The following is a 57,671-nucleotide window of genomic DNA, read 5'->3' as shown; positions in this document are numbered from 1 at the left end:
GGCGTCCGCTGCATGTCTTCGACGCTGCCAAGGTCAAGGGCAGTCTGACGGTGCGTCTGGCAAAGGATGGCGAAACCATTCTCGGCCTCGATCAACGCGAGTATAAGTTCAAGCCGGGCATGTATGTGATTGCCGATGAGAACGGTCCCGAATCGATTGCCGGTATCATGGGTGGCGAGCATTCCGGTTGTGATGAAAACACCACCGACGTGCTGATCGAATCGGCACTTTGGAATCCGCGCATGATCGCACGCACGGGTCGTGAACTCGGCATCGTTACCGATGCGCGCTATCGTTTTGAGCGTGGCGTTGACCCGGAAATGATGGTTCCGGGTGCAGAAATTGCGACCAAACTGGTGCTGGAACTCTGCGGCGGTCAGCCGACAATTCTCGACGTGGTCGGCTATAGCAAGCCTACACCGCGCGTGATCGGTTTCCCGGTATCGGAAGTCAAGCGCCTGACGGGTATCGAGGTTTCCTATGAAGCGTCGCTTGATATTCTGAAGCGTCTCGGCTTCGGCGTCGAGGGCGACGGCAAGGTCATCAAGGCGATGGTGCCGACATGGCGCGGAGACGTGGAAGGCAAGGCTGACCTCGTTGAAGAAGTCATGCGTATCCACGGCATTAACCAGATCGACCCGCAGCCGCTGCCGAACCATGGTGCCGTCAATGGCCGTATTCTGACGACCTTGCAGATCAGAACCCGTCATGCCCGCCGCATGCTCGCCTCGCGCGGCATGATGGAAGCCGTGACCTATTCCTTCATTTCTGAAGGACAGGCCAAGGCGTTCGGCGGCGGCGCTCTGCAACTGAAGCTTGCCAACCCGATTGCCGCCGATATGTCGGACATGCGCCCGTCGCTTCTGCCGGGTCTGCTGGTCGCTGCACAGCGCAATGCGGATCGCGGTTTCGGCGACACGGCACTGTTTGAGGTCTCGGGCATCTATGAAGGCGATACGCCGGACAAGCAGCGTCGCGTTGCGGGCGGCGTGCGCCGCGGTACGGCCAAGGTTGACGGCTCGGGCCGTTTCTGGGCCGGCAATGCGGCCCCGGTCGGTGTGTTCGATGCCAAGGCCGATGCGCTGGCGGCGCTTGAAGCCGCCGGTGCACCGGTTGACCGCATCCAGATCGAAGCCGGTGGTCCCGATTGGTTCCATCCGGGTCGTTCGGGCACGCTGAAGCTCGGACCGAAGGTGGTTTTGGGCACTTTCGGCGAATTCCACCCGGATACGCTGGAAGCACTCGATGTTTCGGGCGCACTTTGCGGCTTTGAAGTCTATATCGATGCCATCCCTGAGCCGAAGGTAAAGTCCACGCGCACCAAGCCGGCCTTGAACCTTTCGCAGTTCCAGAGCCTCAAGCGCGATTTCGCGTTTGTGGTGGATGCAGATATAGAAGCCGGAAATGTCGTGAAGGCGGTTTCGTCTGCTGACAAGAAGCTGATTGTCGGCGTTCAGGTCTTCGACATCTTCACCGGCGCATCGCTTGGTGAAGGCAAGAAATCGATTGCGGTCGAGGTGCTTCTGCAGCCGCAGGATCGCACGCTGACCGATGACGATCTGGAGGCACTGTCGAAGCAGGTTGTGGCAAGTGTCGCCAAGCAGACCGGCGGTGTCCTTCGCGGATAAGCGTAAAATAAAAGCCCGCCAACCCGGCGGGCTTTTTTAAAGCATAATCCGACCGGAGTAAAACGAGGATCGATAAGATTATGCTTGAAATAGAAAAAGTTAGAGCGTCGATCTGATCCAGTCAGATCGACGCTCTAATGCAGCTATTCGGCGGCCTGTCTTGTCTTTGCGGGCAGGGCCATCATCGCCATATCGATGATCTTTTGTACAGCGGCGCGTGAATTGCCGTCGCGGGCTTCAAAAGAAATACTCTGCTGGATCATGTGATAAAATTCGGTCATCTGCGCAATATCGGCGTCGGCGGGCAGATCGCCTGCCGCTACCGCTTGCTGTAAGCGCTTGGAAAGCCGGTCATGATTTGCGTGGCGGATAGTCTGGAGAAATTCCTTTACAGGCACATTTTCCGGTTTGCACTGGATCGAGCTTACACTGATCATGCAACCGCCCGCCGGGCAGGCGAAAGCACTGTCCGCGCCCAGTTCCAGCCAGCGGCGCATGCCATCCTGAATGGTGGTCGCATTCTCCAGTGCATCGAAAGGAACAGCGCCAATGGTGCGGCGATAATAGTCGACGGCTTCACGAAACGCCTGCTCCTTATTGCCGAAGGCGGCATAGAAGCTTGGCGGCGTAATGCCAATGGCGGTCGTGAAGTCGTTGATCTGGGCGCATTCATAGCCTTTGGCCCAGAAAACCTTCATCACCTTGTCCAGCGCTGCGTCGCGGTCGAAGCTGCGCGGGCGTCCGCGTGGAACCATTTTTCTCCCTTTCTGTAATCATCCTTATATAATTCTCTTGACCCTTTCGGGCAAGGCGATATTAATTATGTAGTCTATACTATATAATTAGGATTCGTCCCATGAACGATACGTGCGAATCCGCCCTTGCGGCGGAAGAGGTTTCTGCGTCTTCGCAAAAGGCGCGCGCGATCCCGCTGGTTGTCTATTGCCTCAGCTTGGGCGTGTTCGCGCTCACGACTTCCGAACTCATGATCTCGGGCATGCTGCCGTCGCTTCAGGTGGCATTCGACCGTTCCATCGCCGATATCGGCAATCTGATCTCGCTCTATGCGCTAGGCATGATGATCGGAGGACCGCTGGTTACGATCCTGTTTCTGGCGTTGAAGATCGAGAACAAGCGGGGGCTTTTGATTCTGCTTGTATTTTATGCGGTGGCGCAAAGCGTGGCAGCGTCCACCAGCAGCTTCCAAATTCTGCTGATCGCCCGTGTTCTAACCGGTATGGCGGCGGCAACGAGCTTCGGGCTGATGCTTGCCATTACGGCACAGCTTGTCGGACCGGAACTGCGCGGGCGCGCTTCCTCGCTCGTCTTCGCAGGCCTCATGCTTTGCACCGTCTTCGGCGTACCCATCGCAACGGCAATCACCAATGCGTTCGGCTGGCGGGCGAGCTTCTGGGCCATTGTTGTTCTGATCCTCGTCTGTGCGCTTGTCATTGCAATTAAGATCGAATCTTCGCCTGATGCGCCGCAGACCGATCTGCGTTCTGAACTGAAGGAAATGCGCAAGCCAAAACTCTGGGCCGCCTACGCCACAAGCGCGCTGGTCATCGGTTCGTCCTTCGCTGTCTACAGCTATCTGTCGCCGATTACGGTGCAGCTTGCCGGTTTCTCTGCGATGCAGGTGCCATTGCTGCTTGCCATCTATGGCGGCGCCAATATCGTCGGCAATTATGTCACGGGTCGCTTTGCCGACCGTCACACGATCCCGACGATCGCCATCGGTCTGATCCTGATGCTGTCGGCCATGCTGATTTTTGCGCTTTTCGCCGAACTGAAACCGGCTGCAATCCTTGCCATCGTGATGATCGGTCTGACGGGCATTGCGCTTAATCCGGCCTTTATTGCGCGGGTGATGCGGATCGCACATCCAGGTGCGCTGGTGAACGCGATGCACGCATCGGTCATCAATATCGGTCTCGGGCTTGGGCCCTGGGTTGGCGGACAGGCAATGGAGGCCGGGTATGGCCTGCATGCACCTCTATGGGTCGGCTTTGTCATGACGCTGGCCGGGCTTCTGACGCTTGCACCGCCAGCCTTGCGCAGGATGTAATAAAAAGGGAGCCTGTCGGGCTCCCTTCAGGCTGCTGACAAACCTCCGGCAGGGTCAAAATGACCTCAGATTCACGGAACGTCCCAGATTCAGAACGTGAACAAATCGGAATCAAAACCCCTCGTTTTTGACTGCTTCCAAAAATCGAGGGGTTTGTAATCAATCTGAAGGGAGCCTGTCGGGCTCCCTTTTTATTTGGAGCATTTATCAAAGACCGGTCAGCGCAAGTTGCTGTTCGTTGTAACGCTTGCCTGCGATCAGGTCGGGCGCGGATACCTCATCCAGACGCTGCAGATCCTGCTCCGTCAGCACGATGTCCACGGCTTTCACATTGTCTTCCAGATGATGGATCTTGCGGACGCCGGGGATCGGCACGATGAAGTCGCCCCGGCTCAGTACCCATGCCAGCGCCAGCTGTGCGGGCGTGACCTGCTTTTCCTGCGCGATCTCGACGATACGATCCACCTGCCGGTTGTTGGCTTCCAGATTGCCCGGCTGGAAACGCGGCAGGGTCTTGCGGAAGTCGTCTTCGGCAAGGTCTGACTGTGAGCGCAATGTGCCGGTCAGCATGCCGCGCCCGAGCGGGCTATAGGGTACGAAACCGATACCAAGTTCACGGCAGACTGGCAGCACATTGTCTTCCGGATCGCGTGCCCATAGCGAATATTCGCTTTGCAGCGCGGCGATGGGATGGACCGCATGCGCGCGGCGCAAGGTGGTGCTACCCGCTTCCGACAGACCGATGGCGCGTATCTTTCCCTCATCGACCAGGTCTTTCAAGGTGCCGACCACATCTTCGATCGGCACCGATGGATCGACGCGGTGCTGATAGAACAGATCAATCACATCGATGCCAAGCCGTTTCAGGGATGCTTCGGCTACGTCGCGAATATGTTCAGGACGGCTATCGACACCCTTCATCTGGCCGTCTTCGATCTTGAAGCCGAACTTCGTTGCAATCGTCACCCGGTCACGGAACGGCTTGAGCGCCTTGCCGACGAGTTTCTCGTTCTCGAACGGGCCATAGACCTCTGCGGTATCGAAAAACGTCACGCCAAGATCGACGGCGCGATGCAGCGTGCGGATCGCATCCTGTTCATCCTGTCCACCATAAGCATAGGTCATTCCCATGCAGCCGAAACCAAGGGCAGAAACGCTCAATTGCTGGCCGAGCTTGCGCTGTTGCATTGTAGTTCCTTTCGAATGACTGATTGAAAGTACGGAAAATTGTGCGGAAAGATCGGGAGGAGATTCCTGCTGGATACGCCTTCGCCGTGGCTGCATTCCAGCCGAAGGCCATGTCGCAAACATTAAAACGGGGCGGTAAGTTCGATAATACCGATTTATTTTCACGGCTTGTTCTGTAATTTATAACAATGAATCGAAGCCAACTGTCACAGCTTGCCGTTCTCGCCGCCGTTGCAGCGCATGGAAGTTTCCGTGGCGCGGCGCGGGAATTGGCGATCGCACCCTCAGCCGTCAGCCACGCAGTGGCAACGCTGGAGGACAGTCTGGGCGTGCGTCTCCTTGCCCGCACAACGCGTAGCGTCGCGCCGACAGAGGCCGGACGGCAATTGCTGGAAAGGCTGGCGCCGGCGCTTGAAGAGATCAATGCGGCTCTGGGCGCCGCTATCGATTCACGGGATCGCCCGTCGGGGGTACTGCGAATCACGGCCCCCTACGCGGCGGCTCAACTGGTCATCGCTCCGCGTCTGGGAGAATTCGCCAGAGCGTATCCCGACATTACACTCGATCTGCGGGTGGAAAATGGCTTCACCGATATCGTTGCAGCAGGTTTTGATGCAGGCGTGCGTCTTGGCGAAAGCCTCGAAGCGGATATGATCGCAGCGCGGCTCACCGGGCATGTTCGTGCGGCAATCGTGGCGGCGCCAGCTTATTTCGAGAACCGCTCGGCTCCAATCGAGCCACAAGATCTTATGCATCATGCTTGTATCCGCCATCGTTTTCCGAGCGGGCGAACCTATCGCTGGGAGTTTGAAAAGGCGGGCGAAGAGCAGGAAATCGCCATTGAAGGACCTCTGATCGTCAATGACGACAGGGTTATTCTGGAAGCCGCGCTGAACGGCACCGGGCTTGCCTATCTGTTCGAAGACTATGTTCACGATGCCTTGGCGGAAAGGCGGCTGGTCCGGGTTCTGGAAGACTGGTGCCAGCCTTTTGCGGGGCTTTATCTCTATTATCCAAGCCGTCGCCAGATGCGCCCCGCGCTGCGCGCATTCATCGATTTCTATCGTCACGCATCGGGACAAGGTCAGTGAAGGGGATGACGGATCACTTGCGCCATGCCGGTCTGCCGCCCACTGAACAGCGGAATATCTTTGCACAGATGATCCTGGAAAGCCCGCCGCTGACAGATGCTCTGCATCGATTGCACGAATTGGCCGGAAAAGTATTCGAATTCTGGCTCGTCTCCGGTGCGCTCTATAACACCATCTGGAACCAACTGACGGAGCGGCCGGTTCTGCATGGGATCAAGGATCTCGACATCATCTATTTCGATGGCAGCGATCTTTCCTGGGAAGCCGAGGATGCGGTTATCACTCGCGGGGCTGACGTCTTCCGCGACTTTCCGCTTCCAGTGGAGATACGCAATCAGGCGCGAGTGCATTTGTGGTTTGAAGAGCGCTTCGGACAGCCCTATGCACCGCTTCGTTCTGCAACCGAATCGATAGAACGCTATTCGACGATTGCCCATTGCGTGGGCGCGCGGCTGGCAAAAGACGGCGAGGCGGCAGTGGGTGGGTTGCTCATCCATGCCCCTTTCGGCCTTGATGATATTTTTTCATTTCGCATTCGGCCCAATCGTGCCATCGATAACCGCGAAACACATGAGATCAAGGCAGCCCGCGCGCTGAAATTCTGGCCCGAACTGGCCGTTCAGGGCTGGGATATACCGGATTGAGTTCTTTATAAACGAGGGAATAGCATGTTTCGTTGGGGTATCCTTTCAACTGCCAAGATCGGCGTCACGCAGGTAATTCCAGCGCTTTGCGCGTCCGAGAATGGCGTCGTTCATGCCATTGCAAGCCGCGATCAGTCACGTGCGCGCGCCGTTGCCGACCGTTTTGGCGCGCCGCTGGCATTCGGTTCCTATGAGGAGCTTCTGGCAAGTGATGCTGTCGACGGCGTCTATATACCGTTACCGACCTCACAGCACATCGAATGGAGCCTCAAGGCGGCAGAAGCGGGCAAGCACGTCCTATGCGAAAAGCCAATCGCGCTGAAGGCAGACGATATCGACCAACTCATCGTCGCACGTGACAGGCACAAGGTCACTATCGCTGAAGCCTTCATGGTTTATTATCATCCGCAGTGGATCAAGCTGCAGGAACTTCTTGCCGAAGACGTTATCGGCAAGCTGCGTCATGTGCAGGGCGCTTTCTCCTATTTCAATGTCGACCCGGGGAATATGCGTAACCAGCCGGAACTGGGCGGCGGTGCTTTGCCGGATATCGGCGTCTATCCGACCGTGGTAACACGCATGGTCACCGGTCAGGAGCCGGTATCGGTTCAGGCTTCGGTGGAATATGATCCGGTCTTCGGTACCGACCGTTATGCCAATGTTTCGGCCCGCTTCGAGGGATTTGACCTGACCTTCTATGTCGCGACGCAGCTTGCCGGACGCCAGACGATGATCTTCCATGGCGACAAGGGCTTCATCGAAGTCTATGCGCCGTTCAACACCGGCAAATATGGTCATGGCAGCATCGCGCTTTTCGATGCCGGTCATATGAAGGCGACGGAATGGTCGTTCGGTGATGCCAATCATTATCAGCTTCAGGCCGAAAGCTTTGTGCGCGCTGCACGCGGCGACAGGGATGCACGGCTTTTCTCGCTTGAAAACTCGAAGGCGAACCAGAAATTCATCGATGCGATCTACCGAGCGGCAAAAGACGGCGGATCGGCTATGGTATGATGGTCCGCGTATATTATTTCATACGTCGAGAGAACCCTGTCAGCGTTTCCGGGTGCGGAATCTGCGCCAGCTTGGCTGTTGTGACTTGCAGTAAAAAACCGCGTTTCTTATATACGCCTCGCACAGGGCATTGATGCGTGTCTGGAAACCGGTCCGGTATCTGGACAATCATCGTGAAAAGAGCATTGTGAAACCGATAGGAACCGCCCATGGAACGCTCGGTAGAGGTCTTGGCGGTTTGCTGAATGGAGAGAAATATGGCTAAAGTTATTGGTATCGATCTGGGAACGACCAACTCCTGCGTATCCGTCATGGACGGCAAAAGCGCGAAGGTCATCGAAAATGCCGAAGGTGCGCGTACGACCCCTTCGATCGTTGCATTCACCGACAGTGACGAACGTCTCATCGGCCAGCCTGCAAAGCGTCAGGCCGTCACCAATCCGGAAGGTACCATTTTTGCGGTCAAGCGCCTGATCGGCCGCCGCTTTGACGATCCGATGGTTACCAAGGACAAGGACCTGGTGCCGTACCAGATCGTCAAGGGCGATAATGGCGATGCCTGGGTTGAAGTCCACGGCAAGAAATATTCACCGTCGCAGGTCTCTGCGATGATCCTTCAGAAGATGAAGGAAACCGCTGAGTCTTACCTCGGCGAAACGGTCACGCAGGCGGTCATCACCGTTCCGGCCTACTTCAACGACGCTCAGCGCCAGGCAACCAAGGATGCCGGCAAGATCGCCGGTCTTGAAGTGCTGCGTATCATCAACGAGCCGACTGCTGCTGCACTCGCTTACGGTCTGGATAAGAACGATGGCAAGACCATCGCTGTTTACGACCTTGGTGGCGGTACCTTCGACGTGTCGATCCTCGAAATCGGCGATGGCGTCTTCGAAGTGAAGTCGACCAACGGCGACACCTTCCTCGGCGGTGAAGACTTTGACATGCGTCTGGTCGAATACCTCGTCTCCGAGTTCAAGAAGGAAAGCGGCATCGACCTCAAGAACGACAAGCTCGCTCTGCAGCGCCTCAAGGAAGCTGCCGAAAAGGCCAAGATCGAACTGTCGTCCTCGCAGCAGACCGAAGTCAACCTGCCGTTCATCACGGCCGACCAGACCGGTCCGAAGCACCTTGCCATCAAGCTGTCGCGCGCCAAGTTCGAAAGCCTGGTCGACGATCTCGTCCAGCGCACTATCGAGCCTTGCAAGGCAGCGCTGAAGGATGCCGGTCTCAAGGCTGGCGAAATCGACGAAGTGATTCTGGTCGGCGGCATGACCCGCATGCCGAAGATTCAGGAAGTCGTGAAGGCGTTCTTCGGCAAGGAACCGCACAAGGGTGTCAATCCTGATGAAGTCGTCGCCATGGGCGCGGCAATTCAGGCCGGCGTTCTGCAGGGCGACGTCAAGGACGTTCTGCTGCTCGACGTGACCCCGCTTTCGCTGGGTATCGAAACGTTGGGCGGCGTGTTCACCCGTCTGATCGAACGCAACACCACGATCCCGACCAAGAAGTCGCAGACCTTCTCCACCGCCGAAGACAACCAGTCGGCTGTGACGATCCGCGTCTTCCAGGGCGAGCGTGAAATGGCTGCTGACAATAAGATGCTCGGCCAGTTCGACCTTGTCGGCATTCCGCCTGCACCGCGTGGCGTGCCGCAGATCGAAGTGACCTTCGATATCGACGCCAACGGTATCGTCAACGTGACAGCCAAGGACAAGGGTACCGGCAAGGAACACCAGATCCGCATTCAGGCATCCGGTGGTCTGAGCGATGCCGACATCGAAAAGATGGTCAAGGACGCGGAGGCGAATGCCGAAGCCGACAAGAAGCGTCGCGATGCCGTTGAAGCCAAGAATCAGGGCGAAAGCCTCGTTCATTCGACCGAAAAGTCGCTGGGCGAATATGGTGACAAGGTTTCGGCTGACGACAAGAAGGCCATTGAGGATGCGCTTGCAAGTCTCAAGACCGCGCTTGAAGGCGACGATGCCGAGGACATCAAGGCCAAGACGCAGGCACTTGCAGAAGCGTCCATGAAGCTTGGTCAGGCCATGTACGAAGCCGCTCAGGCTGCTGAAACCGGTGCTGCCGGCGCTGGTGAAGAAGAGGCTGCTGCTTCGAACGATGATGTTGTCGATGCCGATTATGAAGAAATCGACGACGACAAGAAGAAGTCGTAATTCCAGACTCAATACGCTCAAGCCCGGGGCTCTGCCCCGGGCTTTTGCCAATTTTTGAGATGTTTACATTCGCAGGTTTTGTATAAGCCTGCACGTTGGCCGGTGTCGGTTCAAACCGGGAAATCAGCCTCTGTTTGAAAAATCGCTCTGGCCTGCATACATCTTGAAAAGCATGAGACGGTTTCGGGCAAATTGGGTATTGATGCTGAAACCCGGAGTGCCGCTCTGACGCATGGGTCGGAAGGCGCTTCGATAGATGAACAATTGGAAACGCTGGCCCCGACAAGTGTTGAACGCTTTGGGGCGTGTCGCACGAATCTGGGGACCGGTTTCGGGATACGATGTCCGTGAAAGCAAAAGGCGCGTTCCTGTCGCCGGGATAACGAACTGATGAAGATCGACTACTACGAAGCTCTGGGTGTTGAAAGAACAGCAGACGACAAGACGCTGAAGACAGCCTTTCGTAAACTTGCCATGGAATATCATCCGGATCGCAATCCGGATAATCCGGAAGCTGAACGCAAGTTCAAGGAAATCGGTGAAGCTTACGAAACGCTGAAGGACCCGCAGAAGCGGGCCGCTTATGACCGGTTCGGCCATGCAGCCTTTGAAAATGGCGGTATGGGCGGCGGCTTCGGTAACGGTTTTGGCGGCGCTGGCGGTTTTGCCGATATTTTCGAAGACATTTTTGGCGAGATGATGGGCGGCGGTCGCCGTCGTTCCAATGGCGGTCGCGAACGCGGCGCCGATCTGCGCTACAATATGGAAGTGACGCTGGAAGAAGCCTATGCGGGTAAGACCGCGCAGATTCGCGTTCCGACCTCTATCACCTGCGACGAGTGCTCCGGCTCCGGCGCCAAGGCGGGTTCTCAGCCCACCACCTGTACCATGTGCTCCGGCTCGGGCCGCGTGCGCGCTGCCCAGGGCTTTTTCTCGGTGGAGCGCACCTGCCCGACCTGTAACGGTCGTGGTCAGATCATCAAGGACCCTTGCGGCAAGTGCCATGGTCAGGGCCGCGTCACGCAGGAACGTTCGCTGTCGGTCAATATTCCGGCAGGCATCGAGGATGGCACTCGCATCCGTCTTGCCGGTGAAGGCGAAGCCGGTATGCGCGGCGGCCCGGCAGGCGATCTCTACATCTTCCTTTCGGTCAAGCCGCACGAATTTTTCCAGCGGGACGGCTCCGATCTCTATTGCAAGGTGCCGATCTCGATGACCACGGCGGCGTTGGGCGGCCAGTTCGAAGTTTCGACGCTCGATGGCACGCAGACTCGGGTCAAGGTTCCGGACGGCACGCAGAATGGCAAGCAGTTCCGCCTCAAGGGCAAGGGCATGCCGGTTCTGCGTCAGGCTGCAGTAGGTGATCTCTATATCCAGATCGACATTGAGACGCCGCAGAACTTGTCCAAACGCCAGCGTGAACTGCTGGAAGAGTTCGAAAAACTTTCCTCACAGGAGAATAGCCCGAAATCAGCCGGGTTCTTCTCGCGGATGAAGGAATTCTTCGAGGGAATAGGTGAGTAAAAAAGGGGAGCCAAAGGGCTCCCCAGACTGCTGACAAACCTCCGGCAGGGTCAAAATGACCTCAGATTCACGGAACGTCCCAGATTCAGAACGTGAACAAATCGGAATCAAAACCCCTCGTTTTTGACTGCTTCCAAAAATCGAGGGGTTTGTAATCAATCTGGGGAGCCAAAGGGCTCCCTTTTTTGTTCTTTTCTTTATTCCCGCCTTGCTTAGGGAATTCAAAGCGGCATAAACTTGTCCAATAACGACAAATGGGAGCAGCGAGAATGGCAGGACAGCTCGGCAGGAAACTGGCCGCTAAGTTCGATGAGGAGATCCGTTTTTTCAAGGGATGGATAGACGGGCCGAAGGCGGTCGGCGCCATTTTGCCGACGAGTTCCATTACAGCGCGACGCATGGCAAGCGTGATCGATACGGGCTCCGGCCTTCCGGTTCTGGAACTTGGACCGGGCACAGGTGTCATTACCAAGGCGATCCTGAAACAGGGCGTAAAACCTTCCGACCTCTATTCCATCGAATATTCGCACGATTTCGTGGATCACCTGAACACGATCTTCCCGGAGGTCAATATCATTCAGGGCGATGCATTCGACCTCGACAGCGCACTGGGTGAGAGGAAGGACCAGAAATTCGATTGCATCATTTCTGCCGTTCCCATGCTCAATTTCCCGATGGACAAGCGCATTCAGCTCGTGGAGAGCCTGCTTTCGCGCATTCCACGCGGACGGCCTTTGATGCAGATCACTTATGGTCCTATGCCGCCGGTTCCCGCCGGTCGCGGCAACTATACCGTCCAGCACTATGATTTCGTGGTGCGCAATGTGCCGCCGGCGCAGCTTTGGGTTTATCGCAGCCCTTTAGTCTAGTTTTGCACGAGGCTTTTCATGACTGCACGTATTCTCGTCTTCGCGGGCTCGGTTCGCATTGGCGCATTTTCCGGCCATATGGCGGACGCCGCCGAAAAGGAATTGCGGGCGCAGGGTGCTGAGGTCACGCGCATCACGCTTGCTGACTATCCGCTGCCGATCATGGACCAGAATCTGGAGAATGAGCATGGCGTTCCGGAGAACGCCATGAAGCTCGGACGCCTGTTCGCGGAACAGGACGGGCTGATGATCTGCTCGCCGGAGTATAATGCCTCGATCCCACCGCTTCTGAAAAACACCATCGATTGGGTCAGCCGCATTTCAAGGGATGGGGACAAACCATTCAGGCCCTACGCAGGTTTGACGGTCGGCCTCTGTTCCAGTTCCGACGGGATGTTCGCCGGTATGCGTGGACTTTATCATTTGCGTGCCGTGTTGATGAATGTCGGCGTGCAGATCGTGACCGAGCAATGTTCGGTCGGTCATGCATCGGTGGCCTTCAATGATGATGGCACGCTGAAAGAAGAACGCAGCGCCAGAATGCTTTCGGCTGTCTGCCGCAGCCTCATCGCACGGGTGGAAGAAGCAAAAAGCTGATTCCGTCTCTTTCGTAACGGGTCCTGTTGTGCGAAGAGAGTAAAAATCACCACGGAGACTCTCATGACGACGACAGATTTGCGCGATCAACTGATCGTGGGCCTTGACGTGCCGACTATTACTGAGGCGCAGAAGGTCGTCGAAGAGCTGGGCGACGCCGTTTCCTTCTACAAGATCGGCTATCAGCTGGTTTTTGCGGGCGGTCTCGACTTCGCGAAAAGCCTCGTGGCAGCGAAGAAAAAAGTCTTCCTGGACATGAAGCTACTCGATATCGACAACACCATTGCGAAGGGTGTCGAGAATGTCGCGAAGATGGGGGTCTCCATGCTCACCCTGCATGCCTATCCGAAAGCGATGCGGGCAGCGGTGGAAGCTGCCAAGGGTTCGGACCTCTGCCTTCTGGGTGTGACGGTTCTGACCTCGATGGATAATGCCGATCTGCGGGAAGCCGGTTATTCCGACGATGCGGAGACACTGGTGCTGAAACGCGCCCGTCAGGCGCGCGAGGCCGGTATGGGGGGCATCGTCGCCTCCGCTGTGGAAGCCGCTGCCATCCGTCAGGCGGTCGGAGCGGACATGGCCATCGTCACACCGGGCATTCGTCCCGCAGATTCGGAAAAAGGCGACCAGAAGCGGGTCATGACCCCTGCCGATGCCTTGAAGGCCGGAGCCAGCCACCTGGTCGTTGCGCGCCCGATTGTCGGTGCGGTCGACCGCAAAGCGGCAGCACTTGCCATTCTGGAGGAAATGCGCTCGGTTGCATGAAGAATTACTGGAGGAGAAAGTATGACGAAAGCCTACTGGATTGCCCGTGTGGATGTCCGTGATCCCGAGCGTTACAAGGATTATGTTTCGACAGCAAAACCGGCGTTTGAGCGTTATGGTGCAAATTTCATCGCACGGGGTGGCAAGGCTGACGCAGTCGAGGGGCAGGGTCGCGCCCGCAATGTGATCATCGAATTCGAGACCATGCAGCACGCGCTCGATTGCTACAATTCGCCCGAATATCAAGCCGCCAAGGCCATCCGCCAGACGGTGGCCGACGGCGAGATTATAATTGTGGAAGGTATTTGATCAAAAGGGCCCGCAGGGCCCTTTTCACTTCCTATTTTATAGTCGGACCGGCGGATCGTGCCGACCGGCAAGCGTCAGATCGAGCAGCAAAACCTTTCCGGCATGGGGATCGGATCGGCGCGCCTCTTCGTCAAGGCCTTCACTGGCGCTCGTCACGATCATCATCGTTGCATCCGGCCCGACGAATGCCGGGCAGGAAGGCTGACGGACCGGCAACGAAATTGAGCGGATCAGTCGGCCCTGCGGTGAATAGGCATTCAGCGAACTGCCACCCCAGCAGGCATTCCATAGCGTGCCCTCCGCATCGACAACCGACCCATCGACGCCGCCTTCTTCGGCCCGGTGATGGAAGACGCTTCTGTCCGATATCGGCAATCCGGTTTCCGGGTCCGTATCGACCCGCCAGATGATATTGCGATCCGTATCGGCGAAATAGGCGATCTTTCCGTCGGGAGAAAAGCAGATCGAATTGGTGATCGTGATGCCGGAGAATAGCTTCTTCACCTGGCCTTCGCGATACCACCAGATCGAGCCTGCATCGGTTTCGGCCTTTTTGCCCATTGTCCCGATCCAGAACGATCCTGAAGGATGCACACGCGCATCATTGGAGCGGGTAACTTCATTATCGGCCTCAAGGGGGTGATGAAGGGTCAGGTGCCCATTGGCACGCTCCCGGATGAACAGCCCATGTTCGCTAACGATCAACTGCCGGTCGCGGTCGATCACGGCGAGCGCGCTCGCCTTCATGCCGAGCGCATGGACATGTGTTTCGCCGCTTTCCCAGTTCTTCTCGATCAGTTTCTGGCCGAGAATGTCGAACCACCAGACATTTCCGCTTAACGGATCGTAGCCGGGGCCTTCGCCAAGTTGCGCTACATGATCAGCAAACAGAGTAGTTTTAACGACAGTCACTTTTTCCTCCCGAAACGGCCGAACCGATTACAATCAGCATAGACAACGGATGAAAGCTGATCCAGTTCAACTTCATGCACCGAGAACGCACAGCCGCTGTCCGCGCCGGATTGAGAGAAAGGACTATGTTGCCTGATCATTCCGTTTTAGATTTCCCGCAACTTCGAATCGCGAGGAAATCATGGCTCTCAAAGTCGCGGTCCAGATGGACCATATCAGCACGGTGAACATCACCGGCGATACTACATTCGCCCTTTCGCTCGAGGCGCAGAAACGCGGTCATGAGCTTTACCATTATACGCCGGACCGGCTTTCGATGCGTGACGGCGTCGTTTCCGCCCGCTTGGAAAAGATGGAAGTGCGCGACGTCACGGGCGATCACTATACGCTCGGCGAGCCGATCCGCCGCGACCTGTCGGAAATGGATGTGGTGCTTCTGCGTCAGGACCCGCCCTTCGACATGAACTACATCACCACCACCCATCTTCTTGAGCGGATACATCCGAAGACACTGGTGGTCAACGATCCGGCCTGGGTGCGCAACAGTCCCGAAAAAATCTTCGTGACCGAATTTCCTGACCTGATGCCGGAAACGCTCATCACCAAGGACCCGCAGGAAGTCATGGATTTTCGTCGCGAGTTCGGTGACATCATCTTGAAGCCGCTTTACGGCAATGGCGGCGCGGGCGTCTTCCATCTGGCCGATGGTGACCGCAACCTCACCTCGCTTCTGGAAATGTTCGGTCAGCTCTTCAAGGAGCCCTTCATTGCGCAGCGCTATCTGAAAGATGTGCGTGCTGGTGACAAACGCATCATCCTGATCGATGGCGAACCTGTTGGTGCAATCAACCGCGTGCCCTCGGAAACCGATGCCCGTTCCAACATGCATGTCGGTGGGCGCGCCGAACAGAGCAAGCTGACGCCGCGTGAACGCGAGATTTGCGAGCGCATCGGCCCGTCGCTGAAAGAGCGTGGTTTCATTCTGGTCGGCATCGATGTGATCGGTGACTATATGACAGAAATCAATGTCACCTCTCCGACTGGTATCCGCGAAATCCAGCGTTTCGACGGAACCGATATTGCGGCCCTTTTCTGGGATGCGGTCGAAGCCAAGCGTTAATTCGTTCCCTTAACGTTCTTGTATTTGCCGCTCGTCCGTGCTTAACTCTTCAAGTTGTATTTGAGTGCATACTCACTTAAGAGATGTAGTGCGTGGCGAGTGGGGGCATATGGTCGCGCGGGTTGGAACAGTTGCTTTTCAGGGCATAGAAGCTGTGCCTGTCGACGTGCAGGTGATGGTTGCACCGGGCAAGATGGGTATGTCCATCGTCGGACTGCCAGACAAAGCCGTCGCGGAAAGCCGTGAGCGGGTGCAGGCAGCATTGCACGCTTCTGGACTTTCCATGCCGACCAAGCGGGTGACGGTCAATCTGGCGCCTGCCGACCTGCCGAAAGAAGGATCGCATTACGATTTGCCCATTGCTGTTGGGCTTATGGCGGCATTGGGCGCTATTCCGGCTGACGCGATCCAATCCTATCTCGTTCTGGGTGAGCTCTCGCTCGACGGCTCGATAACGTCAGTAGCCGGTGTCCTGCCCGCTGCTATAGGCGCGAATCGGGACGAGAAAGGGCTCATATGCCCGCATTCTTGCGGGCCGGAGGCGGCCTGGGCTGGTGCTGACATCGATATCTTGGCTCCGCGCAGCCTCATCGCTCTTGCCAACCATTTTCGCGGTACGCAGGTCCTGACCCGACCGGAACCATCCATGCGGATTTCCGGGGAAACGGAACTCGATCTTGCAGATATAAAGGGGCAGGAAACCGCCAAGCGAGCGCTTGAGATTGCCGCTGCGGGCAATCATAATCTGCTGCTCGTCGGACCGCCGGGATCAGGCAAATCCATGCTCGCTCAGCGATTGCCATCGATTCTACCCCGCCTTTCCCCACGCGAATTGCTGGACGTATCTATGATTGCCTCAATTGCAGGCGAGCTTTCGGGCGGAAAATTGTCGGATCGCCGTCCGTTCCGCGCACCGCATCATTCGGCATCAATGGCAGCAATGGTCGGCGGTGGATTGCGTGCGCGACCGGGCGAAGTATCGCTTGCCCATAATGGTGTGCTCTTTCTGGACGAGTTTCCGGAATTCTCACCACAGGTGCTGGATTCTCTGCGCCAGCCGCTCGAAACCGGCGAATGTCTCATTGCGCGCGTCAATCATCGAACTACCTATCCGGCGCGCTTTCAGCTGATCGCGGCCATGAATCCCTGCCGTTGCGGCATGGCGGGTGAGCCGGGGCATGTCTGTGCTCGTGGCCCGCGCTGTCAGGCTGACTATCAGGCGCGTATTTCAGGCCCGCTTCTGGACCGTATCGATTTGCGGGTGGATATGCCTGCAGTCTCTGCCTTCGATCTCATCAAACCATCCCGGTCGGAAACGAGTGAGACGGTCGCGCAACGCGTCGCCCGCGCCCGCGCAACGCAGACCGCGCGCTATTCCGCACGCGGTCTGGAGTCGTCCATGACCAATGCCTATTGTTCGGCCAAGCTGATCGAAGAGGTGGCGGAACCGGATGCAAGTGGTCTCAAGCTTTTGCGCGATGCGAGCGAGCAAATGCGTTTTTCCGCCCGCGCCTATCATCGCATCCTGAAAGTCGCGCGTACACTAGCCGATCTGGATGGGAGCGACAAAGTCGGCCGTATCCATCTGGCCAGCGCCATATCTTATCGCATGGGCGCGGAAAGGTTGGTTTCGGCAGCATAAGCTATAGCAAAGCCGATCAGCGGGACGGGACGCTTATCGGTTTCCAGTGATGGAGGACAGCATCGTCTTCGCATGAGTAGCACCAGTAATGCCCCTGAAAGGGCTGGTCATACCGGCGGTTAATCAGAAGTCCGGCCAGATAACACAGGAGTACGGTCCCGGCACCGCCATGGCCGATGATAGCAATATCGCCAGAGGTTCCAAGCTGTTTGACTGCTTCGAAACCGCTTACGATGCGCTGTTGCACATCAATTGCCCGCTCCCAGCCGCGAATGCTCGTCTCGGGTGCTGAAAAGAACTGGTCGGCGATAATCTCGTGATGTTCGGCAGGCAGGAAGCCGGTGGCGCTTCGGTCGATCTCGTTAAAGCGACTGTCGGTCAACGGACTGATTCTTAAAACACCAGCCAGAATTTCAGCGGCTTCAATTGCCTTTGTTTCCGTGCTGGACCAGATTGATGTGATTGATCGCAACTCCGGCTGGCTGGCGAAGGAGCGCATTCGTTTAACACCATGTTCAGATAGGTTCCACGATGGAACAGGTTTTGCGGGATCGATCACGACTTCCGGATGTGAAATGAAATAGATTTTCGTCATGCGCGGCCCCCCATAGTCACGTCATTATAAACCACAGGGCGTGAAATGCGCCCTGTGGCCGATCTATCAGTTCATATCCCAAATGTTACAAAGCCATTTTCGTCGATGGACCATGCCGGGTTCCAGGCAATTTCCCAAGCGTGATCGTCGGGATCGGTGACATAGCCACGAAAGCCGCCATGGACCGGTGCATCGGCAGGCCGCAACAGTTTGCCGCCGGCTCCAACCAGCCGGTCCATTAGTGGCGCAACATCCGCTTTCAGTTCCACATTATGTGCAAGAGAAAATGCGCCAGGCTGCAGAAGGCCGCTGCGGTTCATGTCGGCTTCAAGAGAAGCTTTCAGGAAGGTTCCGAGAACGAAACCGTTCATTTGATAGAAGATGATTTCTTCATTCTCAAAAACCGGTACCCAGCCGAAGCCCTCGGCGTAAAAACGACGTGAGCGCTCAAGATCGGCAATACCAAGTGTAATGACGGAGATTTGCTGTTTCATAACCAAGACCTCTTGTTCTCCCATGCACCATTGCATCGGAGTGGAAGGTCAAGGGACTCGACGCATCTGCCGAAATGAAAGCAATCGCGAAGGCCAGGACCCGCTTTGCAACGGGGATCGGGCTAACCGCACCGACCTCTCCTTTTTAGACCCGGACTGAATAGCACATTCCGGGTCATTTTCAAAACCAAACGGAGAGGTCTCGATGTCAGCGTACGGAGCCTACGAGGAGATTGTCCGGGCCTTCGATGGTGACCCAGCGACCGGTATCGTTCGCAGCCTGACGTTTCAGATAGGTGTAATCCGTTTCATTCCAACGCATGACTTCGTCGGTCAGATTGTCGAGAACGAAGTCGCCGCGATCCGTGCGAACTGTGAGGACCGCATGACCTTCGCCGTCCGGCTTGCGAACGACGGTGATCAGAAGATCGGTGATCGGGATTCCAGCCTTCTGCAATTCGCGTTGCTTCAGCAGGACGTAGTCTTCACAGTCACCAACGGTTGTCGGGTAAGCCCAGTATTCCTCGACGCCGTAGATTTCCATGTCCGTCATCGGCTTGATGCTTTCATTGACAGCAAGATTGATCTCGACAATGCGCTGCCAGTTTGAGTGGGTCAACTGCAGCGCACGGGTATCGCGGCTGGTGATGCCGCATTCCTTGGCTTCGCGCTTGCAGAATTCATAATGTCCGATCGGCTGCGAGGTCAGCTTGCCGGTCTGCATGAAGTCGCCGGAAGCGGCTTCTGCACCAAAGCTTGCCATCAGCAGCGAAGCCGCGAAACCGGCGGCTGCCATAATTTTTGTGGTCGAGCGAACAACGCAAAACATACTCAACGCCCTTTGGCTCTCGCCATTTACTCATTTATTAACGAAACGTTAATGTCTGAAACAGTCCGGAGTCAATTCGGTTCGCCTCGAGATCGCCCGACTTCTTAATTAATGGTTAACGAGGGTATTTTGAAAAAATGCAATTAATAATTGAATTTATCGACCGTCTGACGCGGATCGGGCGATGAAAATCACTCATAATTTTGCCACGGTCCGGGCGCTTGTCTTTTGCCGCGAATATGCCAATTGTTGGTGTTCGACCGGATCGTAAGATCTCTTTGCAAAGGCCAAAAGATGACAGGCGCAACCACGCGCAAGGCCACGGCAGACGACATAGATGCGCTCCTGCGCATCGAAAAGCGCTGTTTCGAGACAGACCGAATTTCACGTCGTTCATTTCGCGCCCTCATTGCGCGACCAACCGCAGAAACCATCGTTGCAACAGTGGACGGGACCGTCATCGGCTATGCGATGATCCTGTTTCGTCAAGGCACCGCGCTTGCGCGACTTTACTCGATAGCCGTCGATCCGGAGGCCAAGATCAAGGGCGTCGGCTCACTTCTGCTGCAGGCGGTGGAAATGGCAGCTTACGACCACGACCGTCCGTTGCTGCGGCTGGAAGTGCGCGAGGACAACGAACGTGCCATTTCGCTGTATAAGCGGCAAGGTTACCGGCCCATCGGACGCTATCTCGATTACTACGCGGACCATTCGGATGCGCTGCGTTTTGAGAAGACGGTTCGCGGTGACATTTCGCCCGTCACAGCTTTTCCATATTACGAGCAGACGACCGATTTTACCTGCGGTGCGGCCTGCCTGATGATGGTTCTTGCCCGGCATAATCAAGAGACGCGGCTTGATCCCGTGCTGGAAGTCCGCCTTTGGCGCGATGCGACAACGATCTATATGATGTCAGGGCCGGGCGGATGTGAGCCGTTCGGGCTTGCAGTTGCTGCACACGAGCGCGGTCTCAAAGCGTCGATCATCGTATCCATTGAGGATATGCTTTTTCTGCAATCGGTGCGTTCGGAAGAAAAACGCAAGGTCATGCAACTGGCGCAGACCGATTTTCGCCAGCGCACGGAAGCCTATGCCATTCCGGTGGACTATCGTGGTTTCACGCTGCACGATATTCTGGCTGCCTTGCGTCGTGGGGCAGCGGTAATCGTGCTGGTCAGCGGTTACCATATGTTCGGCAAGAAAGTGCCGCATTGGGTGCTGGCCCATGGTGAAGATGGGCGGCACATTCTCATTCACGACCCCTGGGTGGAGGAAGAGCTCGGCGAAACCATTGCCGATGCTGCAAATGTCCCTGTTCCTTTCCATATTTTTGACCGCATCGCACGGTTCGGCAGTGATGGGCTCAGGGCCGCCGTTATTCTGGAAAAAAGGACGGACTGATGACGATCTGCGTCATTCTGGTGGGGCGCCTCTCGGATATCGACAATGGGGCGACGCCACACAAGGTCATGACCACGCGCGATTATCTCGCTCATCCCGCACTCTTCAACGGACAGCTGCGCCCGCGCATCATCAATCTGTCGCGCTCCTACGCCTATCAGAGCCGCGGATACTACGCTTCGCTTCTGGCCGAAGCGCGGGGCCATAGGATCATCCCATCCGTGGAAACCATGATCGACCTGTCGGAACGGCGGCTTTATGAAAATGCCATTCCCGAACTCGAAGACATGCTGAACAAGGCGCTCGGCAAGCATCCGGAAAAAGCGCTGGAAACGATCCATGTGCATTTCGGCCTTGCCGATAATCCCGAATTTGAACGGTTCGGACGGCTGCTCTTCGACTGGTTTCGCGCGCCGTCGCTGGAAGTCACGGTGAAGGCCGGTGAATGGGCGCGTATCCAGAAGATCGGCTTTGCGAATATCGCGAAGTTTTCCAAGGCTCAGAAGGAGCGCTTCGAGGAGGCACTTGACCGCTATACGCAGCGTGAGTGGCGCGCCGCACGCCCGAAGGTTCCGGCCCGTTATTCCTTCGCAACTCTGTGCGATCCGAAGGAGGCTATGCCGCCGTCTACCGTCTCGACGCTGAAGCATTGGGCAAGGATTGCGGCCCGGCTTGGGGTGGAAGTGGAGCCGATCGGCAAGCGCGATCTGCCACGGCTTGCCAATTATGATGCGCTGTTCATCCGCGAGACGACCTCAATCTCCAATCATACTTACCGGTTTGCCCGGCGGGCGCAACAGGAAAACATGCCGGTGATCGACGATCCGATTTCCATGATCCGCTGCACCAACAAGGTTTATCTGCACGAATTGATGCAGGCCAATGATGTGGCTGTTCCGTCGACAGTGATGATTGCTGGTGAGGAAGATCTGGAACGAGCTGCCGATATGCTGGGCTTTCCGATGGTCATTAAGATACCGGATTCGTCGTTTTCGCGCGGCGTGAAGAAGGTGAAGGATTTTGCCGAACTGAAAGCACTTGCCACTTTATGGCTGGAGGACAGCGATCTCCTTCTTGCGCAGAAATACATGCCGACGAAGTTTGATTGGCGGGTTGGCGTTCTGGACGGAAAGCCGCTTTTCATCTGCCAGTATATGATGGCCAAGAACCACTGGCAGATCGTCAAGCACGATACGGGCGGCAAGCCGCTGGAAGGCGGATTTCGGTCCTATGCGCTGGGCGACGCGCCGCCGGCGGTTCTGGAAACCGGGCTTCGCGCGGCGCGCTGCATCGGTGACGGACTTTATGGCGTCGATCTGAAGGAAACGGACGACGGCGTGGTGGTGATCGAAGTCAACGACAACCCCAATCTTGAACATGGGATCGAGGACGCCGCCGAAAAGGACGAGGTCTGGATCAAACTGACCCGCTGGTTCACAGATCGGCTGGACCGTAAATAAATCGACAGACGTGGGTCAGTAGGTCTACAGCCGCGTAAAGCACACCTTAGTGTGTCCTGCGCCGATAAAGCCGAGACGGCTTGCGGCACCTTTCGACAGGTCGAGGACGCGTCCCTTGATGAACGGGCCGCGATCATTGATGCGAACGACGAGCGACTTGCCGTTTCTTTGATTGGTAACCTTGACCTTGCTGCCAAGCGGCAGGGTGCGGTGCGCTGCGGTCAGGCCGGATGGGTTCATACGTTCACCCGAAGCCGTACGGGAAGTGAGGGCGTACCAGGAGGCACCGCCGCATTGCTGTGCTGAAGCCTCGATTGCGGTGGCCGCGAGAAGACCGGTTGCCGCAACGGCAAGCATAGCCATACGGGTCTTGAAAGTCATGCCAGTTCCACTAGTTGTTGACGGGGTGTCCCACAGTTGTCACTGAGAAAGACAATCGCGAACTGGAATCTAAATGTGGCGCTGGCGTGGTTCGAATAAGAACATTGTGCGATAATTGAATCTATATCGCATCGGGAAAATCATCCTATACTGAACGTTGTTTACTTAAAGGCATAAACATAACCAAGGAATATTATGATAGATTTGGTGTTGTTGCTGTAAAGCTGTTTACGATTCGTTAAGAATCTGCGGCAAGCCTTTGCTATGGCTTGTTTTCGCGTGCCGATTGAAAGAAAAGCTGCTTGCCGGGTTCCCGATTGGATGAGGGCAGTTTGCAATTTTTATTTGTAAGGCAAGTTTTCAGCTTCATCGGCAAAGTTGACGAAATAAGGCATTTCGGGGGCAAAATTGCAATTTTTGACTGTGTCTCACAATTCCTTACCGGCCTCAAAAACTTATCCACAGGGGCAGAAAGGCCGTGGGATGACGTTTCTTTGACCGCCGAGAGCCTGCACGGGGGCGCTGGAATCCTGCTATAAGCGTTCAGATCAGACGATGGAAAGCCATGCAGGATCACCCCGAAAAAGACAGAACCGAGACTGCCACCCCCGCACTTTCAGCGGGTAAGCGGATACTCTATCTTTGTTTCGGGTTCCTCATGCTGGGGCTTGGCATTATTGGTGCTTTCCTGCCGGTCATGCCGACCACGATCTTCATCATTTTTGCGGCGTGGTTCTTTGCACGGTCATCACCGAAGTTTGAGGCGCGTTTGCTTGCCGATCAGCGTTTCGGTCCACTCGTCATCAAATGGCGCGAGCGCGGAGCCATCCCGCCCCGCGCGAAGCTTTATGCCTGTATCGGCATGACGGTCGGCTATGGCTTGTTCTGGTGGGGGGCGAAGCCCGGCTGGCTGCTGGCAACAGCAGTAACGATCTTCATGCTCGGTTCCGCAGCTTACGTGCTTTCGCGTCCAAGCGAATAACAGCTTCAACCACGCCAGCGATCACGATAAGAGTGGGTAGCTAAAATGGGGAGCCGCCAATGTCCTTGCCTGCCGTCAATCCGCTGATCAATCTCCTTTCCGCACCGCCCATCCCGGCTGTCCAGGCCTGGGCGCGGGACTATGACGGGTCGCATGGAGCGCTTATCGACCTGTCGCAGGCAGTTCCCGGTTATCCTCCGCACCCCGATATGCTGCGCTTTCTGGGCGAGGCCGCGGGATCGGTGGCTTCCGCCGGTTACGGTCCGATTGAGGGTGAAAAGGTTTTGCGCGGGGCTTATGCAGCACATGTCGGCCAACTCTATCGCGCGCAGATCAATGCCTCCAACGTTCACATTACATCCGGTTGCAATCAGGCCTTTATCGCCGCCATCATGTGTGTGGCACAAAGTGGTGATACGGTGCTGACGACCGATCCGTTCTATTTCAACCATCGTTCATCGCTGGACATGCTCGGCATCGCTTCGGGTTCGGTGCCGTGTCATGCTCAGGATGGTTTCATCCCTAGCATCAAAGATGTCCGCGCTGCGCTTCGTCCGGGTATCGTGGCACTAGCGCTTGTTTCTCCAAACAACCCAACCGGGGCAATTTATCCGGCGGGACTGTTGTCGGAGATCTATGCTTTGTGCCGCGACAATGGGACATGGCTCATTCTGGACGAGACCTATCGCGATTTTCTGGCTGATGCCAACGAACCGCCGCACCGGCTTTTTGACGAGACGGACTGGCCGTCGCATCTGATCCAACTTTACAGCTTCTCAAAGTCGTTCTGCATTCCGGGACACCGGCTTGGTGCGATTGTCGCGGGACAGGCGATGGTCGAGAACGTCGCAAAAGTCATGGACAATCTACAGATATGCGCCAGCCGCGCGCCGCAGATTGCTGTCGCGCGCGCCATCGAACCTTTGACCGGCTGGCGTGACGACAATCGCGGTGAGATTGCAAGGCGCGCCTCCGCATTGCGGTCGGTCATGGCCAATATCGAAGGCTGGCATGTGGAAGCGGTCGGGGCCTATTTCGCGTTTGTCCGCCATCCTTATCCGGCTGTTTCATCGGTCGCGGTTGCCGAACGCCTTGCGAAGTCACTTGGCATCCTCACTTTGCCGGGCCGGTTCTTCGGTGAAGGACAGGACGCGTTTCTGCGCTTTGCCTTCGCCAATGTCGATGTTTCCGGGATTGAAGCTCTTGGTGCGCGTTTGCCGCATTTTTAGAACCCGAAATCTTTGCCGGTTCACGGATCGGCAAAACCCTACAAAATCACTGGCAAGCGGCTCTGATACAAACCTGTAACAATAGTGTCATATGAATGTAATATAGAGCGCGTAGAGGGCTAACGACGCCACATCGTCATATGTCTTTTACAACAGGAGCCGCAGCTCATGAACAAGATGATTTCCTCGACCGCAGCGCTTGCCATCGCCGCCGTTATGTCGGTTTCCGCCGCTCAGGCGCGCGATCAGATTCAGGTTGCCGGTTCCTCGACCGTTCTACCTTACGCAAAGATCGTCGCCGAGACCTTCGGTGAAACCTTCCCGAACTTCAAGACGCCGGTTGTTGAATCGGGCGGCTCGGGCGCAGGCATCAAGGAATTCTGCAAGGGCGTCGGTGAAAACACCATCGACATCGCCAATGCATCGCGCGCCATGAAGGACTCGGAACTGAAGTCGTGCATCGACGCTGGCGTCAAGGACGTTCAGGAAGTACGCTTCGGCTATGATGGCATCGTTTTCGCAACCGATGCCAAGGGTCCGGATTGGAAGCTGAAGCCTGAAGACGTCTACAAGGCTCTCGCAGCCAAGCTGGTCGTCGACGGCAAGCTGGTCGACAATCCGAACACCAAGTGGAATCAGGTCAATCCGAACCTTCCAGATTGGGACATTGCGGCCTACATTCCGGGTGAAAAGCACGGTACCCGTGAAGTTTTCGAAGAAAAGGTTCTTGCCGATGGCTGCAAGCACTCCGGCGCTTTGGATGAAATCAAGAAGACAGGTCTTGACGACAAGGCTGCCGCTTCGGCCTGTATCGCAGTGCGCAAGGACGGCAAGGCAGTTGACATCGACGGCGACTATGCCGAAACGCTGGCCCGCATCGACTCCAACAAGACCGGCGTTGGCGTTTTCGGCCTTTATTTCTACGAAAACAACGCTGACAAGCTGAAGGTTGCGACCGTCAACGACATCACCCCTTCGGCTGCTACCGTCGCTTCGGGCGAATATCCGGTGTCCCGTCCGCTGTTCTTCTATGTGAAGAAGGCCCACCTCGGCGTTATCCCGGGTCTGAAGGAATATGTTGAGTTCTTCCTGAACGACCAGATGATCGGTCCTGACGGCCCGCTCGCCGAATATGGTCTGGTTCCGGCTCCAGATGCCGAACGTGAAGCACAGCGCGCCGCCTTCTCCGAAGGCAAGACGATGGCTGCGAAGTAAGTTTTTATCTGTAGAACGCGGGGAAGACAAATCTCCGCGTTCTTCTCCTTGCTACAGCCTAAGACAGGCGCATCCGCGTGGAGCGGGATGGGTGGAAGCTGCACCTCAAAACCGTCCACATTTATCAGGGCAACCGGGGAAATCGAATGTCCTTCTTTCTGGTTCTCGTCAGTATCGTTGCAATCGGACTGATCGGATTCTTCATAGGCCGTCAGCGTGCCGTTGCACTGGACAGGGCGCAGACGGCTTCCGCAAAAGCCTCGCCGACCGAGAAAATGCATTCCCGCCCGCATTATCATGGCTGGTGGGTTTTCCTCGTTTCTGCGTTGCCTGCAGTTCTGTTCCTCGCTGTTTGGGCCGTTGGAACGTCGGTTTATCTCGATCACAGTGCGACCGCCCGCTTGCCGGACGCCATTGAAGACGGTTCTTTCACCAATCGCAGCCTGCAGCTTGGCATGGTGCGTGGTCTGGCCAATGGGCTTGACCGGCTGACGCCTGCGGAACTGGAGAGCTTCCCGGCGAACTATCAGGATGCTCGCGCCGTTCTGGCATCGAAGGGCGTAGCGCTCGCCACCGAAGGCCAGGACTATATGGTACCGATCGCGCTCTACCTGAAAAAGGCAACAGCGCTGACACACACCATCGGTTCCGCCGTTTCCCTGGTGATCGCAATCGCAGGGCTGATCTTCGGCCTTTCCACGATCAGCCGCCGTATGCGCGCGCGCAACAATGTCGAGCGTATCGTTCTCTGGGGGCTGATCGCCGCATCCGGCATCGCCATTCTGACGACTGTCGGCATCATTTGCTCGATGCTGTTCCAGACCATCAGCTTCTTTCAATCTGTTTCGCCGTGGGACTTCTTCTTCGGCACCGTGTGGGATCCGCGCTTTGCCGCTGCCGGTTCGGGCGGCGAGACAGGCCAGTTCGGTCTCATCCCGCTTCTGGCCGGTACGCTCTATATTGCGCTCGTGGCCATGCTGTTCGCCGTTCCGGTGGGGCTGTTCTCGGCCATCTATATGGCTGAATATGCTTCGCCCCGAGTGCGCACAGTCGTAAAGCCGGTCCTTGAGCTTCTGGCCGGTATTCCCAGCATCGTCTACGGTTTCTTCGCCCTTGTGACTGTCGGACCTTTCCTGCGCGATCTTTCGATTGCCATTGCAGGCGGTCAGGGTTTCATCATGGCGCAGAGCGTTCTGACTGCCGGTCTTGTCATGGGCGTGATGCTTATCCCCTTCGTATCCTCGCTTTCGGACGACATCATCACTGCCGTACCACGGACCTTGCGCGACGGTTCGCTCGGCCTTGGCGCAACCCGCTCCGAAACCATCAAGCGCGTGGTCCTTCCGGCTGCTCTGCCGGGCATCGTCGGCGCGCTTTTGATGACCGCATCCCGTGCTATCGGCGAAACCATGATCGTGGTTCTGGCCGCAGGTGTTGCGGCACGCATCAATATCAATCCATTCGAGGCGATGACCACTATCACGGTGAAGATCGTCAACCAGCTCACCGGCGACCTTGAGTTCAACTCGCCGCAAACGCTGGTGGCCTTTGCACTCGGCATCACGCTTTTCGTCCTGACGCTGATCATGAACATCTTTGCGCTGCATATCGTGCGCAAGTACCGGGAGCAGTACGAATAATGACCGATACGACCTTCAACGCCAGTGGCGCCACGGCACAGCCGACACGTCGCGATATCGGACTGAAACGCCGCTACGCTGCCGAACGCCGCTTCCGCTATTACGGTATTGCTGCGATTGCCATCGGCGTGTTCTTCCTGTGTGCACTCCTGTTCTCGGTCTTTTCCAAGGGCTATACAGCCTTTTGGCAGACGACGCTTTATCTGCCGGTCAAGCTTGAAGAGAGCGTGATCGATCCGGGAAACAAGCGCGCGATTGACCCCAATGTGCTGATCACCGCCAACTATCCGCTGCTGGTGCGCAATGCGCTGGCCGAAAAGCTGGGTGTTGCCGCGACAGACCGTCCGGCGATGCGCGATCTTGGCCGCTTCTATTCGGACGGCGTGCGTATTCAGTTGCGTAAGCTTGTGATGGACAATCCATCGCTCATCGGCACGACGCAGACCGTTCCGGTTCTGGCGGGGGCCGACATCGATTCCGCTTTCAAGGGGCAGATCGACCTTTCCGTACCAGAGACAAACCGCAAGGTTTCGGACCGTCAGGTGGGCTGGATGAAGACGCTGTCGGAAGAGGGCGTGATGAAGGAGGCCTTCAATACCGGCCTCTTCACCTCCGGCGCCTCCAGCCGCCCGGAAACCTCTGGTCTCGGCGTTGCGCTGGTCGGTTCGCTCTACATGATGCTGATCGTTCTCGGACTGTCGCTGCCGATCGGTGTTGCCGCTTCGATCTATCTGGAAGAGTTCGCCAAGAAGAACCGGTTTACCGACATGATTGAGGTGAACATCAATAATCTGGCGGCCGTGCCATCCATCGTGTTCGGTCTGCTCGGACTTGCGGTTTTCATCAACTTCTTCGGCCTGCCGCGCTCTGCGTCGCTGGTCGGTGGCCTGGTGCTGACACTGATGACGCTTCCCACGATCATCATCGCGACGCGCGCCGCCCTTCGCGCCGTGCCGCCTTCCATCCGCGCGGCAGCTCTCGGTCTCGGTGCATCGAAAACGCAGATGGTGTTCCACCATGTTCTGCCGCTTGCCGCACCCGGCATTCTGACGGGCACGATCATCGGTCTCGCCCACGCGCTTGGGGAAACTGCGCCGCTTCTCCTGATCGGTATGGTGGCCTTCGTGGCGGACGTTCCGTCCACCCCGATGGACCCTGCGACCGCATTGCCTGTCCAGATCTATATGTGGGCCAATGAAGCAGAACGCGCCTTTGTGGAACGCACGTCAGGCGCTATCATTGTCCTGCTTCTGTTCCTTGCCGTGATGAATATTGCAGCAATCATTCTGCGCCGCCGCTTCGAGCGCCGCTGGTAAAACGGGAGTCGAAAGCTATGAATCTGATGACTGAACGATCTCTCGAGAAAGCCGTAGGAGAAAAAATGAACGCCAACGCCAATTCCATAAAGATGCGCGGCGATAAGGTTTGCGTATTTTATGGCGAGAAGCAGGCGCTGTTCGACGTCGATCTGGATATCCAGGAAAAGATGGTCACGGCGCTGATCGGCCCTTCCGGTTGCGGCAAGTCCACTTTCCTGCGTTCGCTCAACCGCATGAACGATACGATCGAAGGCTGCAAGGTCGGCGGCAAGATCACGCTCGACAATGAGGATATCTACGATCCGAAGATCGATGTCGTCGAACTGCGCGCCCGCGTTGGCATGGTTTTCCAGAAGCCGAATCCGTTTCCGAAGTCGATCTATGAAAATGTCGCCTATGGCCCGCGCATTCATGGTCTCGCCCGTACCAAGGCAGATCTGGAAGAAATCGTTGTGACGAGCCTCCAGAAGGCCAGCCTGTTCGAAGAGGTGAAGGACCGTCTGCACGATGCGGGCACCGGTCTTTCCGGTGGTCAGCAGCAGCGCCTTTGCATTGCACGTGCGATTGCGGTCAGCCCGGAAGTGATCCTCATGGATGAACCGTGCTCGGCGCTCGACCCGATTGCAACCGCAAAGGTGGAAGAGCTGATCGACGAACTGCGCCAGAACTATACGATCGTGATAGTCACCCACTCCATGCAGCAGGCCGCGCGCGTTTCGCAGCGCACTGCCATGTTCCACCTCGGCAATCTGGTCGAAGTGGGTGACACGGAAACCATGTTCACCGCGCCGACCGAAAAGCGCACGCAGGATTACATCACCGGACGCTTCGGCTGATCCGGAACTGCGCTCAACAGATAGACAGTGCGGCTTCCCCGCAATTTATATTACGAGGTCTACTATGCCGTCTCAGCATACCGTTCGCTCCTACGATGAGGAATTGAAGTTTCTCACCCATAAGATCGCCGAAATGGGCGGACATGCGGAACGTATGGTCGAGCAGTCGGTCGCAGCTATCGTCAATGCGGACAATGCGCTTGCACAGCGTGTCATCTCCGACGATCTCATCCTCGACGCCAGTGAGCGCGAGATCGACGACAAAGCCGTGATGATCATTGCCAAGCGTCAGCCCATGGCGGTGGACTTGCGCGAAATTATCGGCTCGATCCGTATCTCAGCCGATCTGGAGCGCGTGGGCGATCTGGGCAAGAACATTGCCAAGCGCGTTGCCGCCGTTTCGGAATCGCGTCAGCCGGTAAAGCTTTATCGCGGGCTCGAAACGCTGGCCGAGCTGGCACTGACCCAGCTCAAGGACGTCCTCGACGCCTATGCGTCGCGCTCGGTGCAGCAGATTAATGTCGTCCGCGACCGCGATGACGAGATCGACGCGATGTACACGTCGCTGTTCCGTGAACTGCTTACTTACATGATGGAAGATCCGCGCAACATTTCTGCCTGCACGCATCTTCTATTCTGCGCAAAGAACATCGAGCGCATCGGCGATCACGCGACCAACATCGCGGAGACCGTATATTACATCGTGACAGGCCTGCAAATGCCGGCCGAACGACCCAAGGAAGACCTGAGCCACGGTATTGTCGTGGATGAGGCGCGTAAACCCTGAACTGTTGTCGACCGGACTTCGGTTCGGTGGATGAGAATGTATGAATAGCGCGGCGGCACGCGGTCGATTGGGGGGATTTTATCCACCGCCCGCCGAATTTGGATAGGAAAATACTGGATGTCACAGGCACCCAAAATCGCTGTGGTAGAAGACGAAGAGGCGCTGAGCGTGCTGCTTCGCTACAATCTTGAGGCAGAGGGCTATCAGGTCGATACGATGCTGCGCGGCGACGAGGCCGAAATCGCCTTGCGCGAGAACGTGCCGGACCTGCTTATTCTGGATTGGATGCTGCCGGGCGTATCGGGCATCGAGCTTTGCCGTCGTCTGCGCCAATGGCCAGAAACGGAGCGGCTGCCCATCATCATGCTGACGGCTCGCGGGGAGGAAAGCGAACGTGTCCGCGGCCTCAGTGTCGGTGCGGACGATTATGTCGTGAAGCCATTTTCGACGCCGGAACTGCTGGCGCGCGTTAAAGCCATGCTGCGCCGGTCCAATCCGAGCATTCTTTCGCACGTGCTGAAAGTGGGAGATCTTGTTCTGGACCGCCAGCAGCATCGTGTCTACCGCAAGGAAAAGGAAGTTCGCCTTGGACCGACGGAATTCCGCCTGCTCGAATATTTCATGATGTCGCCCGGTCGCGTTTTTTCGCGCAGTCAGCTTCTGGATGGAGTTTGGGGGCCGGACATCTATGTGGATGATCGTACGGTGGACGTCCATGTCGGACGGTTGCGCAAGGCGATCAATGTCGGTCGGGCGCTCGATCCGATCCGCACTGTCCGTGGCGCTGGCTATTCTTTCGGCTGAGCAGAGCTGTTATCTGCGACTTCTAAAACTAAATTTGTCCGACCCGCTACGGTTTCCGTGGCGGGTCGTTTTTGCTTAAGGTCAAGCTCTCGTGAAGTGCGGATCGGGTCTCCCGATTCGCATCGGAATGGTCAAAATAGATGTCGAAAGCCCAATCTCACGCGATGTTACAGGCATGTTGTCAAAGTTGACGAAGAACAACGGAACCTGCTTTGAAACAGAAATTCTGCAGAAAATTTGAAACACCGTGAATGTGTATGCAAAAAACGTACAAGAAAAATTGAATTAAGGCAGGGATATGGCGTGTATTGCGTGACTTTGAATCTCATTAAATCAACATCTTATCTGAATTTCCAGCTCTTGTTAAGAAATTGTTAATATATTTAAAGGGCTTGTAGGGAAATTCGCACTCTCGATTCGGAATTGCTTTCGGGCAATTTAGCTGTCTCCAGCATCGTAGGAATTTGACCTTCCGCCTTTTTTTGGCCTAAAAATTCCAAAACCTTGAATTCGATTGAGCGACAGTAGGGCGTATGATTTTTGATCTTCGTCCTCTTTGACTTGCACCGCAGTTAGACGTTCGCGCACATCGTTCCAGATGTGTTCGCCTGAATGGATGACTGGATCAGTTAAGGGTCCTAACATGAGACTGAGCCATTGACGCGCGCCGCGAAGTGGAAATTGCCCGCTCTTATCGGGCTGATGGTTGCGCCTTTCGTGGTGACCGGTTGTACGACGACCGGAACCTCGGGAAAAGCCAATACGGAAAAGACGGCGACAAGCCACGTCAAGTCCGTCAATGGCGTAAAAACCTATACTTACACCGCACGGGACAAGAATTGTCTTGAACGTGCGATGTTCTTCGAATCCAACCGTTCAAGCTCCGATGGTCTTCTGGCTGTTGGCACAGTTGTGATGAATCGACTCGCTTCCGGTCGTTATCCGGATACTATTTGCGGTGTTGTCGGTCAGAAGAACCAGTTCGCGCCCGGTGTCCTCACCCGCAAGATGAATTCCAAAGCGTTGCCCGATGTTCAGGCTGCTGCTGACGCGGTTCTAAAGGGCAAGCGTCATCCAAAGCTCAAGAACGCCATGTTCTTCCACACGGCGGGCCTGAAATTCCCCTATAACAACATGCATTATGTGCTCGTTGCCGGGGGTAACTCCTTCTACGAAAAGCGCAATCGCGACGGCTCGCTACAGAATCCAGTCCCGCAGGAACCATACAATCTTGCTCTCGCCTATTCGCCGCAATCGCCTTCCGTTCCGCAGGACGCATCCTATGATGTGACACTGCCGCAGATAGGCCCGGTTCCGGGAACGGAGCCAACCGTTCAGGTGGCACTCGCGGAAGCCGTCAAGGCTCAAAACGTAGAACAGAATGTCGGTACTGGTCCGCAGGCTCGTGGCGACCGTCTGGCGCGTCATCGCGGCATTGCCGCGACTCAGCAGGAGCAGCCTGTGCAAATGGCCTCTTACCAGGCGCAGTTCGATACAACTGCGCCGCAGGCGACGTCGCTCGGCTATGCCGCAGCAAGCCAAAAGCAGGTTGACGCCATCGGCGCGCTCCTTCTGTCCCAGGACCGACCGGAAGCGCCGCTATAAGAAACCTGTCTATAAATTGGATATTCAAAACGCCGGTCTGCTTCATTCAGATCGGCGTTTTTGATTTCATGGCTGCTCACCGGTTTTCCGGCTGGGTTTCAGGGCCGGTAGATTGGTCGATAGATCACCATCGGTGTGTCGTAGAAATCGGCCTGGCTCTGCCAGGCGCGCCGGTCAGCTCTGCGATCAAGGTCCAGCCGCATGAGGCAATTGGCAAAGGCGTCGGTCCTGGCCTTGAATCCATAGCTGCGGCAGGTCTGTTCGTCGGCAGCTCGGCGTTGTTCGGGCGTCATGGTCACGCAGCCTGCCAGAAGGCCGGTAATGCCCAGTAAGATAAGTACTTTCTTATCCATTACTATCTGCTTTCTTCTGCAACTGACCGCGGATTTACTATAACGCAAAGACAGGAAAAAAGGTGGTGAAATTATGCCGTCTGATAAACTGCCGGTGATTCCATATGCAAAGAGGTCTTCCACCTATGGCTCATGAACAGCTGAACCCAGTTATCGATCCGGTGAAACTCGAACGTCTTGCGGAAGTCGCCGTTCGCGTTGGTCTGCAATTGCGCGAGGGGCAGGATCTGGTCATTACCGCACCGGTCATCGCACTGCCGCTGGTTCGTCTCATCGCCAAGCATGCCTACAAGGCTGGAGCCGGATTGGTAACGCCATTTTTCGCAGATGACGAAATGACACTTGCCCGTTATGAGAACGCATCCGATGTGAGTTTCGACCGCGCGGCAAACTGGCTTTATGAGGGGATGGCGAAAGCCTATTCGGATGGCGCTGCACGTCTGGCCATCGCCGCCGACAATCCGATGCTTCTCTCCAGCCAGAACCCGGTCAAGGTTTCACGCGCCAACCGCGCCAATTCGAAGGCCTATCAGCCGGCACTCGAAAAGATCGCGGGTTTCGACATCAACTGGAACATCGTCTCCTATCCCAATCCGGCATGGGCGAAGCTCATGTTTCCGAACGAAGCGGAGGATATGGCGACCCGCAAGCTGGCCGATGCGATTTTCGCGGCTTCGCGCGTTGATGTCGATGATCCGGTCGGCGCTTGGGCGGCACACAATGCAGCACTTCGCACCCGCACCCGTTTCCTTAACGGCAAGGCTTATAGTGCCTTGCATTTCAAGGGACCAAACACTGATCTGACAGTTGGACTTGCGGACGGTCATGAATGGCACGGCGGCGCGTCAACGGCCAAGAACGGCATTACCTGCAATCCGAACATTCCGACGGAAGAAGTGTTCACTACACCCCACGCTCTGCGCGTAGAAGGTTATGTGACGAGCACCAAGCCTCTGTCTCATCAGGGCACATTGATCGAGAATATCGCGGTTCGCTTTGAGGGTGGACGCATTGTCGAGGCAAAGGCAAGCCGCGGCGAAGAAGTTCTCAACAAGGTGCTGGATACTGACGAGGGCGCGCGTCGACTGGGCGAAGTGGCACTGGTTCCGCATTCATCACCGATCTCGCAGAGCGGGCTTTTGTTCTACAACACCTTGTTTGACGAGAATGCCGCAAGCCACATTGCACTTGGCCAGTGCTATTCCAAATGCTTTATCGATGGCGCAAAACTGACGCCGGAACAGATCAAGGCGCAGGGTGGCAATTCGAGTCTTATCCATATCGACTGGATGATCGGCTCCGGCCAGATCGATGTCGACGGCATCAACGCGGACGGAACCCGCGAGCCGGTGATGCGTAGCGGCGAATGGTCGAATTAATCTAATAAATTCATCAAATGTATAAGGCCGGGAAATTCCCGGCCTTTTCATTGCATCGATGAGGTCAGTTTTTTTCCTGAACATGGGCCTCAAGGAACCACAATGCCTTGTCGAGGCTGCGGGACGCGGCGGTAAAGATATCCGCCGTATCGTCGTCACCTGCATCGTCTGCATCTTTGATCGACTTACGGACAAGATTGGCGACATCGCCATAGCGCTCGATCAATGCCAGCAGATGGTCGTGAACGGCATAGATGTCGGTTGGATAAGGCTTGAGCTTGCTTTCCTTGGCAACCACCTGCGTTGTGCCGTAAGCCGTGCCGCCAATCTGTACGGCGCGCTCGGCAATCGTGTCGACATGTTCGTCAAGATCGGTGCGGAAACCATCGAGCATTTCATGAACGGCGATGAATTGCGGCCCCTTAAGGTTCCAATGGGCCTGTTTGGTGATGAGGGCGAGATCGATTGTCGCGGCGAGATTTTCATTCAGCAGTGCGATCATTGTCGTCTTCGTATTGGAAGGAAGATCGTTGCGGGTTGCATGCATCGACTTCTTGGACATTTTATCCTCATATCCTTTTGTTCGATCCGGCGTGAAGCGGCTGGGAGACGTCGCTCATAGTCACGGGCTGGCTGCTCCAAACGCAAACGAACCTGCCAGATCCTTATGAGGTTCGATTGCTGGATGGGCCATGTCGCCGTCAAGACAACAAAAATATTCCCGCACCCGTTTTTCAAACGCATATCGCCGGTTTTTGTTCCGCGAGAACGGCTAAAAAATGGGTCCGACCCAGCCTTTGGACAAGACTTGGCTTGTCGCGACGTAAAATCTGATTTACCCGGTTGCGCATGAAGATACTTGCGCTCGATACTGCCGCTTCGTGGTGTTCCGTTGCCGTCTACGATTCTGACGGCGATGTCGTGCTTGCCGATGTGAGTGAAAACATCGGCAAGGGGCATGCGGAAGTATTGATGGACTATGTCGAACGCGCGGTGACAGAGGCAAAATTATCACTCCGCGAGATGGATCGGGTAGCGGTCAATATCGGGCCTGGGTCGTTTACCGGCGTCCGTATCGGTGTCTCGGCAGCACGTGGCTTTGCATTGGCTCTCGGCGTTCCGGCCATCGGTATTACTGCCTTCGAAGCGCTGGCCGCAGAAGCACAGTCTCTGTCGCCGGAAAAGCCAGTTTTGGTTGTTCTCGATGCGCATCGCGGCGAGATTTATGCGCAATCATTCAATGCAAAAGGCTTGCCGAGCGCGAAACCACTGGTTCTGTCGCGAGAGGAAGCGGAGGCTCTTGCCGCGTCCCAAGCGAAAAATACGGTTCTTGCAGGCTCCGCGGCCCCTGCGATCAATGACGTGATCGACAGTCGTTTTACACTTGGCCCGGTTGAGCCGACCGCGAAAATCGGTATCTATGCGCGTCTGGCAAGCTCGCGCCAGCCTGGCGATGCGCCGAAGCCGCTTTACATGCGTGGGCCGGATGCGAAGCCGCAGATCGGGTTTGCGTTGCCGCGCAAGGCCACCGGAGAATAGCCGATGATGGGCTTGCCATTCGGTCGTTTTGGTCGCAGACAGGTTTCGGTGGAACCATTGAATGCCCGGGATAGTCATGCGATCCAGCGCATTCATGCAGTCGCTTTCTATCACGGCTGGAGTTCCGACGATTTCCGGTCGCTGATTGCGCAGGATACGGTTTTCGGTTTTGTTGCGCGTGCGGAAGGTCAGCCGAACGATGCCTGTGGTTTCGTGCTGGCGCGTCTGGTGGCCGGTGAGGCGGAAATCCTGACCATCGCCGTCACGCGTGATGCGCAGCGCCAGGGCGTCGGGCGCGCGCTGATGGATGCGGTACTGCGCCACCTTTATCAGGAGCGAGCCGAAACTCTTTTTCTGGAAGTGGATGAGGCGAATGTTGCCGCACAGGCACTTTATCGCCGTCTCGGTTTCCAGAAAGTTGGCGACCGACCTGCCTATTACGAAACGGCGAACGGACGTTCGGCTGCACTGATATTGCGCCGCGACCTGAGACGTACTTCGGCGGGGCAGCGATGATCGGAGCAATCCGCATCTTCTTCGTTCTTGCGGCTATGGCCCTGTTAAGCCTGTCGCTCGTTCCAGTTCAATATCTGCTGCTTAAGCTCAAGAACGACTGGAAGCGTCGCCTGCCGATCTTGTTCCATCGCATTGCCGCGCGGCTGTTCGGCTTTCGTATCAAGACCGTTGGCCAGATGCATGAGGGACGGCCCCTTCTGCTGGTCGCCAATCACACGTCATGGAGCGATATCATCGTTTTGTCGACGGTCGGACAAATATCCTTCATTGCCAAGTCGGAAGTCAGGAGCTGGCCGGTCTTCGGCATGTTTGCCGTTCTGCAACGCACCGTTTTCGTTGAGCGTGAACGCCGGGGCAAGACCGGTGAACAGGCTTCGGAAATAGCCAGACGTCTGGCCACCGATGATGCCATGGTGCTGTTCGCGGAAGGCACGACCTCGGATGGCAATCGCGTCCTGCCGTTCAAGACAGCACTTTTCGGTGCCGCGCACGCTGCGATCAAGGAAGCCAACGTGCCAGAAGTCATAGTACAGCCGGTTGCTATCGCCTATACGGGCGTGCATGGCATGGCCATGGGCCGTTATTTCCGCCCGATCGCCTCCTGGCCGGGCGACGTCGAGCTGATGCCGCACCTGAAGGGTATCTTGCGTGAAGGCGCCATTGACGTCGAAGTACGTTTTGGCGAGCCGGTCGTGGTAACGGCCAGGACGGACCGCAAGACGTTGGCGCGTACAATGGAGAACCGGGTGCGTGCGCTTTTGCAAAGCGCATTGCTGGGGCGTGAAATCCCCGAAGACTGATAGCCGTTCGATCACGTGTTCGGCCAGGTGTGCAGATTGTCACCTTTCAAATTGGTGACAAAAGCTGTAGATAGCCGCGCATGAGCGACAATATCACCGATCTCGAATCCACGACAGAGCGACCCAATGTGCGCAAGGTTTTCGTAAAAACCTATGGCTGCCAGATGAACGTCTACGATAGCCAGCGCATGGCCGACAGCCTTGCAGCGGAAGGGTATGTTGCTACCGATACGCCGGACGATGCCGATCTGGTTCTGCTCAATACCTGCCATATTCGCGAAAAAGCGTCGGAAAAGCTTTATTCCGCGCTGGGTCGTCTGCGCAAGATGAAGGACGCTCGCGAAGCGAATGGCAAGGAACTGACCATTGGCGTCGCGGGCTGCGTGGCGCAGGCAGAGGGACAGGAAATTCTGCGCCGTGCGCCGAATGTCGATCTCGTCATCGGCCCGCAGACCTATCATCGTCTGCCCAATGCGCTTGCGCGGGTTCGCGGCGGCGAAAAGGTCGTGGAGACTGAATATGCCCTCGAAGACAAGTTCGAACATCTGCCTTCGCCACGGCGGGAGGAGACTCGCAAACGCGGTGTTTCTGCTTTCCTCACCGTGCAGGAAGGTTGCGACAAATTCTGTACCTTCTGCGTGGTTCCCTATACACGCGGCTCGGAAGTTTCGCGCAGCGTGAAGCAGATTGTGGCAGAGGCCGAGCGCCTTGCCGATGGCGGCGTGCGCGAACTGACCTTGCTCGGCCAGAACGTCAATGCCTGGCACGGCGCTGGTGATGATGGTCGCGAATGGGGCTTGGGCGAGCTTCTGTTTCGCTTAGCGCGCATTCCGGGCATTACCCGTCTTCGTTATACGACCAGCCATCCGCGCGACATGGATGACAGCCTGATTGCCGCTCACCGTGATCTGCGCCAGCTGATGCCTTATCTGCATCTGCCGGTACAATCGGGCTCGGATCGCATTCTCAAGGCGATGAACCGTCGCCACAAGGCGGATGAATATGTGCGCCTGATCGAGCGCATCCGTGGAGTCAGGCCGGATTTGGCCCTCTCGGGTGATTTTATTGTCGGCTTTCCCGGTGAAACCGATCAGGACTTCGAAGACACGATGCAGCTGGTGCGTGACGTGAATTACGCGCAGGCCTATTCGTTCAAATATTCGCCGCGCCCTGGCACGCCGGGCGCCGATCTGCCCGATCATGTGGAAGAAGCGGTGAAGGATGAGCGCCTCCAGCGCCTCCAGGCGCTTTTATCCGAACAGCAATATGCGTTTCAGGGTTCCATGATCGGTCGCGAGATGGATGTGCTGCTCGAAAAGCCCGGTCGCGAGGCAGGCCAGATGGTCGGGCGCTCGCCATGGCTCCTGCCAGTCATCATCGATGACAACCAGGACCGGATTGGCGACATCATTCATGTGAAAATCACCTCCACAGGGACCAATAGCCTTATTGCGCAAAAACTGGCCTGAAGGCATGATGGTGCCGAGGCAGAAAATTTCGGCGTTCTGAGTCGCTTGCCGGTAATCCTGTCGAGACTGTGATTACAATGCGTGAACGGTTTGCGTTCACGCATAATCTGGTCTGAAAAGTCAGCAACTTTTCAGGATTGTGCTTTAAGGAGATACGGTTGAGCGCTACGGAAAAGCTGAAGTCTGCCAAGCCAACCAATCAAACGCAAAAAAGCCCGACGACCGGGGCCTCGGATATGGCCCACATCGTGCTCACCTTCGATAATAACCGTCTTGCCATTGCGCTTTACGGTCAGTTCGATGAGAACCTGGCCCGCATCGAGCAGAAGCTTGGCGTGGATGTCCGCTCCAAGGGAAATCAACTCTCGATCCGGGGCGAGCCGACCGCAACCGAGCAGGCGCGGCGTGCGCTCGATCATCTTTATGAAACGCTGCAGAAGGGCCATGAACTGACAACGTCGGATGTCGACGGCGCCTTGCGTATGGCAATCGCCGCCGATGACCAGCTCACCCTGCCGACGATGGAAAACAAGGGCAAACTCTCTGCGGCCCAGATTTCCACGCGCAAGAAGACCATTTTTGCCCGCACGCCGACGCAGGACGCCTATATGCGTGCACTGGACCGGTCGGAGCTGGTGTTCGGCGTCGGTCCCGCTGGGACTGGCAAGACCTATCTTGCCGTCGCTCATGCGGCGATGCTGCTGGAACGCGGTCTGGTGGAGCGCATTATCCTGTCTCGTCCGGCTGTGGAGGCGGGCGAACGTCTCGGCTTCCTGCCGGGCGATATGAAGGAAAAAGTCGACCCTTATCTGCGCCCGCTTTACGATGCGCTTTACGATATGATGCCGGCGGAAAAGGTCGAACGTGCCATTACGGCAGGCGTGATCGAGATCGCGCCGCTCGCCTTCATGCGCGGACGCACGCTGGCGCATTCTGCGGTCATTCTCGATGAGGCGCAGAACACGACTTCCATGCAAATGAAAATGTTCTTGACTCGTCTCGGTGAGGGATCGCGCATGATCGTTACCGGCGACCCGAGTCAGATCGATCTTCCACCGGGCCAGAAATCCGGCCTCGTGGAAGCGCTTCGTGTGCTGGACGATGTCGAGGGAGTCATCAAGGTGCGTTTTACAGAGAAAGACGTTGTTCGTCATCCGCTGGTAGCGGCAATCGTCGGCGCTTACGACCGCGACGGCAAACAGCACGCGCGTTCGGAATGATACGCGCAAATGGCCTTGCAATTGCCTGTAGGAATCACGATTTAAAAGATGCTGTCTGCCTTTTTGGCAGGCAGCTTTCTTGTAACTGAAAGGATGATGCGGCTAGCCAGCATGGAGAGCCGCCGCAGAACGTGTCAAATAACGCGATCCATATCGATATCATGGTTGAAGCTGGCAACTGGCCGGATGAGACCGCCCTTGAAGGGCTCGTCAGGAAGTCGGTCGAGGCCGCCTGGGCCAATTTGAACCTTAAGGACGCTGAAAGCGAACTGAGTGTGGTCTTCACCGACGATGCCTCGATCCAGACACTGAATGCGGAATGGCGCGGCAAGGACAAGCCGACCAATGTGCTGTCGTTCCCAGCATTTCCAATCAAGGCCGGGGCGCAGCCGGGTCCGATGCTGGGCGATATCATCATCGCGCGGGAAACAGTCGAGCGTGAAGCCAACGAAGAAGGTAAGCCGCTCGAAAACCATGTCGTGCATCTCGTCGTGCATGGCTTTTTGCACCTTTTGGGTTACGATCACGAAACCGATGCGGAAGCGAATGTGATGGAGGGGCGCGAGCGTGAGATCCTTCATGCCCTTGCCATCCCTGACCCTTATGCTGTATCCGAATAAGACCCTAACAACGATTGACCATGGCTGATCAAACATCGCACCCCCCGTCCGCTGGCGAGAATCGCAGCGAGACTCAAGACGCCGAAGGGCAAAGTACGCAGCGGCCCGTAGTGGCCGAGAAGCGTTCCCTATTGTCTAATATTTTCCCGTTCATGCGCTCGCGCCAGTCATCTTCCCTGCGCGAAGATCTGGCCGATGCGCTTTCCAGCACGGCAAGCGAACAGGATTCAGCATTCTCACCTGAAGAAAAGGCGATGCTTCACAACATCCTTCGCCTGCGCGAAATCCGCGTCGAAGACGTGATGATCCCGCGTGCTGATGTCGAGGCAGTGGAAATTTCCACGCCTCTCTGGGAAGTGCTGGAGCTTTTCGAAAAATCCGGTCATTCGCGCATGCCGGTCTATGCCGAGACCCTGGACGATCCGCGCGGCATGATCCATATCCGTGATGTTCTCAACTTCATCACCAAGCAGGCCCGCCAAAAAACTACGCGTCGCAGCAGCACGCGCAGCAAGGCAACGGCCGAGGATAAGGCTGCCAAATTCGACATGGGTCGTATCGATCTCACCAAGACGATCGGTGAACTCAATCTGATGCGCAAGGTCCTGTTCGTGCCGCCGTCCATGATGGCGAGCGGCTTGATGGCGCGCATGCAGGCGACCCATATCCAGATGGCACTGGTCATCGATGAATATGGCGGCACCGACGGTCTGGTTTCGTTGGAAGACATCGTCGAAATGGTCGTTGGCGACATCGAAGATGAGCATGACGACGAAGAAATCATGATCGCTGAAGAGGCCGACGGTGTGTTCGTTGTCGATGCGCGCGCCGATCTGGAAGAGCTGGCTGCAAAAATCGGCCCGTCTTTCGAAGTGGGAGAACATGGCGAGGATGTCGACACGGTCGGCGGTCTCATCTTCTCTGTTCTCGGGCGCATTCCAGTTCGCGGCGAAGTCGTGCAGGCAATTCCGGGCTACGAGTTCCATGTACTGGAAGTCGATCCGCGTCGGGTGAAGAAAGTGCGCATCGTGCCGCTTTCTGCTGCTGATCGTCGCCGCCAGCAGCGCGCTGTAGTATCCGCCAAGCCGGGAGAACAACCCGAAGAGCTCGAAGCCACAAACGACACCCCCAAAGAGGCCTGATGATCGAAAGACTGGCGGGCAGGATCATTCTTTCGAGCGGCTGGCGTCGTGCGCTGACTGCTTTTCTGAGTGGTGCCTTCGCCACGCTGACCCAGCCGCCCTTCGATGGTTTTGTGGCGGGTTTCGTTTCCTTCCCCATTTTAGTCTGGCTGATCGACGGAGCTATTGCGAAAGCGAATGCCGGACCGGTGCGCCGTCTCCTGCCAGCCGCCATGGTCGGTTGGTGGTTCGGTTTCGGCTATTTCGTCTCCGGATTATGGTGGATCGGTACGGCGCTGCTGGTCGATGCGGAGCAGTTTGCATGGGCCCTGCCGCTGGCGGTTCTGGGCCTGCCTGCGTTTTTGGCGTTGTTCTATGCGTTTGCAACCACGGTTGCGCGGATTTTCTGGTCGGATGGTTTGGGGCGCATCTTCGCGCTGGCGTTCGGTTTTGCACTGGCAGAATGGCTGCGACTTTTCCTGTTCACTGGTTTCCCGTGGAATGCCATCGGCTATGCCGTCATGCCGATTCCGCTCCTGATGCAATCGGTTGCCGTACTCGGTCTGATCGGAATGAGTGCATTGGCCGTATTTGTCTTTGCCGCACCGGCTCTGCTGATTGGCGGGCGGTTTGCAAGGACAGGTATCGTATTAGCCTTGATGCTCATCGCCGGTCACGTTGGTTTCGGTGCCTGGACGCTTTCAAAGGCGCCGGCAATCGGTGAGGAAAAAGGCACGCTTGCAGTTCGCATCGTACAGCCGTCCATCGCCCAGACCATGAAATGGGATAATACCGAACGTCGGTCGATCTTCGACAAGCTGGTGTCGCTGACCGGCGAAGCGCCTGCCAAAGGCGAGCCGAAGCCCGATGTGATCATTTGGCCGGAAACAGCAGTTCCTTATATTCTCACATCAACGCCCGAGGCTCTGTCACGTATCGGCGAGGTTTTACAGGACGGGCAGATGCTGCTGACCGGTGCCGTTCGCGAAGAGAAGGCAGCTGGTAGCGGTGAGCCGCACTACTATAATTCAATTTATACAATTAATAATCGCGGCGTCATCGTTGATGCCGCCGACAAGGTTCATCTCGTTCCTTTCGGCGAATATCTCCCCTATGAGAGTTTCCTGCGCAGGCTCGGACTTCAGGAAGTGGTGGAAATGCCGGGTGGGTTTACGGCAGGCGCATCGCGTCGCGCGCTGAACGTAAAAAATGGCCAGACCTTCCTGCCGCTGATCTGCTACGAAGCCATTTTTCCGGATGAGCTTGGATATTCGGGACAAAGAGCCAGCGCCATCATCAATGTGACAAATGATGCATGGTATGGTGATACACCCGGCCCGTACCAGCATTTCCGGCAGGCTCAGGTTCGCGCTGTGGAACAGGGGCTCCCCCTCATTCGTGCAGCTAATAATGGTCTTTCAGCTGTCGTTGATGCTTATGGTCGAATCACTGATGGCCTCGCACATGACGCGGTTGGCGTCATTGATGCTTACCTACCGTCATCTCGTGCACCATTTTGGGGCATGCCACCGGGTTCGCGACAATCTCTGGTAGCGCTGTTAACCTTACTCGTGTTGAGCGTGGCTTTCCGACTGCCAATCGGCAGGCGTTTTCATTGACAGACTAATATTGTTACGATGTTATGGCTCGGCGGCGACGGTTTTTGCGGAAAATCGTCAGACTACCTCCCAAAACCTATTGTTATCGCTGTTCAGATGAACAGAGCATGAATGAAAGCTCGCAGCTGCGAGGAGTGACACTTGTATGATTGAGAATAAAAAGAAGCCCAACCCCATTGACGTGCATGTCGGCAGCCGCATCCGTCTTCGCCGTAACATGCTGGGTCTCAGTCAGGAAAAACTTGGCGAAAGCCTCGGAATTACGTTTCAGCAGATCCAGAAATACGAGAAAGGCACCAACCGTGTCGGTGCAAGCCGCCTTCAGGCGATCTCGGCAATTCTGAATGTCCCGGTTTCCTTCTTTTTTGAAGATGCACCGGGTTCCTCGAACCAGGCCGGTTTTGCAGAAGACAATGAAGCGACCTATGTGGTCGATTTCCTGAATTCCAATGAAGGTGTTCAGCTGACCCGCGCCTTCACGAAAATTTCAGATCCGAAAGTGCGCCGCAAGATCATCGATCTCGTGAAGTCGCTCGCTGCGGACGCAGACTGATTTCATATTCCGGAAAAAGCTGCACGTGCGGGACATAACGATGTCCCGCCGGACTTTTGCAAATTACAGCGCTCGAGCGGGCAGAAAATGTCTTTTGGAACGAAATTTCCCGCCAAGACGCTGTGACAACAAGAATTTGCATTGACGGTTCAATCCTAACTTCGCTAACACATTACTGTGCCCGGAACGCTGAAAACCTGTTCCGGGCGCTACTGTGTTTCCATGGCGGAGGTATTCTCCGTTGGATTTTCAAGAGGGGTTACCCGTGTCGCGCAGTTCTTATCTCTTCACCAGCGAATCTGTGTCCGAAGGACATCCGGACAAGGTTTGCGACCGCATCTCCGATGAAATCGTGGACATGATCTACAAGGAAGCGCGCCGTACTGGTGTCGATCCATGGTCTGTCCGTGTTGCCTGCGAAACGCTTGCTACCACCAATCGCGTGGTCATTGCCGGCGAAGTGCGTGTGCCGGATACTTTTCTGAAGAAGAATAAGGACGGCACTGTCGCCCATGATACTGCCGGGCATCCATTGATCAATCCTTCGCGCTTCCGCTCTGCGGCCCGTAAGGCGATCCGGGAAATCGGTTACGAACAGAATGGCTTCAACTGGAAAACCGTAAAGATCGACGTTCTTCTGCATCCGCAGTCTGCCGATATCGCGCAGGGCGTAGACAACGCCGCCGACCGTCAGGGCGAGGAAGGTGCAGGCGATCAGGGCATCATGTTCGGTTATGCCTGCCGCGAAACCCCGGATCTCATGCCGGCGCCGATCTATTATTCGCACAAGATTCTCGAAAAGCTCTCCGAAGCCCGCCACAAGGGCGAAGGCGATGCGGGTATGCTTGGACCTGACGCCAAGAGCCAGGTTACCGTGCGTTATGAGAACGGCAAGGCCGCTGAGGTCACGCAGATCGTTCTTTCCACGCAGCATCTGGATGCGAGCTGGGATTCCAAAAAGGTCCGTTCGGTTGTCGAGCCCTATATTCGTGAGGCTCTGGGCGAGCTTCCGATTGCTGCCAACTGCAACTGGTACATCAATCCGACCGGCAAGTTCGTCATTGGCGGACCCGACGGCGATGCCGGTCTGACTGGCCGCAAGATCATCGTGGACACCTATGGTGGCGCCGCTCCGCACGGTGGTGGCGCCTTCTCGGGCAAGGATACGACCAAGGTGGATCGTTCCGCCGCTTATGCCGCGCGCTATCTTGCCAAGAACGTTGTTGCTGCCGGTCTTGCCGACCGCTGCACGATTCAGCTTTCCTATGCCATCGGTGTGGCACAGCCGCTTTCGGTTTATGTCGATCTGCATGGTACTGGCAAGGTTGTCGAATCGGCGGTCGAGACAGCGCTTCGCGAGGTCATGGATCTGTCGCCGACGGGTATCCGCAAGCACCTCGACCTCAACAAGCCGATCTATGCCAAGACATCGTCCTATGGTCATTTCGGTCGTAAGCCGGGCCGTGACGGTTCCTTCTCCTGGGAGAAGACCGATCTTACCAAGGCGCTGAAGGCAGCGGTAGCCTAACTTCCCAGTCGGAAAGTTGCATCGCGGGCTGCATGGCGTTATGTGTCGGGCAAATTTCGGAGGGCGCGGTCTTTGATCGCGCTCTTCCGCTATTAGAGCGCATCCCGATGGATCAAATATGACCGAAGAATCTCATCCTCTGCGCGGTGCCGGAAATTTTTTCGGCCGTCGCCATGGCAAGCCTTTGCGCAACCATCAGAAGAACCTGTTCGAGGATCTTCTGCCGCGCCTGAAGATTGATGTCGAAAAGCCCGCGCCGCAGGATCTGCGCACGCTTTTTGAAGCAAAGGTCGATGCTGTGCGTCTGGAAATCGGTTTTGGCGGCGGAGAGCATCTGCACCATGAGACAGGCCGTTATCCGCAGGCAGGTTTCATTGGCGTCGAGCCTTTCGTCAACGGCATGGCCAAGATGCTGGCTGCATTGGATAGCGAACCGCGACAAAATCTGCGTCTCTACGACGAAGATGCAACGGCGGTTTTGGACTGGCTGCCGGATACCTCCTTGGCGGGTATCGATCTCTTCTATCCCGATCCATGGCACAAGCGTCGCCACTGGAAACGCCGTTTCGTTAGCGATGCCAATCTCGACCGCTTTGCCCGAGTCCTGAAGCCCGGTGCGAAATTCCGGTTTGCATCGGACATCGAACATTATGTCAATTGGACGCTCCAGCATTGTCGCCGCCATCCGGCATTTGACTGGCAGGCGGCAGGCCCGTCTGACTGGAATGACGCTTATGAAAGCTGGCCTGGCACGCGCTATGAGGCAAAGGCTTTTCGCGAAGGACGACGTGCCGCCTATCTGACGTTCATTCGCCGTTGAAGTTACTAACAGCGAAGGGAATGAATCGAACGTCAGAAGCGGACTTGAAAAAATCCGTTTCCGCTGGTATATAAAACTCAAATTCTTGGTCGTTTGAACAAGAGTGGGTCCCCCCGGTCCCGCTCTTTTTTGTTACTTACGGCTAACTTGAAGAGGCTTTCCAGCCTTTTGAAAGGTTTTTAGGTTGACGGAACAGGTTCAGGCAAACGAAGCAGAAGTGCTCGCAACAGGCGCGGATGAGCGCATCATTCGCGAGACGGGTATCGATGCGAAAGTGGCTTCCATCATCGAGCCGGTCATCAATACGCTGGGCTTTCGACTGGTACGCGTGCGCCTCTCGGGGTTGAACGGCCAGACCTTGCAGATCATGGCCGAACGACCCGACGGTACGATGACCGTCGATGATTGCGAACTGGTCAGCCGCACAGTCGCACCGGTGCTCGATGTGGAAGACCCGATCAACGGAAAATATCATCTGGAGATTTCGTCTCCGGGTATCGATCGTCCGCTGGTCCGTAAGTCGGATTTTGCCGATTGGGCCGGTCATATCGCAAAGGTGGAAACCTCCATCGTGCATGAAGGCCGCAAGAAATTCCGCGGACGTATCGTTATGGGCGATGCGGAATCCGTCGTGATCGAAAGCGACCAGATTTCCTACGGCAGCGAACCTGTCGTGCGCATTCCATTCGACCTGATCTCGGATGCGCGTCTCGTGCTGACCGATGACCTGATCCGCGATGCGCTGCGCAAGGACAAGGCCCTGCGCGAAGGGCGTATTCCGGGTGATGACCTCGGTGGCGAAGAAGCGGACGGGCAGTCCGATGAAGCTGCATCGGGCGAAGCCGAAGATAAAGAATAAGTTTCAGACGTCCGGCATCTTGAGGAGCTGGATGCGACACCAAGGAGAGTCCAATGGCAGTCAGTGCTAACAGGCTGGAGCTTCTGCAGATCGCCGATGCGGTCGCACGCGAGAAGTCGATCGACCGCGAGATCGTTCTTGCGGCCATGGCCGATGCGATCCAGAAGGCCGCGCGCTCGCGCTACGGTCAGGAAAGCAACATCCGCGCGGACATCAATGCGAAATCCGGCGAGATCAAGCTGCAGCGCCTGCTGGAAGTCGTCGAGCATGTCGAGGATTACGCGACGCAGATTTCGCTCTTCACCGCCCGTGATCGCAATCCTGACGCACAGGTTGGCGACTTCATCGCCGATCAGCTGCCACCGATGGATTTCGGCCGTATCGCTGCCCAGTCGGCAAAACAGGTTATTGTGCAAAAAGTGCGCGAAGCCGAGCGTGACCGTCAGTATGACGAATACAAGGATCGCGTTGGCGAAATCGTCAATGGCACAGTCAAGCGCGTCGAATACGGCAATGTGATCGTCGATCTCGGTCGTGGCGAAGCCATCGTGCGCCGCGATGAACTGATCCCGCGCGAAGCGTTCCGTTACGGCGACCGCATTCGTGCCTATGTCTACGACGTGCGCCGCGAACAGCGCGGTCCGCAGATTTTCCTGTCGCGCACCCATCCGTCCTTCATGGCGAAGCTCTTCACCATGGAAGTTCCGGAAATCTACGACGGCATCATCGAAATCAAGTCGGTGGCCCGCGATCCGGGTTCCCGTGCCAAGATCGCGGTCGTGTCGCGTGACGCGTCCATCGATCCCGTCGGTGCCTGCGTCGGTATGCGCGGCTCCCGCGTTCAGGCCGTTGTCGGCGAGCTGCAGGGTGAAAAGATCGACATCATTCCGTGGTCTCCAGACGCAGCTTCCTTCATCGTCAATGCACTTCAGCCAGCTGAAGTTGCCAAGGTTGTGCTCGATGAAGATGCCGAACGTATTGAAGTTGTCGTTCCGAATGACCAACTATCACTCGCAATCGGTCGTCGTGGTCAGAACGTACGTCTTGCTTCCCAGCTCACCGGCTGGGACATCGACATCCTGACGGAAGACGAAGAATCCGAACGTCGTCAGAAGGAATTCGCCGAGCGTTCGACGCTCTTCATGGACGCGCTCAACGTTGACGAGATGGTTGGTCAGGTTCTGGCCTCCGAAGGTTTCGCATCCGTTGAAGAACTGGCCTATGTCGAGCCGGGCGAAATCGCGTCCATCGATGGTTTCGATGAAGATACGGCTGGCGAAATCCAGGAACGTGCCCGCGAATATCTGGATCGCATCGAAAGCGAACAGGATGATCGCCGCAAGGAACTGGGCGTCGAAGACGAACTGCGCGAACTGCCGGGCATCACCACGGCAATGCTGGTGGCTGTCGGTGAAGATGGCGTCAAGACGATCGAAGACTTTGCCGGATATGCCGTTGACGATCTGGTCGGCTGGCGTGAGCGCAAGGACGGCGAAACCGTTGCTCATAGCGGCATCTTCTCTTCGTTCGATGTTTCGCGCGTCGATGCGGAACAGATGGTCCTGACTGCGCGTTTGAAGGCAGGATGGATCACGGAAGAAGAACTGGCATCTGCTCAGGAAGAAGAAGCAGAAGTCGGCGAAGAGGAAGCGGCTTCTTAAGAAGCAGCCGGAATAAAAAGAGCCGCATGGCTTCTTACGTCTGAGACAATTCAGGCGTAAGCTGTGCGGCTCTCGCAATTGATCCCGGAAAAATGGTCATCGTTCATTCGAATTGATTGGCCGGTTCGGGTTTCGAGTGGGTTCCGGTCATCTTACGGGTTGTGGTGGGGCTTTTGCTCTGGTACAGCGCCCGCGTCACGTCCGATGTGCGCGGCAGACCGCAATATGGCAAGACTGGAGTTCGCGTGGAGCAGGATATGAATGACAGAACCTGTATCGTCACGCGCGAAAGCGGTTCTGCCGATGATCTGATCCGTTTCGTGGCTGGTCCCGACGGGTCCGTTGTGCCGGACTTGAAAAAGAATCTGCCGGGTAGGGGATGCTGGGTCAAGGCCGAGCGTCGTCTGGTGGACGAAGCGGTCAAGCGCAAGCTTTTTGCGCGAGCGCTGAAAGAAGGTGTGACGCCGCAGGCGGATCTTGGCGCGCTGGTGGACCAGCTGCTGACGAAATCTGCTCTCGGTAGCCTCGCTCTGGCTCGTAAGGCCGGAGCTGTGGTGTCGGGCTCGACCAAGGTGGATCAGGCGATCCGCACCGGGACAGCCGCCATGGTGTTGCACGCGAAGGAAGCCGCTGCCGACGGTGTACGCAAGCTTGATCAGGCTCGCCGCGCTGTGGTGCATCTGGATGGCCCGGAAATCCCTTCTTTCACTCTTTTTACGGGGGAAGAAATGGATTTGGCATTTGGGGGCGGAAATGTGATACATGCAGCCGTACTTGAAGGAAAGGCGGCGGCCGGGTTCGTAAAGCGGGCGCTTATGTTGCATCGCTATCGCGATGAAAGCGCATCGAACCTGGATTAGAGCGCAACTCTGGAGGGGCTTGGCAGGCTCCGGATCGGATTGTGCGTTGAGGCGGATGACTGGAGCTTTATCCAACCTGACCTGGTCGCGTTGGATAAAGCTCGAGTAGAGCGGCCGGAGCCGCGAAGGAAACGGAAACGTAATGAGCGATAAAACGAACGACGACAAGACGCTGAGCGTTAATACGAAGAAGACGCTGACCATGAAGCGGCCAGGCGTCGAGCAGAGCACCGTGCGCCAGAATTTCAGCCACGGCCGCACGAAGGCTGTCGTCGTTGAAACGAAGAAGCGCAAATTCTCGCGGCCCGATGAGAAGCCGGAAGTCGAGGCAGCGGCTCCACGGCCGGCAGCTCCGGCACCTGCTGCTCCCACGCCTGCTACACCTGCGCCGGCGCAGGCTGCCCAGCCTGCACAAGCCGCACCGGTCGTACGTGCGCCAGCTCCCGCAGCCCCGACACCGAAGCCAGCGGCGCCTGCCGCTCCGGTAACAAGGCCGCATGTTGCACAGCAGCGACCGGCACAGCAACGCCCTGGCGGCCAGCAGGCACAGCGTCCGCGCCCATCCGACCGCTCCGGCATGGTGTTGAATACGCTGTCGCGCTCTGAAATGGATGCGCGCCGCCGCGCGCTAGAAGAAGCGCAGGTTCGTGAAGTTGAAGAACGCGCACGCGCGGTCGAGGAAGCCAAGCGCCGCGCCGAGGAAGATGCTCGCCGCGCCAAGGAACGTGAAGAATCCGCCCGTCGTCAGGCGGAAGAAGAGGCCCGTCTCAAGGCTGAGGCTGACGCCCGCCGCAAGGCAGAGGAAGAAGCTGCCAAGCGCATGCCGCAATCGGAAGCGCGCACTGACGCACGTCCGGCGCCACAAGGCAACCGTCCGCAGCAGGCTGGTCGCCCTCAGGGTAATCGCCCGCCGCAGGGCGGTCGTCCACAGCAGGGTGGACCGCGTCCGGCTCCGTCGCTTGCCGAAACCGCACCGGGACCGGGCAAGCCTCTTCCACAGAGCCAGCTTCGCAAGCCCGGCCAGTCGGATGACGACGATGATCGTCGCGGCGCAGTCCGTCGCGGGGCTCCGGCGAAGCCGGAAGTGCGCGCGCCGAAGGCCACGAAGGGCGATGATGATCGCCGTCGCGGCAAGCTGACGCTTACGAGCAATCTTGAGGAAGAGGGCCGTTCGCGCTCGCTTTCCGCGATGCGTCGCCGTCAGGAAAAGTTCAAGCGTTCGCAGATGCAGGAAACCCGCGAAAAGATTTCGCGTGAAGTGACCATTCCTGAAACCATCACGCTGCAGGAACTGGCCCAGCGCATGGCGGAGCGTTCGGTCGATATCATCAAGTACCTGATGAAGCAGGGCCAGATGATGAAGCCGGGCGACGTCATCGATGCCGATACCGCACAGCTGATCGCCGAAGAATTCGGCCACACCGTCAAGCGCGTTGCTGAATCGGACGTTGAAGAAGGTATCTTCAACGTGGAAGACAATCAGGCTGCCATGGTTTCGCGTCCGCCGGTCGTAACCATCATGGGCCACGTCGACCACGGCAAGACCTCGCTGCTCGATGCCATCCGTCATGCCAATGTCGTGTCGGGCGAAGCTGGCGGCATCACCCAGCATATCGGTGCTTATCAGGTCGAACAGAACGGCCAGAAGATCACCTTTATCGATACGCCGGGCCACGCCGCGTTTACCGCAATGCGTGCCCGCGGTGCGCAGGCAACCGATATTGCCATTCTGGTGGTTGCCGCCGACGACAGCGTGATGCCGCAGACGATTGAATCGATCAACCACGCCAAGGCGGCCGGTGTGCCGATCATCGTGGCGATCAACAAGATCGACAAGCCTGCCGCCGATCCGCAGAAGGTTCGTACTGCACTGTTGCAGCATGAAGTCTTCGTGGAATCGATGGGCGGTGAAGTGCTCGACGTCGAAGTGTCGGCCAAGAACAAGATCAACCTCGACAAGCTGCTCGACGCAGTTCTGCTTCAGGCGGAAATGCTCGACCTGCAAGCTGATCCGACCCGTACCGCCGAAGGTGTGGTCATCGAAGCCCAGCTCGATCGCGGTCGCGGTTCGGTTGCCACCGTTCTGGTCCAGAAGGGCTCGCTGCATCCGGGTGACATTCTCGTTGCCGGCAGCGAATGGGGCCGTGTGCGCGCCCTGGTCAATGACCGTGGCGAGCATGTCAAGGAGGCCGGTCCGGCAATGCCGGTCGAAATCCTCGGCCTTCAGGGAACGCCGCAGGCGGGCGACCGTTTCGCAGTGGTTGCCAACGAAGCCAAGGCACGTGAAATCGCCGAATATCGCCAGCGTCTGGCGCGCGACAAGGCTGTTGCACGCCAGTCAGGCGCTCGCGGCTCGCTTGAGCAGATGATGAACCAGCTCCAGGTGTCGGGCACGAAGGAATTCCCGCTCGTCATCAAGGGCGACGTGCAGGGCTCCATCGAAGCGATCAGCAATGCGCTGGACAAGCTTGGCACCGACGAAGTTCGCGCCCGCATCGTCCATTCGGGCGCAGGCGGCATCACGGAAAGCGACGTGTCGCTGGCCGAGGCTTCCAACGCCGCGATCATCGGCTTCAACGTCCGGGCCAACAAGCAGGCTCGCGATGCAGCCGATCAGCAGGGCATTGAAATCCGCTACTATAACATCATCTATGATCTCATTGATGACGTTAAGGCGGCGATGTCGGGCCTTCTGTCGCCGGAACGCCGCGAAACCTTCCTTGGCAATGCGGAGATTCTCGAAGTCTTCAATATCACCAAGGTCGGCAAGGTCGCCGGTTGCCGTGTCACCGAAGGCAAGGTCGAGCGTGGCGCAGGTGTGCGCCTCATCCGCGACAATGTGGTCATCCACGAAGGCAAGCTCAAGACGCTCAAGCGCTTCAAGGATGAAGTGTCGGAAGTTCCGGCCGGTCAGGAATGCGGTATGGCGTTCGAGAATTACGACGATATTCGCGCAGGCGATGTCATCGAAGCCTTCCGCGTCGAACACGTTTCGCGCACGCTTTAATAGCTTTGGCCGGACCGCCCATACGGGCGGTCCGGCTTTTTATTGCCCGGTTCCGAGGGTCTGACTCCCATCTGAATTGTGGTAAGTTACGCCCATAATTTTCAAGCCATGCGGTCGGACAGCCTGAGAGGCTGAACGCCGGTTGATGGCTGTTCATCGAGGATATAGCTATGGCACGTTCCCCGGACCCAAAAGGCTCAGGCGGCCTTTCCCAGCGCCAGCTTCGCGTTGGCGAACAGGTGCGCCACGCATTGGCGCAATTGCTCCAGCGCGGTGAAATCCGTGACGATCTGATCGAGCGCACCGTCATTTCCGTTTCGGAAGTGCGCATGTCGCCCGATCTGAAGATCGCCACCTGTTTCATCATGCCACTTGGCAATGTTGACCCGCAGTCTATCGTCAAGGCATTGGCCGCAAACGCGAAATTTATTCGCGGACGCATGGCGCCTGTCCTTGGCCAGATGAAATACATGCCGGAGTTCCGCTTTCGCTCAGACACGAGTTTCGACAATTTTTCGAAGATCGACGCACTTCTGCGGTCGCCGGAAGTGGCGCGCGATCTTTCGCATGACCATGAAGACGGCGAGGATAAAACCTCCCGCAAAGGAGACGAATAAAGCATGGCAAGACGGGGTAAGAAAAAAGGCCGTCCGGTTTCCGGTTGGGTCATTTTCGACAAGCCGAAAGGTATGGGATCGACCGAAGCGGTCTCGAAGATCAAGTGGCTGTTCAATGCCGAGAAGGCCGGTCATGCCGGTACGCTCGACCCGCTCGCATCCGGCATGCTGCCGATTGCTCTGGGGGAAGCCACCAAGACCGTGCCTTATGTCATGGACGGAACCAAGGTCTATCGTTTCACGGTGACTTGGGGTGAAGAACGTTCGACCGACGATCTGGAAGGCCAGTCGACCAAGACCTCCGGCAAGCGCCCCTCGCGGGAAGAGGTCGAGGCCTTGCTGCCAAATTATACCGGCGTCATCTCGCAGATCCCGCCGCAGTTCTCCGCCATCAAGATCGACGGTGAACGCGCCTATGATCTCGCTCGCGAAGGCGAAACGGTGGAAATTCCGGCGCGCGAAGTCGAGATCGACCGTCTGGAGATCGTCGAATTCCACGACGACAACCGCACGTCATTCGAAGTCGAGTGCTCCAAGGGCACCTATGTCCGCTCGCTGGCGCGCGATATGGGCCGCGACCTTGGCTGCTTCGGCCATATTTCTGAACTGCGCCGTATCGAAGTCGCTCCGTTTACGGAAGAAGATTTCGTGACGCTTTCCGAACTGGAAGCCGTCTGGCCGCCGCTACCGCCGAAAGACGAGGATGGCAATGTGGCTGAACCTGCGCCGCGTCGCGATTTTTCCGGCCTCGACGCGCTGGTGATCGACACGGGCGCTGCCCTCGACTGCCTGCCGCAGGTGCCTCTGACCGACGATCAGGCGCAGCGCGTTCGTCTCGGCAATCCAGTGATCCTGCGTGGTCGCGATGCCCCACTGGAAGCGGACGAAGCCTGCGTCACGGCGCGCGGAAAGCTGCTCGCCATCGGCTATATCGAGCATGGTCAGTTCAAGCCGAAGCGGGTTTTTACGGTCGCCTAAAAGAGTCTGCTCATTGCTGGGGTGTATTTGATGCTGGTATTCTTGCCGTTTTTGCACTATATGCCCCAACAGCGATCCCGCAAAAATGCAGATCAGATCGTGTAAATGGCCCGCGCTGGACGACATCCCGGCCTGGGCGTCTGTTTTTCCTCTCATCAAGAAAGGGTGTACGATGTCGATTACTGCTGAGCGCAAGCAAGCACTTATCAAGGAATATGCCACCAAGGAAGGCGATACCGGTTCTCCTGAAGTTCAGGTTGCCGTTCTTTCAGAGCGTATTGCCAATCTCACCGAACACTTCAAGGGCCACAAGAATGACAATCATTCACGTCGCGGCCTTCTGAAGCTGGTTTCGCAGCGTCGTCGCCTTCTTGACTATGTCAAGGGCATCGACCAGGCACGTTACCAGGCGCTGATCAGCCGTTTAGGCCTGCGCCGCTAACGGTAATTCGGGCGACGTGATAAACGTCGCCCGTTTGTTTTATTAAAAGCATTTCCAGCAAAAGTGCGAAGCGGTTTTGCGTTGGATAATGCGAAGAAACAGAGAATAGGGCATACGCCCTTATTTCCCGCCCCGGACGAAACAAGGCCGGATCGGGTTGCCCGAGAGCCGAAAAGGCTCATGACATGGACCAGTCATGGGGCAGGATTGCAGGTAGTTCGCTTTTCCTCGAGCTTCCCGTTGTCTTGCCCGTGGCGCGTCCGCCAACCACGGAGATGCCTTAGCGCCTTGCGCGGCGTCTCCATATGAGGACAAGATATGTTCAATACCCACAAAGTGGAAATCGAATGGGGCGGTCGTCCGCTTACGCTCGAAACCGGCAAGATCGCCCGTCAGGCTGACGGCGCTGTTCTGGCAACCTACGGCGAAACTGTCGTTCTGGCGACTGTCGTTTCTGCCAAGGAGCCGAAGCCGGGTCAGGATTTCTTCCCGCTGACCGTCAACTATCAGGAAAAGACCTACGCTGCCGGCAAAATCCCTGGCGGTTACTTCAAGCGTGAAGGTCGTCCGAGCGAAAACGAAACCCTCGTTTCGCGCCTGATTGATCGCCCGATCCGTCCGCTCTTCGTCGACGGTTACAAGAACGACACGCAGGTCGTCATTACCGTCGTTCAGCACGATCTGGAAAACGATCCGGACGTCCTGTCGATGGTTGCCGCTTCCGCAGCGCTCACCATTTCGGGTGTGCCTTTCATGGGCCCGATTGGCGGCGCACGCGTCGGCTACATCAACGGCGAATATGTTCTGAATCCGAATATCGACGAAATGCCGGAATCGAAGCTCGATCTGGTTGTTGCCGGTACCTCGGAAGCCGTGCTGATGGTTGAATCGGAAGCGCAGGAACTCTCCGAAGAAGTCATGCTTGGCGCTGTTGTTTTCGGCCAGAAGAGCTTCCAGCCGGTCATCGACGCGATCATCAAACTCGCTGAAGTTGCCGCCAAGGAACCGCGCGACTTCCTGCCAGAAGACCTTTCGGCCCTCGAAGCCAAGATGCTTGCCGTTGTCGAAAACGAGCTGCGCGACGCGTACAAGATCACCGAAAAGCAGGTCCGTTACGCCGCTGTCGATGCCGCCAAGGCAAAGGCTAAGGAACATTTCTTCCCGGAAGGCGCGGAAGAAACAGAAATGTCGCCGGAACAGTTCGCGACCATCTTCAAGCACTTGCAGGCCAAGATCGTTCGCTGGAACATTCTCGACACCGGCACCCGCATCGACGGACGCGATCTTTCGACTGTTCGTCCGATCGTCTCAGAGGTTGGCCTTCTGCCGCGCACTCACGGCTCGGCCCTGTTCACCCGTGGTGAAACGCAGGCTATCGTCGTCGCCACGCTCGGCACGGGCGAAGACGAGCAGATGATCGACGCCCTGACCGGCACCTACAAGCAGCCTTTCATGCTGCACTACAACTTCCCGCCATATTCGGTTGGTGAAACCGGCCGCATGGGTTCGCCGGGCCGTCGCGAAATCGGTCATGGCAAGCTCGCATGGCGCGCTATCCACCCGATGCTGCCGGCCGCCGAGCAGTTCCCATACACGATCCGCGCTGTTTCGGAGATCACCGAATCCAACGGTTCGTCCTCGATGGCAACGGTTTGCGGCACCTCGCTGGCTCTGATGGACGCAGGCGTTCCGCTTGCCCGTCCGGTTGCCGGTATCGCCATGGGCCTCATCAAGGAAGGCGAACGCTTCGCCGTTCTCTCCGACATTCTCGGTGATGAAGATCACCTCGGCGACATGGACTTCAAGGTTGCCGGCACGGAAAATGGCATCACTTCCTTGCAGATGGACATCAAGATCGACGGTATCACCGAAGAGATCATGAAGGTCGCTCTGGAACAGGCCAAGGGTGGCCGTATCCACATCCTCGGCGAAATGGCCAAGGCTCTGTCCTCGTCGCGCGCTGAGCTGGGCGAATTCGCTCCGCGCATCGAAGTGATGAACATTCCGACCGACAAGATCCGTGATGTTATCGGTTCGGGCGGCAAGGTCATCCGCGAAATCGTGGAAAAGACTGGCGCCAAGATCAACATCGAAGACGATGGCACGGTGAAGATCGCTTCATCGAACGGCAAAGAAATCGAAGCTGCCAAGAAGTGGATCCACTCGATCGTTGCGGAACCGGAAGTCGGCGAAATCTACGAAGGCACGGTCGTCAAGACTGCTGACTTCGGCGCTTTCGTGAACTTCTTCGGCCCGCGTGATGGTCTGGTCCACATCTCACAGCTGGCCAGCGACCGCGTTGCCAAGACCACCGATGTGGTCAAGGAAGGCCAGAAGGTCTGGGTCAAGCTCATGGGCTTCGATGAACGCGGCAAGGTTCGTCTGTCGATGAAGGTTGTCGATCAGGAAACCGGCAAGGAAATCGTTCAGGAAAAGAAGAAGGAAGAAGCTGACGCTGAATAAGCGTTGTACTCTTCGGTTTCGAAAGAAGCGCGCCTTAAGGGCGCGCCTCAGGCTGCTGACAAACCCCTGGCTATGCCTGGGGTTTTGTGATTCATTGGGATATGTTGAAGAAACCAGCCGCCGCA

Annotated in this window: 54 protein-coding genes (1 of these 54 running past the window's edge); 44 read left to right on the top strand and 10 right to left on the bottom strand. The window is 56.8% G+C overall.

Annotated elements, in window-relative coordinates:
* A protein-coding gene (pheT, locus tag JNC70_RS05140) for a phenylalanine--tRNA ligase subunit beta (protein WP_104755164.1) crosses the window boundary here: on the top strand, positions 1-1,628 show its 3' portion. 787 nt of this gene lie to the left of the window's left edge; the window shows 1,628 of its 2,415 coding nt (coding positions 788-2,415); its start codon lies off the left edge, out of view; the stop codon is at positions 1,626-1,628.
* 143 nt (positions 1,629-1,771) lie between these two features.
* Here pheT and JNC70_RS05135 read toward each other — a convergent pair whose 3' ends face one another.
* The gene (locus JNC70_RS05135; RefSeq protein ID WP_104755165.1) at positions 1,772-2,383 is read right to left on the bottom strand and encodes a TetR/AcrR family transcriptional regulator; all 612 of its coding nucleotides are present in this window, start codon (positions 2,381-2,383) and stop codon (positions 1,772-1,774) included.
* 101 nt (positions 2,384-2,484) lie between these two features.
* Between JNC70_RS05135 and JNC70_RS05130 the strand changes: the two genes are divergently transcribed.
* Positions 2,485-3,696 carry an MFS transporter gene (locus tag JNC70_RS05130; RefSeq protein WP_104755166.1) on the top strand — a complete coding sequence of 404 codons (1,212 nt, stop codon included), beginning with the start codon at positions 2,485-2,487 and terminating at the stop codon, positions 3,694-3,696.
* Between the two features lie 207 nt (positions 3,697-3,903).
* On the opposite strand, the gene JNC70_RS05125 is transcribed toward JNC70_RS05130, so the two are convergent.
* A complete protein-coding gene (locus JNC70_RS05125) occupies positions 3,904-4,884 on the bottom strand; it encodes an aldo/keto reductase (protein WP_104755167.1) in 981 nt (326 codons plus the stop codon).
* 188 nt (positions 4,885-5,072) lie between these two features.
* Here JNC70_RS05125 and JNC70_RS05120 point away from each other — a divergent pair, with 188 nt between their 5' ends.
* From JNC70_RS05120 to dnaJ, 5 genes are all read left to right on the top strand, one after another.
* Positions 5,073-5,975: a LysR family transcriptional regulator gene (locus JNC70_RS05120; protein ID WP_104755168.1), complete on the top strand. Its 903-nt coding sequence runs from the start codon at positions 5,073-5,075 to the stop codon at positions 5,973-5,975.
* 5 nt (positions 5,976-5,980) lie between these two features.
* Positions 5,981-6,619: a nucleotidyltransferase family protein gene (locus JNC70_RS05115; protein ID WP_374788558.1), complete on the top strand. Its 639-nt coding sequence runs from the start codon at positions 5,981-5,983 to the stop codon at positions 6,617-6,619.
* Between the two features lie 24 nt (positions 6,620-6,643).
* A complete protein-coding gene (locus tag JNC70_RS05110; RefSeq protein ID WP_104755170.1) occupies positions 6,644-7,633 on the top strand; it encodes a Gfo/Idh/MocA family protein in 990 nt (329 codons plus the stop codon).
* A gap of 257 nt (positions 7,634-7,890) precedes the next feature.
* The gene (gene dnaK / locus JNC70_RS05105) at positions 7,891-9,807 is read left to right on the top strand and encodes a molecular chaperone DnaK (RefSeq protein WP_104755171.1); all 1,917 of its coding nucleotides are present in this window, start codon (positions 7,891-7,893) and stop codon (positions 9,805-9,807) included.
* 390 nt (positions 9,808-10,197) lie between these two features.
* Positions 10,198-11,331, top strand: coding sequence for a molecular chaperone DnaJ (gene dnaJ, locus JNC70_RS05100; RefSeq protein ID WP_167394039.1), 1,134 nt, complete (start codon positions 10,198-10,200; stop codon positions 11,329-11,331).
* Here the strand turns inward: dnaJ and JNC70_RS05095 are convergent.
* A complete protein-coding gene (locus JNC70_RS05095; protein WP_346266374.1) occupies positions 11,278-11,487 on the bottom strand; it encodes a hypothetical protein in 210 nt (69 codons plus the stop codon). The two genes, dnaJ and JNC70_RS05095, sit on opposite strands and share 54 nt — an antisense overlap.
* Before the next feature lie 113 nt (positions 11,488-11,600).
* Here JNC70_RS05095 and pmtA point away from each other — a divergent pair, with 113 nt between their 5' ends.
* The 4 genes from pmtA (at position 11,601) to JNC70_RS05075 (ending at position 13,871) form a co-directional block, all read left to right on the top strand.
* Positions 11,601-12,200 (top strand): phospholipid N-methyltransferase PmtA, encoded by a 600-nt coding sequence (gene pmtA / locus JNC70_RS05090; RefSeq protein ID WP_104755173.1) that lies wholly within the window; start codon positions 11,601-11,603, stop codon positions 12,198-12,200.
* Positions 12,201-12,218: 18 nt separating this feature from the next.
* Positions 12,219-12,797, top strand: coding sequence for an NADPH-dependent FMN reductase (locus JNC70_RS05085; RefSeq protein ID WP_104755174.1), 579 nt, complete (start codon positions 12,219-12,221; stop codon positions 12,795-12,797).
* A 63-nt stretch (positions 12,798-12,860) separates the two neighbouring features.
* A complete protein-coding gene (gene pyrF, locus JNC70_RS05080) occupies positions 12,861-13,562 on the top strand; it encodes an orotidine-5'-phosphate decarboxylase (RefSeq protein ID WP_104755175.1) in 702 nt (233 codons plus the stop codon).
* Positions 13,563-13,583: 21 nt separating this feature from the next.
* Entirely contained in the window at positions 13,584-13,871 is a 288-nt protein-coding gene (locus JNC70_RS05075; protein ID WP_104755176.1) for a DUF1330 domain-containing protein, read from the top strand.
* Between the two features lie 36 nt (positions 13,872-13,907).
* Here JNC70_RS05075 and JNC70_RS05070 read toward each other — a convergent pair whose 3' ends face one another.
* Positions 13,908-14,783 carry an SMP-30/gluconolactonase/LRE family protein gene (locus JNC70_RS05070; RefSeq protein WP_104755177.1) on the bottom strand — a complete coding sequence of 292 codons (876 nt, stop codon included), beginning with the start codon at positions 14,781-14,783 and terminating at the stop codon, positions 13,908-13,910.
* Between the two features lie 181 nt (positions 14,784-14,964).
* On the opposite strand from JNC70_RS05070, the gene gshB reads away from it, so the two are divergent.
* The gene (gshB, locus tag JNC70_RS05065) at positions 14,965-15,903 is read left to right on the top strand and encodes a glutathione synthase (protein ID WP_104755178.1); all 939 of its coding nucleotides are present in this window, start codon (positions 14,965-14,967) and stop codon (positions 15,901-15,903) included.
* Positions 15,904-16,012: 109 nt separating this feature from the next.
* Complete coding sequence (locus JNC70_RS05060) at positions 16,013-17,545, top strand: YifB family Mg chelatase-like AAA ATPase (protein WP_104755179.1); 1,533 nt, start codon at positions 16,013-16,015, stop codon at positions 17,543-17,545.
* A gap of 16 nt (positions 17,546-17,561) precedes the next feature.
* Here JNC70_RS05060 and JNC70_RS05055 read toward each other — a convergent pair whose 3' ends face one another.
* The 3 genes from JNC70_RS05055 to JNC70_RS05045 all read right to left on the bottom strand — a co-directional run bounded on the left by JNC70_RS05055 (position 17,562) and on the right by JNC70_RS05045 (position 19,463).
* A complete protein-coding gene (locus tag JNC70_RS05055) occupies positions 17,562-18,140 on the bottom strand; it encodes a histidine phosphatase family protein (protein WP_104755180.1) in 579 nt (192 codons plus the stop codon).
* Between the two features lie 71 nt (positions 18,141-18,211).
* Entirely contained in the window at positions 18,212-18,634 is a 423-nt protein-coding gene (locus tag JNC70_RS05050) for a VOC family protein (protein ID WP_104755181.1), read from the bottom strand.
* 208 nt (positions 18,635-18,842) lie between these two features.
* Positions 18,843-19,463 (bottom strand): transglutaminase-like cysteine peptidase, encoded by a 621-nt coding sequence (locus JNC70_RS05045; protein WP_104755182.1) that lies wholly within the window; start codon positions 19,461-19,463, stop codon positions 18,843-18,845.
* Positions 19,464-19,757: 294 nt separating this feature from the next.
* Between JNC70_RS05045 and JNC70_RS05040 the strand changes: the two genes are divergently transcribed.
* Together JNC70_RS05040 and JNC70_RS05035 are read left to right on the top strand one after the other, a co-directional pair.
* Positions 19,758-20,864 carry a GNAT family N-acetyltransferase/peptidase C39 family protein gene (locus JNC70_RS05040; RefSeq protein ID WP_104755183.1) on the top strand — a complete coding sequence of 369 codons (1,107 nt, stop codon included), beginning with the start codon at positions 19,758-19,760 and terminating at the stop codon, positions 20,862-20,864.
* The gene (locus JNC70_RS05035) at positions 20,864-22,324 is read left to right on the top strand and encodes a RimK family ATP-grasp domain-containing protein (RefSeq protein ID WP_104755184.1); all 1,461 of its coding nucleotides are present in this window, start codon (positions 20,864-20,866) and stop codon (positions 22,322-22,324) included. The genes JNC70_RS05040 and JNC70_RS05035 overlap by 1 nt, the downstream gene beginning before the upstream one ends.
* A 24-nt stretch (positions 22,325-22,348) precedes the next feature.
* Here JNC70_RS05035 and JNC70_RS05030 read toward each other — a convergent pair whose 3' ends face one another.
* Positions 22,349-22,705 carry a septal ring lytic transglycosylase RlpA family protein gene (locus JNC70_RS05030; RefSeq protein ID WP_104755185.1) on the bottom strand — a complete coding sequence of 119 codons (357 nt, stop codon included), beginning with the start codon at positions 22,703-22,705 and terminating at the stop codon, positions 22,349-22,351.
* Between the two features lie 565 nt (positions 22,706-23,270).
* On the opposite strand from JNC70_RS05030, the gene JNC70_RS05025 reads away from it, so the two are divergent.
* From JNC70_RS05025 to JNC70_RS04985, 9 genes are all read left to right on the top strand, one after another.
* Positions 23,271-23,687 (top strand): YbaN family protein, encoded by a 417-nt coding sequence (locus JNC70_RS05025; protein ID WP_104755186.1) that lies wholly within the window; start codon positions 23,271-23,273, stop codon positions 23,685-23,687.
* A gap of 65 nt (positions 23,688-23,752) precedes the next feature.
* Positions 23,753-24,916: an aminotransferase gene (locus JNC70_RS05020; RefSeq protein WP_167394041.1), complete on the top strand. Its 1,164-nt coding sequence runs from the start codon at positions 23,753-23,755 to the stop codon at positions 24,914-24,916.
* A gap of 168 nt (positions 24,917-25,084) precedes the next feature.
* A complete protein-coding gene (locus JNC70_RS05015; RefSeq protein ID WP_104755188.1) occupies positions 25,085-26,131 on the top strand; it encodes a PstS family phosphate ABC transporter substrate-binding protein in 1,047 nt (348 codons plus the stop codon).
* Positions 26,132-26,277: 146 nt separating this feature from the next.
* The gene (gene pstC / locus JNC70_RS05010; RefSeq protein WP_104755189.1) at positions 26,278-27,771 is read left to right on the top strand and encodes a phosphate ABC transporter permease subunit PstC; all 1,494 of its coding nucleotides are present in this window, start codon (positions 26,278-26,280) and stop codon (positions 27,769-27,771) included.
* The gene (gene pstA, locus JNC70_RS05005; RefSeq protein WP_104755190.1) at positions 27,771-29,087 is read left to right on the top strand and encodes a phosphate ABC transporter permease PstA; all 1,317 of its coding nucleotides are present in this window, start codon (positions 27,771-27,773) and stop codon (positions 29,085-29,087) included. Before pstC ends, pstA begins: the two co-directional genes overlap by 1 nt.
* Positions 29,088-29,152: 65 nt before the next feature.
* A complete protein-coding gene (gene pstB, locus JNC70_RS05000; RefSeq protein ID WP_235969060.1) occupies positions 29,153-29,926 on the top strand; it encodes a phosphate ABC transporter ATP-binding protein PstB in 774 nt (257 codons plus the stop codon).
* A gap of 64 nt (positions 29,927-29,990) precedes the next feature.
* Positions 29,991-30,713, top strand: coding sequence for a phosphate signaling complex protein PhoU (phoU, locus tag JNC70_RS04995; protein WP_006468129.1), 723 nt, complete (start codon positions 29,991-29,993; stop codon positions 30,711-30,713).
* Positions 30,714-30,830: 117 nt separating this feature from the next.
* Positions 30,831-31,517 carry a phosphate regulon transcriptional regulator PhoB gene (gene phoB / locus JNC70_RS04990; protein ID WP_006468130.1) on the top strand — a complete coding sequence of 229 codons (687 nt, stop codon included), beginning with the start codon at positions 30,831-30,833 and terminating at the stop codon, positions 31,515-31,517.
* Positions 31,518-32,174: 657 nt separating this feature from the next.
* Positions 32,175-33,122 (top strand): cell wall hydrolase, encoded by a 948-nt coding sequence (locus JNC70_RS04985; protein WP_104755192.1) that lies wholly within the window; start codon positions 32,175-32,177, stop codon positions 33,120-33,122.
* A 98-nt stretch (positions 33,123-33,220) separates the two neighbouring features.
* Here the strand turns inward: JNC70_RS04985 and JNC70_RS04980 are convergent, their stop codons facing one another.
* Entirely contained in the window at positions 33,221-33,475 is a 255-nt protein-coding gene (locus JNC70_RS04980) for a hypothetical protein (protein WP_249126992.1), read from the bottom strand.
* 125 nt (positions 33,476-33,600) lie between these two features.
* Here JNC70_RS04980 and JNC70_RS04975 point away from each other — a divergent pair, with 125 nt between their 5' ends.
* Positions 33,601-34,854, top strand: a complete 1,254-nt coding sequence (locus tag JNC70_RS04975) for an aminopeptidase (protein ID WP_104755193.1) — start codon at positions 33,601-33,603, stop codon at positions 34,852-34,854.
* A 64-nt stretch (positions 34,855-34,918) separates the two neighbouring features.
* On the opposite strand, the gene dps is transcribed toward JNC70_RS04975, so the two are convergent.
* The gene (gene dps / locus JNC70_RS04970; protein WP_104755194.1) at positions 34,919-35,416 is read right to left on the bottom strand and encodes a DNA starvation/stationary phase protection protein Dps; all 498 of its coding nucleotides are present in this window, start codon (positions 35,414-35,416) and stop codon (positions 34,919-34,921) included.
* A 287-nt stretch (positions 35,417-35,703) separates the two neighbouring features.
* Between dps and tsaB the strand changes: the two genes are divergently transcribed.
* From tsaB to pnp, 19 genes are all read left to right on the top strand, one after another.
* Positions 35,704-36,393 carry a tRNA (adenosine(37)-N6)-threonylcarbamoyltransferase complex dimerization subunit type 1 TsaB gene (tsaB, locus tag JNC70_RS04965; RefSeq protein ID WP_104755195.1) on the top strand — a complete coding sequence of 230 codons (690 nt, stop codon included), beginning with the start codon at positions 35,704-35,706 and terminating at the stop codon, positions 36,391-36,393.
* A gap of 3 nt (positions 36,394-36,396) precedes the next feature.
* Entirely contained in the window at positions 36,397-36,909 is a 513-nt protein-coding gene (rimI, locus tag JNC70_RS04960; protein ID WP_104755196.1) for a ribosomal protein S18-alanine N-acetyltransferase, read from the top strand.
* Complete coding sequence (olsA, locus tag JNC70_RS04955; RefSeq protein ID WP_104755197.1) at positions 36,906-37,709, top strand: lyso-ornithine lipid O-acyltransferase; 804 nt, start codon at positions 36,906-36,908, stop codon at positions 37,707-37,709. Before rimI ends, olsA begins: the two co-directional genes overlap by 4 nt.
* A gap of 80 nt (positions 37,710-37,789) precedes the next feature.
* Positions 37,790-39,178, top strand: a complete 1,389-nt coding sequence (gene miaB / locus JNC70_RS04950; protein WP_104755198.1) for a tRNA (N6-isopentenyl adenosine(37)-C2)-methylthiotransferase MiaB — start codon at positions 37,790-37,792, stop codon at positions 39,176-39,178.
* A gap of 158 nt (positions 39,179-39,336) precedes the next feature.
* Positions 39,337-40,398: a PhoH family protein gene (locus tag JNC70_RS04945; protein WP_180350173.1), complete on the top strand. Its 1,062-nt coding sequence runs from the start codon at positions 39,337-39,339 to the stop codon at positions 40,396-40,398.
* Positions 40,399-40,529: 131 nt separating this feature from the next.
* Positions 40,530-41,018, top strand: a complete 489-nt coding sequence (gene ybeY / locus JNC70_RS04940; RefSeq protein ID WP_104755199.1) for an rRNA maturation RNase YbeY — start codon at positions 40,530-40,532, stop codon at positions 41,016-41,018.
* Positions 41,019-41,038: 20 nt separating this feature from the next.
* Entirely contained in the window at positions 41,039-42,160 is a 1,122-nt protein-coding gene (locus JNC70_RS04935; RefSeq protein WP_104755200.1) for a hemolysin family protein, read from the top strand.
* Positions 42,160-43,758, top strand: coding sequence for an apolipoprotein N-acyltransferase (gene lnt / locus JNC70_RS04930; RefSeq protein WP_104755201.1), 1,599 nt, complete (start codon positions 42,160-42,162; stop codon positions 43,756-43,758). The genes JNC70_RS04935 and lnt overlap by 1 nt, the downstream gene beginning before the upstream one ends.
* A 145-nt stretch (positions 43,759-43,903) precedes the next feature.
* The gene (locus JNC70_RS04925) at positions 43,904-44,311 is read left to right on the top strand and encodes a helix-turn-helix domain-containing protein (protein WP_010657769.1); all 408 of its coding nucleotides are present in this window, start codon (positions 43,904-43,906) and stop codon (positions 44,309-44,311) included.
* Between the two features lie 265 nt (positions 44,312-44,576).
* Entirely contained in the window at positions 44,577-45,839 is a 1,263-nt protein-coding gene (metK, locus tag JNC70_RS04920; protein ID WP_104755202.1) for a methionine adenosyltransferase, read from the top strand.
* A gap of 118 nt (positions 45,840-45,957) precedes the next feature.
* The gene (trmB, locus tag JNC70_RS04915) at positions 45,958-46,659 is read left to right on the top strand and encodes a tRNA (guanine(46)-N(7))-methyltransferase TrmB (RefSeq protein ID WP_104755203.1); all 702 of its coding nucleotides are present in this window, start codon (positions 45,958-45,960) and stop codon (positions 46,657-46,659) included.
* 184 nt (positions 46,660-46,843) lie between these two features.
* Positions 46,844-47,518: a ribosome maturation factor RimP gene (rimP, locus tag JNC70_RS04910; RefSeq protein ID WP_104755204.1), complete on the top strand. Its 675-nt coding sequence runs from the start codon at positions 46,844-46,846 to the stop codon at positions 47,516-47,518.
* A 53-nt stretch (positions 47,519-47,571) separates the two neighbouring features.
* On the top strand, positions 47,572-49,179 hold the full coding sequence (nusA, locus tag JNC70_RS04905; protein WP_104755205.1) for a transcription termination factor NusA: 1,608 nt from the start codon (positions 47,572-47,574) through the stop codon (positions 49,177-49,179).
* A gap of 245 nt (positions 49,180-49,424) precedes the next feature.
* A complete protein-coding gene (locus tag JNC70_RS04900; RefSeq protein ID WP_374788557.1) occupies positions 49,425-50,039 on the top strand; it encodes an RNA-binding protein in 615 nt (204 codons plus the stop codon).
* A 142-nt stretch (positions 50,040-50,181) separates the two neighbouring features.
* Positions 50,182-53,046, top strand: a complete 2,865-nt coding sequence (infB, locus tag JNC70_RS04895) for a translation initiation factor IF-2 (RefSeq protein ID WP_104755206.1) — start codon at positions 50,182-50,184, stop codon at positions 53,044-53,046.
* Positions 53,047-53,216: 170 nt separating this feature from the next.
* The gene (gene rbfA, locus JNC70_RS04890) at positions 53,217-53,663 is read left to right on the top strand and encodes a 30S ribosome-binding factor RbfA (protein ID WP_104755207.1); all 447 of its coding nucleotides are present in this window, start codon (positions 53,217-53,219) and stop codon (positions 53,661-53,663) included.
* Positions 53,664-53,666: 3 nt separating this feature from the next.
* Complete coding sequence (gene truB / locus JNC70_RS04885; protein ID WP_104755208.1) at positions 53,667-54,641, top strand: tRNA pseudouridine(55) synthase TruB; 975 nt, start codon at positions 53,667-53,669, stop codon at positions 54,639-54,641.
* Positions 54,642-54,813: 172 nt separating this feature from the next.
* Positions 54,814-55,083 carry a 30S ribosomal protein S15 gene (rpsO, locus tag JNC70_RS04880; RefSeq protein ID WP_061344682.1) on the top strand — a complete coding sequence of 90 codons (270 nt, stop codon included), beginning with the start codon at positions 54,814-54,816 and terminating at the stop codon, positions 55,081-55,083.
* Between the two features lie 318 nt (positions 55,084-55,401).
* Positions 55,402-57,546, top strand: coding sequence for a polyribonucleotide nucleotidyltransferase (gene pnp, locus JNC70_RS04875; RefSeq protein WP_104755209.1), 2,145 nt, complete (start codon positions 55,402-55,404; stop codon positions 57,544-57,546).
* Positions 57,547-57,671 lie beyond the last annotated feature (125 nt).

The organism is Brucella oryzae (assembly GCF_041929965.1).
In the GTDB taxonomy this organism is placed as follows: domain Bacteria; phylum Pseudomonadota; class Alphaproteobacteria; order Rhizobiales; family Rhizobiaceae; genus Brucella; species Brucella oryzae.
This window is presented reverse-complemented; position numbering and strand designations above follow the sequence as displayed.

Excerpts from the sequence above, each read along its gene's own strand:
- infB (WP_104755206.1), top strand. The coding sequence starts at position 50,182 with ATGAGCGATAAAACGAACGACGACAAGACGCTGAGCGTTAATACGAAG.
- dnaJ (WP_167394039.1), top strand. The coding sequence starts at position 10,198 with ATGAAGATCGACTACTACGAAGCTCTGGGTGTTGAAAGAACAGCAGAC.
- tsaB (WP_104755195.1), top strand. The coding sequence starts at position 35,704 with ATGAAGATACTTGCGCTCGATACTGCCGCTTCGTGGTGTTCCGTTGCC.
- rimI (WP_104755196.1), top strand. The coding sequence starts at position 36,397 with ATGATGGGCTTGCCATTCGGTCGTTTTGGTCGCAGACAGGTTTCGGTG.
- lnt (WP_104755201.1), top strand. The coding sequence starts at position 42,160 with ATGATCGAAAGACTGGCGGGCAGGATCATTCTTTCGAGCGGCTGGCGT.
- JNC70_RS05085 (WP_104755174.1), top strand. The coding sequence starts at position 12,219 with ATGACTGCACGTATTCTCGTCTTCGCGGGCTCGGTTCGCATTGGCGCA.
- pstC (WP_104755189.1), top strand. The coding sequence starts at position 26,278 with ATGTCCTTCTTTCTGGTTCTCGTCAGTATCGTTGCAATCGGACTGATC.
- JNC70_RS05035 (WP_104755184.1), top strand. The coding sequence starts at position 20,864 with ATGACGATCTGCGTCATTCTGGTGGGGCGCCTCTCGGATATCGACAAT.
- JNC70_RS04975 (WP_104755193.1), top strand. The coding sequence starts at position 33,601 with ATGGCTCATGAACAGCTGAACCCAGTTATCGATCCGGTGAAACTCGAA.
- miaB (WP_104755198.1), top strand. The coding sequence starts at position 37,790 with ATGAGCGACAATATCACCGATCTCGAATCCACGACAGAGCGACCCAAT.
- JNC70_RS05050 (WP_104755181.1), bottom strand. The coding sequence starts at position 18,634 with ATGAAACAGCAAATCTCCGTCATTACACTTGGTATTGCCGATCTTGAG.
- rpsO (WP_061344682.1), top strand. The coding sequence starts at position 54,814 with ATGTCGATTACTGCTGAGCGCAAGCAAGCACTTATCAAGGAATATGCC.
- JNC70_RS05025 (WP_104755186.1), top strand. The coding sequence starts at position 23,271 with ATGCAGGATCACCCCGAAAAAGACAGAACCGAGACTGCCACCCCCGCA.
- rbfA (WP_104755207.1), top strand. The coding sequence starts at position 53,217 with ATGGCACGTTCCCCGGACCCAAAAGGCTCAGGCGGCCTTTCCCAGCGC.
- nusA (WP_104755205.1), top strand. The coding sequence starts at position 47,572 with ATGGCAGTCAGTGCTAACAGGCTGGAGCTTCTGCAGATCGCCGATGCG.
- JNC70_RS04935 (WP_104755200.1), top strand. The coding sequence starts at position 41,039 with ATGGCTGATCAAACATCGCACCCCCCGTCCGCTGGCGAGAATCGCAGC.
- JNC70_RS05040 (WP_104755183.1), top strand. The coding sequence starts at position 19,758 with ATGACAGGCGCAACCACGCGCAAGGCCACGGCAGACGACATAGATGCG.
- dnaK (WP_104755171.1), top strand. The coding sequence starts at position 7,891 with ATGGCTAAAGTTATTGGTATCGATCTGGGAACGACCAACTCCTGCGTA.
- olsA (WP_104755197.1), top strand. The coding sequence starts at position 36,906 with ATGATCGGAGCAATCCGCATCTTCTTCGTTCTTGCGGCTATGGCCCTG.
- truB (WP_104755208.1), top strand. The coding sequence starts at position 53,667 with ATGGCAAGACGGGGTAAGAAAAAAGGCCGTCCGGTTTCCGGTTGGGTC.
- JNC70_RS05110 (WP_104755170.1), top strand. The coding sequence starts at position 6,644 with ATGTTTCGTTGGGGTATCCTTTCAACTGCCAAGATCGGCGTCACGCAG.
- JNC70_RS05045 (WP_104755182.1), bottom strand. The coding sequence starts at position 19,463 with ATGTTTTGCGTTGTTCGCTCGACCACAAAAATTATGGCAGCCGCCGGT.
- JNC70_RS05115 (WP_374788558.1), top strand. The coding sequence starts at position 5,981 with ATGACGGATCACTTGCGCCATGCCGGTCTGCCGCCCACTGAACAGCGG.
- JNC70_RS05055 (WP_104755180.1), bottom strand. The coding sequence starts at position 18,140 with ATGACGAAAATCTATTTCATTTCACATCCGGAAGTCGTGATCGATCCC.
- JNC70_RS05060 (WP_104755179.1), top strand. The coding sequence starts at position 16,013 with ATGGTCGCGCGGGTTGGAACAGTTGCTTTTCAGGGCATAGAAGCTGTG.
- pyrF (WP_104755175.1), top strand. The coding sequence starts at position 12,861 with ATGACGACGACAGATTTGCGCGATCAACTGATCGTGGGCCTTGACGTG.
- JNC70_RS05130 (WP_104755166.1), top strand. The coding sequence starts at position 2,485 with ATGAACGATACGTGCGAATCCGCCCTTGCGGCGGAAGAGGTTTCTGCG.
- pstB (WP_235969060.1), top strand. The coding sequence starts at position 29,153 with ATGAACGCCAACGCCAATTCCATAAAGATGCGCGGCGATAAGGTTTGC.
- dps (WP_104755194.1), bottom strand. The coding sequence starts at position 35,416 with ATGTCCAAGAAGTCGATGCATGCAACCCGCAACGATCTTCCTTCCAAT.
- JNC70_RS05015 (WP_104755188.1), top strand. The coding sequence starts at position 25,085 with ATGAACAAGATGATTTCCTCGACCGCAGCGCTTGCCATCGCCGCCGTT.
- pnp (WP_104755209.1), top strand. The coding sequence starts at position 55,402 with ATGTTCAATACCCACAAAGTGGAAATCGAATGGGGCGGTCGTCCGCTT.
- JNC70_RS05030 (WP_104755185.1), bottom strand. The coding sequence starts at position 22,705 with ATGACTTTCAAGACCCGTATGGCTATGCTTGCCGTTGCGGCAACCGGT.
- pstA (WP_104755190.1), top strand. The coding sequence starts at position 27,771 with ATGACCGATACGACCTTCAACGCCAGTGGCGCCACGGCACAGCCGACA.
- pmtA (WP_104755173.1), top strand. The coding sequence starts at position 11,601 with ATGGCAGGACAGCTCGGCAGGAAACTGGCCGCTAAGTTCGATGAGGAG.
- JNC70_RS05120 (WP_104755168.1), top strand. The coding sequence starts at position 5,073 with ATGAATCGAAGCCAACTGTCACAGCTTGCCGTTCTCGCCGCCGTTGCA.
- JNC70_RS05075 (WP_104755176.1), top strand. The coding sequence starts at position 13,584 with ATGACGAAAGCCTACTGGATTGCCCGTGTGGATGTCCGTGATCCCGAG.
- JNC70_RS04925 (WP_010657769.1), top strand. The coding sequence starts at position 43,904 with ATGATTGAGAATAAAAAGAAGCCCAACCCCATTGACGTGCATGTCGGC.
- JNC70_RS05125 (WP_104755167.1), bottom strand. The coding sequence starts at position 4,884 with ATGCAACAGCGCAAGCTCGGCCAGCAATTGAGCGTTTCTGCCCTTGGT.
- JNC70_RS05135 (WP_104755165.1), bottom strand. The coding sequence starts at position 2,383 with ATGGTTCCACGCGGACGCCCGCGCAGCTTCGACCGCGACGCAGCGCTG.
- trmB (WP_104755203.1), top strand. The coding sequence starts at position 45,958 with ATGACCGAAGAATCTCATCCTCTGCGCGGTGCCGGAAATTTTTTCGGC.
- phoU (WP_006468129.1), top strand. The coding sequence starts at position 29,991 with ATGCCGTCTCAGCATACCGTTCGCTCCTACGATGAGGAATTGAAGTTT.
- gshB (WP_104755178.1), top strand. The coding sequence starts at position 14,965 with ATGGCTCTCAAAGTCGCGGTCCAGATGGACCATATCAGCACGGTGAAC.
- JNC70_RS04980 (WP_249126992.1), bottom strand. The coding sequence starts at position 33,475 with ATGGATAAGAAAGTACTTATCTTACTGGGCATTACCGGCCTTCTGGCA.
- phoB (WP_006468130.1), top strand. The coding sequence starts at position 30,831 with ATGTCACAGGCACCCAAAATCGCTGTGGTAGAAGACGAAGAGGCGCTG.